Origin of the sequence: Streptomyces sp. CB01881, from assembly GCF_002953255.1 — a bacterium.
GTDB lineage: Bacteria > Actinomycetota > Actinomycetes > Streptomycetales > Streptomycetaceae > Kitasatospora.
Window position 1 is genome coordinate 2,099,197 of sequence record NZ_CP026498.1, and the last position, 57,671, is coordinate 2,156,867.

46 protein-coding genes and 1 tRNA gene (1 of these 47 running past the window's edge) are annotated in these 57,671 nt (G+C 75.0%); 19 read left to right on the plus strand and 28 right to left on the minus strand.

The genetic code is table 11. The features are described 5' to 3' along the window. Positions 1-1,142: DEAD/DEAH box helicase (locus C2142_RS09165; protein WP_194235764.1), on the plus strand; the 1,142-nt coding region annotated here is incomplete at its 5' end. 16 nt (positions 1,143-1,158) lie between these two features. Here the strand turns inward: C2142_RS09165 and C2142_RS09170 are convergent. The 3 genes from C2142_RS09170 to C2142_RS09180 all read right to left on the minus strand — a co-directional run bounded on the left by C2142_RS09170 (position 1,159) and on the right by C2142_RS09180 (position 4,467). After that, positions 1,159-2,298: a PQQ-dependent sugar dehydrogenase gene (locus tag C2142_RS09170; RefSeq protein WP_148641934.1), complete on the minus strand. Its 1,140-nt coding sequence runs from the start codon at positions 2,296-2,298 to the stop codon at positions 1,159-1,161. 148 nt (positions 2,299-2,446) lie between these two features. Next, positions 2,447-3,283 (minus strand): ABC transporter ATP-binding protein, encoded by an 837-nt coding sequence (locus C2142_RS09175; protein ID WP_148641935.1) that lies wholly within the window; start codon positions 3,281-3,283, stop codon positions 2,447-2,449. Between the two features lie 143 nt (positions 3,284-3,426). Then, a complete protein-coding gene (locus C2142_RS09180) occupies positions 3,427-4,467 on the minus strand; it encodes an ABC transporter substrate-binding protein (RefSeq protein WP_148641936.1) in 1,041 nt (346 codons plus the stop codon). 221 nt (positions 4,468-4,688) lie between these two features. On the opposite strand from C2142_RS09180, the gene fhuB reads away from it, so the two are divergent. The 5 genes from fhuB to C2142_RS09205 all read left to right on the plus strand — a co-directional run bounded on the left by fhuB (position 4,689) and on the right by C2142_RS09205 (position 12,835). Continuing rightward, a complete protein-coding gene (gene fhuB / locus C2142_RS09185; RefSeq protein ID WP_148641937.1) occupies positions 4,689-6,854 on the plus strand; it encodes a Fe(3+)-hydroxamate ABC transporter permease FhuB in 2,166 nt (721 codons plus the stop codon). Positions 6,855-6,874: 20 nt separating this feature from the next. After that, positions 6,875-8,113 carry an enterochelin esterase gene (fes, locus tag C2142_RS09190; protein ID WP_148641938.1) on the plus strand — a complete coding sequence of 413 codons (1,239 nt, stop codon included), beginning with the start codon at positions 6,875-6,877 and terminating at the stop codon, positions 8,111-8,113. A 186-nt stretch (positions 8,114-8,299) separates the two neighbouring features. Further along, positions 8,300-8,632 carry a hypothetical protein gene (locus C2142_RS09195; RefSeq protein WP_148641939.1) on the plus strand — a complete coding sequence of 111 codons (333 nt, stop codon included), beginning with the start codon at positions 8,300-8,302 and terminating at the stop codon, positions 8,630-8,632. 196 nt (positions 8,633-8,828) lie between these two features. Next, on the plus strand, positions 8,829-9,785 hold the full coding sequence (locus tag C2142_RS09200) for a GNAT family N-acetyltransferase (RefSeq protein WP_162002429.1): 957 nt from the start codon (positions 8,829-8,831) through the stop codon (positions 9,783-9,785). A gap of 248 nt (positions 9,786-10,033) precedes the next feature. Then, entirely contained in the window at positions 10,034-12,835 is a 2,802-nt protein-coding gene (locus C2142_RS09205) for a LuxR family transcriptional regulator (protein ID WP_206670946.1), read from the plus strand. On the opposite strand, the gene C2142_RS41960 is transcribed toward C2142_RS09205, so the two are convergent. The 5 genes from C2142_RS41960 to C2142_RS09235 all read right to left on the minus strand — a co-directional run bounded on the left by C2142_RS41960 (position 12,830) and on the right by C2142_RS09235 (position 24,827). Continuing rightward, complete coding sequence (locus C2142_RS41960; RefSeq protein ID WP_346766371.1) at positions 12,830-14,383, minus strand: dihydrofolate reductase family protein; 1,554 nt, start codon at positions 14,381-14,383, stop codon at positions 12,830-12,832. The two genes, C2142_RS09205 and C2142_RS41960, sit on opposite strands and share 6 nt — an antisense overlap. A 140-nt stretch (positions 14,384-14,523) precedes the next feature. Next, a complete protein-coding gene (locus tag C2142_RS09220) occupies positions 14,524-15,738 on the minus strand; it encodes a hypothetical protein (protein ID WP_148641941.1) in 1,215 nt (404 codons plus the stop codon). A gap of 92 nt (positions 15,739-15,830) precedes the next feature. Then, entirely contained in the window at positions 15,831-17,210 is a 1,380-nt protein-coding gene (locus tag C2142_RS09225; protein WP_241003154.1) for a DHA2 family efflux MFS transporter permease subunit, read from the minus strand. Positions 17,211-17,263: 53 nt separating this feature from the next. Further along, positions 17,264-17,461 carry an MbtH family protein gene (locus C2142_RS09230; RefSeq protein ID WP_148641942.1) on the minus strand — a complete coding sequence of 66 codons (198 nt, stop codon included), beginning with the start codon at positions 17,459-17,461 and terminating at the stop codon, positions 17,264-17,266. Next, positions 17,454-24,827, minus strand: a complete 7,374-nt coding sequence (locus C2142_RS09235) for a non-ribosomal peptide synthetase (RefSeq protein WP_148641943.1) — start codon at positions 24,825-24,827, stop codon at positions 17,454-17,456. Before C2142_RS09235 ends, C2142_RS09230 begins: the two co-directional genes overlap by 8 nt. A gap of 121 nt (positions 24,828-24,948) precedes the next feature. Between C2142_RS09235 and C2142_RS09240 the strand changes: the two genes are divergently transcribed. Next, positions 24,949-26,127 carry a M20 family metallopeptidase gene (locus C2142_RS09240; RefSeq protein WP_148641944.1) on the plus strand — a complete coding sequence of 393 codons (1,179 nt, stop codon included), beginning with the start codon at positions 24,949-24,951 and terminating at the stop codon, positions 26,125-26,127. A gap of 48 nt (positions 26,128-26,175) precedes the next feature. On the opposite strand, the gene C2142_RS09245 is transcribed toward C2142_RS09240, so the two are convergent. The 6 genes from C2142_RS09245 to C2142_RS09270 form a co-directional block, all read right to left on the minus strand. Further along, positions 26,176-27,078 (minus strand): AMP-binding protein, encoded by a 903-nt coding sequence (locus tag C2142_RS09245; RefSeq protein WP_148641945.1) that lies wholly within the window; start codon positions 27,076-27,078, stop codon positions 26,176-26,178. Next, a complete protein-coding gene (locus C2142_RS09250; RefSeq protein ID WP_148641946.1) occupies positions 27,078-27,302 on the minus strand; it encodes a phosphopantetheine-binding protein in 225 nt (74 codons plus the stop codon). Before C2142_RS09250 ends, C2142_RS09245 begins: the two co-directional genes overlap by 1 nt. Before the next feature lie 5 nt (positions 27,303-27,307). Further along, positions 27,308-27,940 (minus strand): isochorismatase family protein, encoded by a 633-nt coding sequence (locus C2142_RS09255; RefSeq protein WP_148641947.1) that lies wholly within the window; start codon positions 27,938-27,940, stop codon positions 27,308-27,310. 12 nt (positions 27,941-27,952) lie between these two features. Then, positions 27,953-29,704 carry a (2,3-dihydroxybenzoyl)adenylate synthase gene (locus tag C2142_RS09260; protein ID WP_277347246.1) on the minus strand — a complete coding sequence of 584 codons (1,752 nt, stop codon included), beginning with the start codon at positions 29,702-29,704 and terminating at the stop codon, positions 27,953-27,955. Then, positions 29,701-30,903 carry an isochorismate synthase DhbC gene (dhbC, locus tag C2142_RS09265; protein ID WP_148641948.1) on the minus strand — a complete coding sequence of 401 codons (1,203 nt, stop codon included), beginning with the start codon at positions 30,901-30,903 and terminating at the stop codon, positions 29,701-29,703. The genes C2142_RS09260 and dhbC overlap by 4 nt, the downstream gene beginning before the upstream one ends. A gap of 205 nt (positions 30,904-31,108) precedes the next feature. Next, positions 31,109-31,924: a 2,3-dihydro-2,3-dihydroxybenzoate dehydrogenase gene (locus C2142_RS09270; protein WP_148641949.1), complete on the minus strand. Its 816-nt coding sequence runs from the start codon at positions 31,922-31,924 to the stop codon at positions 31,109-31,111. Between the two features lie 317 nt (positions 31,925-32,241). On the opposite strand from C2142_RS09270, the gene C2142_RS09275 reads away from it, so the two are divergent. The 3 genes from C2142_RS09275 to C2142_RS09285 all read left to right on the plus strand — a co-directional run bounded on the left by C2142_RS09275 (position 32,242) and on the right by C2142_RS09285 (position 34,958). Then, the gene (locus tag C2142_RS09275) at positions 32,242-33,513 is read left to right on the plus strand and encodes an MFS transporter (RefSeq protein ID WP_241002466.1); all 1,272 of its coding nucleotides are present in this window, start codon (positions 32,242-32,244) and stop codon (positions 33,511-33,513) included. A gap of 4 nt (positions 33,514-33,517) precedes the next feature. Then, positions 33,518-34,192 (plus strand): TetR/AcrR family transcriptional regulator, encoded by a 675-nt coding sequence (locus tag C2142_RS09280; RefSeq protein WP_148641950.1) that lies wholly within the window; start codon positions 33,518-33,520, stop codon positions 34,190-34,192. A 67-nt stretch (positions 34,193-34,259) separates the two neighbouring features. Next, the gene (locus tag C2142_RS09285; protein ID WP_148641951.1) at positions 34,260-34,958 is read left to right on the plus strand and encodes a siderophore-interacting protein; all 699 of its coding nucleotides are present in this window, start codon (positions 34,260-34,262) and stop codon (positions 34,956-34,958) included. Positions 34,959-34,984: 26 nt separating this feature from the next. Here the strand turns inward: C2142_RS09285 and C2142_RS09290 are convergent, their stop codons facing one another. From C2142_RS09290 to C2142_RS09330, 9 genes are all read right to left on the minus strand, one after another. Then, complete coding sequence (locus C2142_RS09290) at positions 34,985-35,122, minus strand: hypothetical protein (protein ID WP_153882763.1); 138 nt, start codon at positions 35,120-35,122, stop codon at positions 34,985-34,987. Between the two features lie 196 nt (positions 35,123-35,318). Then, positions 35,319-36,359, minus strand: a complete 1,041-nt coding sequence (locus tag C2142_RS09295) for a zinc-dependent dehydrogenase (RefSeq protein ID WP_148641952.1) — start codon at positions 36,357-36,359, stop codon at positions 35,319-35,321. A 66-nt stretch (positions 36,360-36,425) separates the two neighbouring features. Next, on the minus strand, positions 36,426-38,291 hold the full coding sequence (locus C2142_RS09300; RefSeq protein WP_148641953.1) for a 1-deoxy-D-xylulose-5-phosphate synthase: 1,866 nt from the start codon (positions 38,289-38,291) through the stop codon (positions 36,426-36,428). A gap of 30 nt (positions 38,292-38,321) precedes the next feature. Continuing rightward, complete coding sequence (locus tag C2142_RS09305; protein ID WP_148641954.1) at positions 38,322-39,371, minus strand: hypothetical protein; 1,050 nt, start codon at positions 39,369-39,371, stop codon at positions 38,322-38,324. Between the two features lie 227 nt (positions 39,372-39,598). After that, positions 39,599-40,285 carry an LmbU family transcriptional regulator gene (locus C2142_RS09310; protein WP_148641955.1) on the minus strand — a complete coding sequence of 229 codons (687 nt, stop codon included), beginning with the start codon at positions 40,283-40,285 and terminating at the stop codon, positions 39,599-39,601. Between the two features lie 423 nt (positions 40,286-40,708). After that, a complete protein-coding gene (locus C2142_RS09315; protein ID WP_148641956.1) occupies positions 40,709-41,791 on the minus strand; it encodes an aldo/keto reductase family protein in 1,083 nt (360 codons plus the stop codon). Between the two features lie 78 nt (positions 41,792-41,869). Beyond that, positions 41,870-43,159 carry an ATP-grasp domain-containing protein gene (locus C2142_RS09320; RefSeq protein ID WP_148641957.1) on the minus strand — a complete coding sequence of 430 codons (1,290 nt, stop codon included), beginning with the start codon at positions 43,157-43,159 and terminating at the stop codon, positions 41,870-41,872. Then, positions 43,156-44,454 carry a hypothetical protein gene (locus C2142_RS09325; protein ID WP_148641958.1) on the minus strand — a complete coding sequence of 433 codons (1,299 nt, stop codon included), beginning with the start codon at positions 44,452-44,454 and terminating at the stop codon, positions 43,156-43,158. Before C2142_RS09325 ends, C2142_RS09320 begins: the two co-directional genes overlap by 4 nt. 4 nt (positions 44,455-44,458) lie before the next feature. Beyond that, complete coding sequence (locus C2142_RS09330; protein ID WP_148641959.1) at positions 44,459-44,707, minus strand: acyl carrier protein; 249 nt, start codon at positions 44,705-44,707, stop codon at positions 44,459-44,461. A 369-nt stretch (positions 44,708-45,076) separates the two neighbouring features. On the opposite strand from C2142_RS09330, the gene C2142_RS09335 reads away from it, so the two are divergent. Continuing rightward, on the plus strand, positions 45,077-45,481 hold the full coding sequence (locus C2142_RS09335; protein WP_148641960.1) for a hypothetical protein: 405 nt from the start codon (positions 45,077-45,079) through the stop codon (positions 45,479-45,481). Here the strand turns inward: C2142_RS09335 and C2142_RS09340 are convergent. Continuing rightward, the gene (locus C2142_RS09340) at positions 45,417-46,562 is read right to left on the minus strand and encodes a CapA family protein (RefSeq protein ID WP_148641961.1); all 1,146 of its coding nucleotides are present in this window, start codon (positions 46,560-46,562) and stop codon (positions 45,417-45,419) included. The two genes, C2142_RS09335 and C2142_RS09340, sit on opposite strands and share 65 nt — an antisense overlap. Before the next feature lie 312 nt (positions 46,563-46,874). Here C2142_RS09340 and C2142_RS41965 point away from each other — a divergent pair, with 312 nt between their 5' ends. From C2142_RS41965 to C2142_RS09360, 4 genes are all read left to right on the plus strand, one after another. Then, positions 46,875-47,642 (plus strand): universal stress protein, encoded by a 768-nt coding sequence (locus C2142_RS41965; RefSeq protein ID WP_346766372.1) that lies wholly within the window; start codon positions 46,875-46,877, stop codon positions 47,640-47,642. 53 nt (positions 47,643-47,695) lie between these two features. Beyond that, positions 47,696-48,931 carry a M48 family metallopeptidase gene (locus C2142_RS09350; protein WP_148641962.1) on the plus strand — a complete coding sequence of 412 codons (1,236 nt, stop codon included), beginning with the start codon at positions 47,696-47,698 and terminating at the stop codon, positions 48,929-48,931. Between the two features lie 106 nt (positions 48,932-49,037). Continuing rightward, positions 49,038-49,460 (plus strand): MarR family transcriptional regulator, encoded by a 423-nt coding sequence (locus C2142_RS09355; RefSeq protein WP_148641963.1) that lies wholly within the window; start codon positions 49,038-49,040, stop codon positions 49,458-49,460. A gap of 110 nt (positions 49,461-49,570) precedes the next feature. After that, on the plus strand, positions 49,571-50,740 hold the full coding sequence (locus C2142_RS09360; protein WP_241002467.1) for a PP2C family protein-serine/threonine phosphatase: 1,170 nt from the start codon (positions 49,571-49,573) through the stop codon (positions 50,738-50,740). A 56-nt stretch (positions 50,741-50,796) separates the two neighbouring features. On the opposite strand, the gene C2142_RS09365 is transcribed toward C2142_RS09360, so the two are convergent. Together C2142_RS09365 and C2142_RS09370 are read right to left on the minus strand one after the other, a co-directional pair. Then, positions 50,797-52,212 (minus strand): ABC transporter substrate-binding protein, encoded by a 1,416-nt coding sequence (locus tag C2142_RS09365; RefSeq protein ID WP_148641965.1) that lies wholly within the window; start codon positions 52,210-52,212, stop codon positions 50,797-50,799. Further along, entirely contained in the window at positions 52,203-52,820 is a 618-nt protein-coding gene (locus C2142_RS09370; protein ID WP_148641966.1) for a hypothetical protein, read from the minus strand. The genes C2142_RS09365 and C2142_RS09370 overlap by 10 nt, the downstream gene beginning before the upstream one ends. A gap of 316 nt (positions 52,821-53,136) precedes the next feature. On the opposite strand from C2142_RS09370, the gene C2142_RS09375 reads away from it, so the two are divergent. Genes C2142_RS09375 through C2142_RS09385 form a run of 4 tightly spaced genes read left to right on the plus strand, consistent with a single transcriptional unit; the run spans position 53,137 to position 57,130 of the window. Then, a complete protein-coding gene (locus tag C2142_RS09375; protein ID WP_148642307.1) occupies positions 53,137-53,703 on the plus strand; it encodes a hypothetical protein in 567 nt (188 codons plus the stop codon). Between the two features lie 15 nt (positions 53,704-53,718). Continuing rightward, entirely contained in the window at positions 53,719-55,692 is a 1,974-nt protein-coding gene (locus C2142_RS09380) for an ABC transporter permease (RefSeq protein ID WP_148641967.1), read from the plus strand. Continuing rightward, entirely contained in the window at positions 55,689-56,453 is a 765-nt protein-coding gene (locus C2142_RS39565; RefSeq protein ID WP_148641968.1) for an ABC transporter ATP-binding protein, read from the plus strand. The genes C2142_RS09380 and C2142_RS39565 overlap by 4 nt, the downstream gene beginning before the upstream one ends. Further along, a complete protein-coding gene (locus C2142_RS09385; protein WP_148641969.1) occupies positions 56,450-57,130 on the plus strand; it encodes an ATP-binding cassette domain-containing protein in 681 nt (226 codons plus the stop codon). Before C2142_RS39565 ends, C2142_RS09385 begins: the two co-directional genes overlap by 4 nt. Before the next feature lie 77 nt (positions 57,131-57,207). On the opposite strand, the gene C2142_RS09390 is transcribed toward C2142_RS09385, so the two are convergent. Together C2142_RS09390 and C2142_RS09395 are read right to left on the minus strand one after the other, a co-directional pair. After that, positions 57,208-57,279 (minus strand) — tRNA-Glu (locus tag C2142_RS09390). Positions 57,280-57,480: 201 nt separating this feature from the next. After that, positions 57,481-57,671, minus strand: the final stretch of a protein-coding gene (locus tag C2142_RS09395) for a MerR family transcriptional regulator (protein ID WP_148642308.1). The gene runs 229 nt beyond the window's last position; only the last 191 of its 420 coding nucleotides appear in the window; its start codon lies off the right edge, out of view — the gene reads right to left on this strand; it ends in the stop codon at positions 57,481-57,483.

The window sequence follows — 57,671 nt, forward strand, 5'->3', positions numbered from 1 at the left end:
CCCCTGGGCCGGCCTGGGCCACCGCCCGCAGCGACCTGTTCCTGCGCGCCCTGGACCTGCACCGCGCACTCGTCGCCGGGGCCGCGAAGAAGGTCCGCGGCAACCTCCAGGTACTGATGGAACTGATGGCCGGCACCAGCGGTCCCGTCCCCGACGAGCAGGTCCAACAGGCCTGGCAGACCCTGTTCCTGGTGGTCCCGGTGATCTCCTCCACCTTCTCGTCGATCGGCAGCATGTTCGCCCGGCTCGACCGCGAGTCGATCGGCTGGGTGCTGGTCGACGAGGCCGGGCAGGCCGCACCACAGGCCGCCGTGGGCGCACTGTGGCGGGCACGCCGGGCGGTCCTGGTCGGGGACCCGCTGCAACTCACGCCCGTGATCACGATGCCGACGGCCCTCCAACGGCGACTGCTGGAGGCGTACGGCGTCCACGAGGAGTGGCTGCCGTCCGGCACCTCGGCGCAGGCGGTCGCCGACCGGGTGAACTGCTGGGGCACCTACCTGCCCGCCCCCACCGGTGACGCCGACGACGAACAGGTGTGGGTGGGCTCGCCCCTGCGCGTCCACCGCCGGTGCGAGGAGCCCATGTTCACCGTCAGCAACCGCGTCGCCTACGACGGCCTGATGGTCTACGGCACCGCCTCGAAGCCGTTCCCCGACGAGGAGCACCCGGGGCTCCTGCCCAGCCGCTGGTTCGACACCGAGGACCCGGAACGCAGGGCCGGCGCCGCCTGGAGCCCGCGCGACGGGCGGGCCTTCGAATTCGTCCTCAACCAGCTCGAACTGCACGGCGTGGGCATCGAACGGCTCCGCGTCATCGCACCGTTCCGGGAGCTGGTCAAGGAGTGCAAGCGGGTCTGCGGCGGTCGCGAGGGCTGGACCAGGGACCTCCTGGAGGAGCGGTGCGCCACCGTCCACAAGGCCCAGGGCAAGGAGGCGGACGCGGTGATCCTCGTCCTCGGCGGCGGCTCGCCGGGCGCCCGCCACTGGGCGGCCGGGACCCCGAACCTGCTGAACGTCGCCGCCAGCCGCGCCAAGCGCCGCCTCTACGTGGTCGGCGAGCGCCGGCTCTGGGCTCCGGAGCTCCACTTCGACGTCCTGGCCGAAGAGTTGGAGGTCTTCGACCACCGCCGGGACCGGTGACCCGCGGCCCGCGCCACTACGGCACCGAGACGCGCAGGATGCGGTCGTCGCCGGGGCGGGGATCCCCGGCGCCGTCGGTGTTGCTGGTGACCAGCAGCAGGGTGCCGTCACGGTCCGCGACGACGGTGCGCAGGCGGCCGTAGGCGCCGGTGAGGAACTCCTGCGGCGCGGCGGCGGGACGGTCGCCGTCGAGCGGGACGCGCCACAGCCGGGTGCCGCGCAGGGCGGCCATCCAGACGGCGCCGTCGGCGTAGGCGATGCCGCTCGGCGACGCCTCCGAGGGGCGCCACTGGACGACCGGGTCGGTGAACTCGGGGCGGTTGCCGATGCCCTCCACCACGGGCCAGCCGTAGTTGGCGCCGGGCCGGATCAGGTTCAGCTCGTCCCAGTTGTCCTGGCCGAACTCGGAGGCCCAGAGCCGGCCCTGGGGGTCCCAGGCGAGCCCCTGGACGTTGCGGTGGCCGTAGGAGTAGACGGGCGAGCCCGGAAAGGGATTGCCGGGAGCCGGGGTGCCGTCGGGGGACAGCCGGAGGATCTTGCCGCCCAGCGAGCCCTTGTCCTGGGAGAGAGCGGGGTTGCTGCTGTCGCCGGTGCCCGCGTAGAGCAGGCCGTCCGGGCCGAACGCGATCCGGCCGCCGTTGTGCCGATGGCCCCGCGGGATGCCCGTCAACAGAACGGCAGGGTCGCCCAGTTGCCGGGTGGCGGGTTGGGCGGGGTCGTACGTGAGGCGGACGATGCGGTTGTCGGCCTCGGTGCTGAGGTAGGCGTAGACCAGGTGGTCGGTGGGGTAGCCGGGCGACAGGGCGAGGCCGAGCAGGCCGCCCTCGCCGCCCGCCACCACGCCGGGCACGGTGCCGGCCTCCGTCCGGGTGCCGTCCTTCGCGGAGACGCGGAGGATCCGCCCGCTGTCCCGCTCGGAGACGAGGAGGTCCCCGTCGGGCAGCACCACCAGGCCCCACGGCGATTGCAGGCCGTCGGTGACGGTCGCCCGGACCACCGGGGCCGAGGCGGGGACCGACCCGGCGGGGAGCGGTGAGGAGCCGAAGGTGGCGAGGTTCGAGGGCACCCCCGTGGGGCCGGTGACGGAGGAACAGCCCACGGCCGCGACCGGCCCGAGCAGCAGGGCGAGCGACACGGCGGCGGAACGACGGAACACCGGTGGGCCTCCCGGAGCGCGGCGGGTGCGGATGCGGCGCCCCCAGCAGACCACACGCACCCGCCGGCCGGACCGCAACCCGCCGGACGGCGGCCAGGCGGACGACGGCACGGCGGACGACGGCACGGCGGACGACCCGTGACCGTTTTCAGCCCGCGGCCGCCCGCATCCCCTGCGCCGTCCCCACGCCAGCCCCCGCCCCCGCCCGCGTTCCCGCCCGCGGCACGATCACGGGCGCGCCGTCCCCGGGTGCCGCCAGCACGTCGCTGTCGATGTCGTACAGCGCCCGCACCAGCGGCGCGTCCACCACCTCGCGCGGCGCCCCGCAGGCCACCACCTTGCCGTCGCGCAGCGCGACGACGACGTCCGCGTACCGGGCCGCCGCCGCGAGGTCGTGCAGCACCATGACGACGGTGCGCCCGCCCGCCGCCACCGTGCGGACCAGCTCCAGCACCTCGACCGCGTGCCCGAGGTCGAGCGCACTGGTGGGCTCGTCCAGCAGGACGACGGGTGTGTCCTGCGCCAACACCATGGCCAGCCAGCAGCGTTGGCGCTGGCCGCCGGAGAGGCGGTCCAGCCTGCGGTCGGCGAAGGCTTCGACCCCGGTGGCCCGCAGCGCCTCGGCGGTGAGCCGCTCGTCGTCCGCCGACCACTGGCGGAAGAGGCCCTGGTGCGGGTGGCGTCCGTAGCGGACGAGCCCGGCCACGGTGACCGCCTCGGGCGCCTGAGGACTCTGCGGGAGCAGCGCCACCCGGTGCGCGGCCTGCCGGGGGCGCAGCCGCCAGACGTCCTCCCCGCCGACCAGCACCCGTCCGGCGTCGGGCCGGTGGAGCCGGGCGACGGAGCGCAGCAGGGTGGACTTGCCGCAGCCGTTCGGGCCGACGATCGCCACCACCTGCCCGGCGGGCAGGGTGAGGTCGACGCCGCTCAGCACCGGACGCCCGGGGCCGTAGCCGGCCGTGAGGCCCTCGACCGTCAACTCCATGGAGCGCTCCTTCGGTTGGATCGGACATCGGTTGCCGGGACGGCGGGTTCCGGACGGCGGGTTCCGGACGAGCGGACAGGACGCCCCGGAGACGGACACCCCCGGCAGGGCGCCGGACGCCGGACGCCGGGCGTCGCCCCGCCTCAGGACTTGGCGCCGAGCGCCTTGCCGATGTCGCCGATGACCACGTCGGCGGCGAGCGGACCGCCGCGGGTGGACCAGACCGAGCCGTCCACGGTGACGGTGTGGTTGTTCTTCACCGCGCCCAGCTCCTGGTAGGCGGGCTTCGACTGGACGTCCTTCAGCGCAGCCTTGCCGTCGTCGGTGAGGGTGGAGAGGAACAGCCAGTCGCCGTCGATCTCGTTGATCTTCTCCAGGCTGAGCGCCGGGGTGTGCGCGTTGCCGTCCTTGTCCTGGGCCTTCGGGCGGGTCAGGCCCATGTCGAGGGCGACACCGCTGGCGAACTGCTTCTTCTCCATCCAGCTCGGCCCGGTCGGGTTCCAGCGGACGATGGAGACGGCGGCGCCCTTGTTCGCGCCCAGCTCGCCACCGGCCTTGGCGGCCTTGGCGTCGTAGTCGGCGATGACCTTGTTGGCCTGGTCCAGCTTGTTGACGGCGTTTCCGATGCCGCGGAAGGAGAGCTTCCACTCGTCGGTCGGGGCCATGGTGACCAGCGTCGCCGGGGTGATCTCGCGCAGCTGCTTGAGCATCTGCTCGTCCTGCATGTCCCCGGCCAGGATCAGGTCGGGCTTGGCGGCGATCACCTTGTCCATGACGGGCTGGAGCAGGTTGCCGACGACCGGGACGCCCTGGACCTTGTCCTTGAGGTAGGCGGGCGGCTCGTTGAGGCCCTGGCCGTTGGTGATGCCGACCGGCTTGACGCCGAGGGCGAGCACCGCGTCCAGGTCCTCCTGGGTGAGGGTGACGATCCGCTTGGGCTCGGCGGGAATCTCAACGGCCTTGCCGGTGGCGTCCTTGACGGTCCGCTTGCCGCCGTTGCCGCCGCCGGCCGCGTCCGCGGCAGGGGTGCCGGAGGCGGACGCCCCGCCCTTGTCGGAGGAGCCCTTGTCGGAGGAGCCGGACGAGCCGCAGCCGGTGAGCAGGAGCGCGGCCGCGCCGGTGGCGGCCAGCGCCTGGACCGCCCGGTGGCGGGCGAGGTGGTGCGGGCTCTGGGCGGTCGACATGTGTGCCTCCGGGCAACGGTGTTGCAGACGGCGGTAAGGGCAGGGCCGTCAAAGCGGTCGGTCGGGATGGGCGTGAAGACGGGTGTGGCGGTGAAGACGGGTGTGGCGGTGAAGACGGGTCCGACTGAGGGTCGTTGTGGACGGCGGGCCCGGGCCCCGGCGGTGCGGCGCAGGCCCGGGCGGCCATCGAGCCGCAACGACCATTAGGTTAGCCTTACCTTATGACATTGTCGCAAGTGGGTGCCTCCGAGCAGGCCCGCACCGGCCCCGCCGCCGAGGCCCCGCCGCCGCCCGCACCGGTCCGCCGCACCACCTGGCTCACCGTCGGCGGCATCGTCGCGGCCCTGCTCGCGCTCACCGCGCTCTCGCTCTCCGTCGGCGCCGGCGAGGTCGGGCCGGCGCGGGTGCTCGACTACCTGCTCGACCGCGGCGGCGCCCGCAGCGACGGCCGGCTCGCCCTGGTCGTGGGCGACCTGCGCCTGCCCCGCACCCTCACCGCGCTCCTGGTCGGTGCCGCGCTCGGGGTGGCCGGGGCCCAACTCCAGTGCGTCACCCGCAACCCGCTCGCCGAGACGGGCCTGCTCGGGGTCAACGCGGGGGCCTCGCTCGGCGTGGTCGTCGGCATCGCCGTGCTCGGCGTGCAGACCTCCTACGGCTACCTCGCCTTCGCCTTCGGCGGCGCCGTGCTCGCCAGCGCCCTCGTCCTACTGATCGCCGGCAGCCGGGGCGGCGGTTCGCCGATGCGGCTGGTGCTCGGCGGTTCGGCCGTCGGCGCCACCTTCGGCGGCCTCACCGGCGTCCTGATCGTCAACTCCCCCGAGGCGTACGACCGGTACCGGGTCTGGGTGCTCGGCTCGCTGGCCGGGGTCGAGGGCTGGACGACGCTGCGCCAGCTCGCCCCCGTGCTCGGCGCGGGCTTCCTGGTCGCCGCGTTCACCACCCGCCCGCTCGCCGCACTGGCGCTCGGCGACGACCTGGCCCGCGGCCTCGGCCACCGCCCCGGCGCGACGCGGGCGGCGGTCGCCACGGCCGTCACCCTGCTCACCGCCTCGGCGGTGGCGCTGGCCGGCCCGATCTCCTTCCTCGGCCTGCTGGCCGGTTTCCTCGCCCGCGCGGTCGCCGGCCCCCGGGTCGGGCGGCTCACCCTGCTCGCCGGCCTGGTCGGCGCAGCGGTGCTGACCGGCGCGGACGTCCTCGCCCGCGTGGTGGCCCGGCCGTTCGAGGCGCCGGTCTCGGTGATCGTCGCCCTGGTCGGCGCACCCACGCTGATCGCCATCGTCCGCTCCCGGAAGATGGCCGCGCTCGGCATGACCGACACCGAGCCGACCGGGTCCTCCTCCGCGCAGGGGGAGGCCAAGGCCCCCGGGCCCGACCTGGTCCTGCGGCGCGGCGCGCTCTCCCTGCTGCTCCCCCGCCGGTCCGCGCTGGCCGTGCTCGGCCTGGCCGCCGCCCTGCTCGCCGCCGTGGTGGTCTCCGCGCACGCCGGGCAGAGCGAACTCGGCCTGGGCCGCACCTTCCAGGCCGTCTTCGGCTACGGCGACCGGCTCGACGTGCTGCTGGTGCAGAAGTTCCGCCTCGGCCGGATCGTCGCGGGCCTGGCCGCCGGCGCCGCGCTCGGCCTGGCCGGCTGCCTCACCCAGACGCTCGCCCGCAACCGGCTCGCCACCCCCGAACTGCTCGGCGTCAACGACGGCGCCACGGCCGCCGTCCTGTTCTCCGTCACCGCCTCGGGCACGTTCGGCGCCTGGTGGGCCGGGCCGCTCGGTGCGCTGGCGGCGGTCCTGGTGGTCACGTTCGTCTCCGGCGGCCTCGGCGCACGCGGGTACCGGGTCCTGGTCGTCGGCCTGGCCATGTCGGCGCTCGCCTCGGCACTCATCCAGGTCGCGATGGCCCGCCGCTCCCTCAACTCGGCGGGCTCGCTGCTCGTCTGGACCTCCGGCTCGCTCAACGGACGCGACTACGCGGTGGCCACGCCGGTACTGGTCGGGCTCGCGCTGCTGGTGCCGTTGGCGCTGGTCGTCGCCCGCCGGCTGGCGGTGCTGCGGTTCGACGACAACGTGGCGTCCTCGCTGGGCGTCGACCCGGCCAGGGTCCGCCTCACCTGCCTGCTGCTGGCCGTCGCGCTGGCCGGGCTCGCCGTCGGGGTCTGCGGACCGGTCGGTTTCGTGGCGCTCGCCGCCCCGGTGATCGCCGGCCGCCTCGCCGGGCCCGCGCGGGTGCCGGTGCTCGGCTCGGCGCTGGTCGGCGCGGTGCTGGTCGTGCTCGCCGACACGCTCGGCCGGGTGCTGATCGGCGGCGTCGAGATCCCGGTCGGCATCGTCACCACCGTCCTCGGCGGCCCCTTCCTGCTCTGGGTCCTGCTCGGCCGCAAGGGCAACCCCGCCTAGATCTTCGAGGAGTCATCGACATGCAGAGTGAACTCGGCTCGCCCCAGGACGGGTTCTGGGAGCGAGTGGCAGCGGAGGGTGCGCCGCTGGTCGAGCCCGACCCGGACGACCCGGCCTACCGGCTGGTCACCTTCGTCCACCGGGACGACCCGGACGAGCCGTGCGACGGCGTGCTCGCACTGGTGCACACCGTGACCGACAAGGACCGGCACGCGGGCGACCTCACCCCGCACTTGATGGAGCGTCAACCCGGAGGCTGGTCGCTCACCTACCGGCTGCGCGCCGACCACCGGGCCTCGTACCAGCTGTACCCCGTCCACGGGAGCGCCCCCGGCACGGCGCGCTCCGACTGGCTCCAGGTCCTGGACGGGGCCCGGCCCGACCCGCTCGCCCACGGCCCGCGGCTGCCCGCCCGTGACGGCCGGCACCCGTCCTCCGTCCTCGCGCTTCCGGGCGCACCGGCGCAGCCGTACGCCGAGCGGCGCGACGGCGTACCGCGCGGACGGACGGTGGCGGCGGAGGTCGACGGCCGACGGGTGGACGTCCGCCTTCCCGCCGGGCACCGCGCGGACGGCGGACCGTACCCGGTGCTCGTCCTGCTGGACGGGGAGATGTGGGGCGAGGTGCTGTCCGTCGGCGACACCCTGGACAACCTCGTGGCGGACGGGGCTGTCCCGCCGGCCGTCACCCTGCTCGTCCACACCATGGGCCCGGGCCGCCCGGACGACCTGAGCTGCAATCCCGGCTTCGTGGACTTCCTCGCCGACCGGCTGCTGCCCTGGGCCGCCGCGGAGTACGGAACGGCACTCACGCCCGACCGCACGGTGATCGCCGGCCAGAGCGCCGGCGGGCTGACGGCCGCGTTCGCCGCGTTCCGGCAACCGGAGCGGTTCGGCGGCGCACTGTCGCAGTCGGGCTCGTTCTGGTGGCCGGACGGCACGGAGTTCGACGCCGGGAGCGAATGGCTGACCCGCCAGTTCGCGGCCGGGGAGCGGCGGGCGGCACGGTTCTACCTGGAGGTCGGGCTCCAGGAGTGGATGCTGCTCCCGCAGAACCGCCACCTGCGGGACGTACTGGTCGCGCGCGGCTACGACGTCGAGTACCGCGAGTTCAACGGCGGCCACGACTACGCCTGTTGGCGCGGCGGCCTGGCGGACGGCCTGGCCCACCTGCTGGGCTCGCCCCGGGGCGGGGTCCGGGCCGACCCGCAGACCGGCCGGGCCGGCGCCGCGGGAGCCCCTGGAGCCGCGCGGGCGTGAGGACCGGGCCGGCGCGACGCCCGGGGCCCGGCCCCACCGCCACCCCGGCCCCACCACATCGGCCCCGGCCCCGGCCCCGGCACACCAATGGACACGGGCGTGTTGGACGCACGATTCGTGGGCGATCGTCCGTTAGCCTGCGTCGACGAGGTGACGGGTGACGTCACAGCGACGAAAGGACTGATCGTGGCGGAGAACTACACGGATCGGCCGGCGCCGGAGTCCGTGCGCATCATCGACTTCGACGAGGCGAAGGCCGTCCCGGGGATCGTCCCGGGCACCTTCATCCTCGTCGTCAACGGGGTCATGCCCTACCTGAACATGACGGTCCGCCTGTCGCCGCTGGTCTACATCCAGCGGCCGGACTACTGGGGCATCGAGGTCGTCGGCTCGCTGCACGGCGTCGGACTGCCCGCCACCGCGCCGTACACCGTCTCCCTGCCGCTCGACGGCATCCTCGGGGCCAGGGGGATCGAGGTGATCGGGGCGAACAGGACCGAGCGGATCGACCTCCCCTGAGACCCGTGACGGCAGGTCCGGGCCCACCGGCGTCGGCGCACCCCCGAAGACCTCGGGGGGCGCCCGCCCGGGACACCCGGGAGCCGCCCGCGCGAAGCCACCCCAGACCCCCTCGGGGCCGACCGCACGAAGCCGCCCGCCCGGGATCCCCCATTCCGGTGCGGGAGCACGATGAAGCTCAGTACAATGTCACATTGTGACTTACCGTCCGTTCCAACCCTCCACCGACTACCCGCCGCTGGCCGAACTGCTGTCCGCCACCGGGGCGAGGCCGGTCACACCCGAGGAACTCCGCGCCCAGGACGCCCGGCTACCTCCCTCCGGCAGCCTCTTCAGCACGTCCGACGGGCTGCTCACCGGCTACGGGCGGATCCGGCTGGTGACCCCCGGGGCCGACGGGGAGCTCCTCGCCTTCGCCACCGCCTGGCGGGCGCCGTGGACGCCGCCCGGCGATGTGGCCTCGCTGGTCGTCGGCTCGGCCGGCCTGGCGACCGCACGCCTCCTGCCCCTGGCGGACGCGCTGGAGCAGTGGGCCCGCGGTGCGGGTGCGCGCCGGCTGCTCGGGGAACTGCCCGACGACAGGGCGGACCTCCTCCGCCTGCTGGTCGCCCGCGGCCACCGGATCGACGCACACGTCCGCAGCGCCTCGGCCCGGCTGGGCGCGCTGCCGCCCGCCGCGCCGCCGCCGGGAATCCGCTTCGGCACGCTCGCGGCCACCTCGGCCCCCCGGCCGGCCCTCCAGCTGTACCAGCTCTACCGCGAGACGCTCGACGACAACCCGGGGTTCGTCGACGCACTGCCCGACTTCGACCGCTGGTACGCCGAGGTGGTGGCCGGCGACGGGTGCCGCCCGGACTGGGTGTTCACCGCCGAGTTCGCGGGGCGCATCGTCGGCGTCAACGCCGTCCGCGCCACCGACGACCAGCTCACCTGCCACGTCGACTACACCGGCGTCCTGCGCCCCTGGCGGTCCCGCGGACTGGCGCGGGCGCTGAAACTGCACGCCGCCCACCGCCTCGCCGCCCACGGTGTGCGGACGGCGCGCACCGAGGTCGAGGCCGGCAACCTCCCGATGATCGCCGTCAACACGGCCCTCGGCTACCGCTGGGAGACCGGCCACCACCGCCTGGTGAAGGACCTGCCGGGGGCTTGACCAGGGTGCCCCCGGTCCCTGACGAGCCGGCACCCGGCCGACCCGCACCCGCCAACCATCGGCACCGCCGCCGTCACCACCACCAGTACCACCGGTACCCGTGCCGCGGTCACCACGGATGCCCTCCCACCTGCGATGATGACCGCGATTCACCCGGTGGGAGGATCATCACGGCGGCGTCCGGCCGCCGTCGCACGGTCCCGCCTGCGCGGGCGGGGCGAACCGGAACACGGAATCAGGGGCACATCGTGCGGGGGCGGAACGCGGAGCGGGACCGGATCGAGCGGCTGCTCGCGGACGCCCGGCAGGGGACGAGCGGCGTCCTGCTGCTGCACGGCGAGGCCGGGATCGGCAAGACGGCGCTGCTCGACTACGCCGCCGAGCGGGCGGACGGCGTGCGCGTGCTGCGCGTCGAGGGCATCGAGTCGGAGATGGAACTGGCCTACGGCGGCCTCCACCAGCTGTTCCTGCCCGTCATGGAGCTCGTCGACGCCCTGCCGCAGCCACAGGCCGCGGCCGTGCGGGCGGTCTTCGGACAGAGCGGCGACGGCGTGCGCGACCGCTTCACCGTCGGTCTCGCGGTGCTGACCATGCTGTCGGAGGCCGCGGCCGACGGCCCGCTGCTCTGCCTGGTCGACGACGCGCAGTGGCTCGACCAGCCGTCGGTCGACATGCTGACGTTCGCCGCGCGCCGGCTGCGGGCGGAGGGCGTCGTGATGCTCTTCGCGGTGCGCGACGGCGCACCCGGCGCAGCCGTGAAGGGGCTGCCCCGGCTGCTGGTCGAGGCGCTCGACCGCGAGGCCGCCGCCGAGCTGGTGCCGGACCTGCCGCCGTACGTCGCGGACCGGGTCATCGAGGAGGCCCGCGGCAACCCGCTGGCCCTGATCGAGCTGTCGGCCGCGCTCACCCCGGCCCAGCGCGCCGGGCGGCTGGGCCCGCTGGCCCTGCCGGAGACCTCCGCGGGGCTGCCGAGCCGGATCCAGGACGGCTTCCTGGAGCAGATCCGACGGCTTCCCGACGCCACCCAGGCGGTGCTGCTGGTGGCCGCCGCCGACGACACCGGGGACCTCACCGTGGTACTGCGGGCCGCGGAGTCGCTCGGCGCGGCGGTCGAGGAGCTGGAACCCGCGGAGCGCGCGGGGTTCGTGCTCCTGTCCGGCGCCGTGGTGCGGTTCCGTCACCCGCTGGTGCGCTACGCCGCGTACCAGGGCGCCCCGCTCGCCCGGCGCATCGCCGCCCACCGGGCGCTGGCGGACGCCCTCGGCGCCGCCGGCCAGCTGCACCGGCGGGCCTGGCACCTGGCGGCCGCGTCGACGGGCCCGGACGAGACGGTCGCCCAGGAGCTGGAACGGGTGGCGGAGTGGGCCGGGAGCCGGCAGGCGATGGCGTCGGCGTCCGCCGCCTACGAGCGGGCCGCCCGGCTCACCGCCGATCCGCTCCTGCGGGCACGCCGCCTGGTCCGGGCCGCGCAGCGGGCGGCCGACGGCGGACAGGACGAGCGGTGCGAAGCACTGGCCGACCAGGTGCCGCAGCCGCTGGCGGATCCGGTGGTGGCGGCGAGCCTCGCGCGCGCCCGGGCCGTGGTCGAGCTGGGCTACCGCAGGCCGGAGACGGCCGCCCGGACCCTGCTGGACGGCGCGGACCTGCTCGCCGGCGCGGACCCGGCCGGCAGTGCGGACCTGACCGACGGTGCGGACCTGAGCGGCGGCGGCTGCCCGGACATGGTGGCCTCGCTGCTGGCCGACGCCGTCCACGCGGCGTACTCCGCCGGGAACGCCACCCTGATCGGCGAGATCGCCTCCCGCGCCCCGGACCTGCCGGTCCTGGCCGTTCCGGCCCGGCTGTTCGGCGGTGACGTACCGGGTGCGCTCGCCGCGCTCGCCGGGCTGCGCGCGCTCGTGGAAAGCGGGAGCGAGCGCGGAGAGGGGCACGAGCGCGGAGGCGGGAACGAGGACGGGAACGGGAGCGACCCGGCGACCGGCGTCATGGGCCGGCTGATGACCGGGATCTACTGCCAGCTGACCGGCGACCACGCGGCTGCGCGGGAGACTGCCGTGGGGGCGGTCGCCCACTGCCGCGACCAGGGCGTCAGCGGCTGGCTGCCCACCACGCTCCACCTGCTCGCCCGGACGGAACTGGCGCTCGGCCGCCATGACGAGGCGTCCGCGCACGCCGCCGAGGGCCTCCGGCTGGCCGAGTACCACGACCTCGCCCACCGGGCGGCCCATCTGCGTGCCGCCCTGGCGATGCCGGCCGCCGTCCGGGGGCAGGAGGAAGAGGTCCGGGCCCTGGCCGGCGAAGCCCTGGAGTACACGCGACCGCGCGGGGTGGGCCGGGGTACCGCAGACGCCCAGTGGGCGCTGGGCCTGCTCGAACTCGGCCTCGGCCGGGCGGAGGCGGCGCTCGGACCGCTGGAGTCGGCGCGACGCGAGGCCGCCCACCCACTGCTCTGCCTGCCCCTGCTACCGGACCTCGTCGAGGCGGCGGTGCGGGCCGGCCGCCCGGAGCGGGCGGCGGAACCGGCCCGGCTGCTCGGGGAATGGGCCACCGTCCTCGGGCGGCCCGCCCTCTCCGCCCTGGCCCGCCGCTGCCGGGCACTGACCGGCTCCGACCGCGCGGCCGAGGAGCACTTCGTCGCGGCACTGGCCCTGCACGAGGGCGGCAGCGACTACGACCGGGCCCGCACCGCGCTGCTCTACGGCGAGTGGTTGCGCCGCCTGCGGCGCCAGATCGACGCCCGGGACCACCTGCGCGCCGCGCTGGAGGCGTTCGAACGGCTCGGCGCCGGGCCCTGGGCCGATCGCGCCCGGGCGGAGCTGGGCGCCGCGGGCGGGGAGACCGGGCTGACCCTCCGCCATGACGGGCCGATCAGCCTGCTCAGCCCGCAGGAACGCGAGGTCGTCCGGCTGGCGGCGTCCGGTGCGAGCAACCGGGAGATCGCCGCGCAGCTCTTCCTGAGCCCCCGTACGGTGGGGCACCACCTCTACCGCGCGTTCCCCAAGCTGGGCGTCGGCTCCCGTACCGAACTCGCCGCCCTGCTGGCCTCATGAGGCCGGTGCCTGCACCGGCTCCGCGCCCTCCGGCACCGAGTAGATCATCCGGGTCTGGGCGGTCCGGTAGCCGGCCCGGGCGAAGGCGGCGGCCATCGGGGCGTTGTCGGTGTCCGTGGTGGCCGTGATCAGCTCGGCGCCCGCCTCCACCTGCACCCGGGTGATCTCGGCGAGGATGTCGTCCACGTACCCCCGTCCGCGCAGCTCGGGGACGACGCCGAGGTAGCCGACGTTGCGGTTGTACGGCGTCGCCGACGGGAGGGCCAGCCCGGCGACCTGTCCGTCCGGGGTACGGGCCAGGCGCCACCAGGAGCGCTCGCCCGGGCAGCCGAGGTAGAAGTCCACCTCGTCGCGGGCGGCCGCCTCGGCTCCCATGGTCGCCACGTTCCGGCGCGTCTCGCCGTCCAGGCTGCCCACCGCGATCCGCAGGAAGACGTCGAAGAACTCCTCGTCCGTGCCCTCGGTGAAGGTGAGGCGCCCGCTGGAGGCCGGCAGCCCGGCGTCGGGGGTCCACTCCAGGCGCAGCCGTTCCACCTGGTCGGTGAGCCCGGCCGCCAGCGCGGCGTCCTGCCGCCAGGCCAGGGCGGCGGCCACGGCCGGGTCGTCCCGCCAGCCGTTCGGCAGCGTGACGTTGTACAGCGGGAGCCGGGTCGCGCCCTGCTCGGCGAAGGCCCGCAGGCCGGCCGAGACCAGCTCGGCGGCGACCGCGGCGCGGTCGCCGACCGAGGGGTCGACGTGCAGGCAGTCCAGCGCGACCGGGTGCTCGCTGGACGCCCGGCCCCACCAGAGGGCGCGGGCCACGATCCGGCCGCCGCCGTCCTCGGCGATCCAGGTCCACTCGGGCCGGTACATGCCCTCCTTCAGTTCTTCGAGGTAGCGGTCGGCGGCGATCCAGCCGACGGGTTCGTCGACCGTCACGGCGGTGACGCGGTCGAGGTCGGACGCGGTGGTGGAACGGAACTGCATGCGGGTGCTCGTTTCTGGTGCTGCGTACGTGGTGATGGTCGCGCCGGTGTTGAAGACGCGGGAGTCGGTGAGCGTGAACCTCGACGGGAGGAACGGCGCCTCGAAGAGCGGGATGCCGGAGCCGATGACGACCGGGTAGCGCTTGATGACCAGTTCGTCGATCTCCGCCAGCAGCCGGCCGGCGAGGGCCGCCCCGCCGCAGAGCCAGATGCCCGCCCCGTCCTGCCGCTTGAGGTCACGGACGAAGGCCACCGGATCCGCGGAGACGACCTCCACCTCGGGGTCGAGCCGGGCGAGGCTGCGGGAGAGGACGTACTGACGGAGGTGCGGGTAGGGGCTGGTGACACCGGCCGCGAGAGCGGGCTCGTAAGCGGCCCGGCCCATCAGGACCGTGTCGAACCGCTGGTTGGCGACCCCGTCGAGGCCCAGCGGCCCGCGGCCGTGGGCCGGGACGGTCTCGGGGTACTCGGCCAGGAGCGCGGCGGCGAGGTCACCCTCGCAGGGGAAGAAGTCGAACTGCCCGTCCGGGCCGGCGATGAAGCCGTCGAGCGTGGCGCCGACGTAGTAGGTGAGCTGACGCACACGACCTGCTCTCGGTCCGTGAGGTGGGGCGACGTCATTGACGGTAGGCGGGCCGCACCGCGACCGGCATCAGTCGTCGCGACGTAATGTGACCGGTCATCGGCCCGCCCGACCCGGGCCGGCGCGACGGACCGCCCGTCCTAGTCCTGCCAGTGGAACAGCAGGGTCTCGACGGTGAGGGGCTCGCGCCTGCCGAAGTAGTAGACGAAGAGGCCGGCGACCCGGATCGAGCCGGTGGCCGCGTCGATCCAGCGGAAGCCGGCCGATTCGAGGGCCCGGCGGGCCGTGCAGTCGTCGCCGTCGCCGGTGGCGAACCGTCCGAGGGTGCTGATGAACAGCTCTCCGTCGGCGCAGTCGATCACGTGGTAGGTGCCGTCCCCCTGGTGGCTGTGCCGGCCGGCCGGGACCGGGGGTTCCGGTGCGAGGTCCGCCGCGGTCAGCGCGGCCGTTGCCCGCCGGAGCCGCTCGTCCTGCCCTCCTGGTCCGAGGCGGACCGGGGGCTCGGTGCAGAGGGCCTCGATCCGCCACCGTGGATCGCTCTGCCGCTCACAGTCGTGCCCGTACTCGTGCACGATCGCCCGGCGGAGTTCGTCGTCCAGACCGGCGACCTCGACCCGGGGGCGCCCCAGCGACTCGTAGACCGCCCGGGTCTCGGCGGCGTCGCCGGTGAGGCGGTGCAGGGCGTAGGCCGCCCAGAGCTTCGCCTCGGTCGTCGGCGCCTCGCCGAGGTGGCCGCGCAACCGGTCGGCGTCGGTCAGCAGCGACTGGGCGAGGTGCGCGACCGCCCGGTCCGGGTCCGCGAGCGCATCGGTCACGTCCTCGCCGGCGCGGCGGCGCATGCGGACCCGGAAGACGCGGTCCTCGGGCCGGCCGTCACCGAGGCCCGCCATGACCACCGCGGCCCCGTACCGGGCGGTCAACGCGTCCAGCCCGGCTTCGCCGACCTCCCGCCAGCGCGGCCAGGGGCTGGCCGCGAGGGTGGCCAACTCCTCGCTGGCCGTGAGGTCTCCGAGTCTTCCGCGCGCCTTGAGGATCGCCTCGGGCATGCCGAACGAGCGGTCGCGCCGCCGGTCCTCGTGCCACAGCCAGGGCAGGAGGTCCGCCCGGTCCGCGAGGAGGTCCAGGAGCGCGGTGCGGACCCCGGCCACGTCACCGGTGTCCTCGACGCGGGCGAGCAGCTCCGCCTCCCACCGCTGCGGTACCCGCCCGGCCAGCGCGACCGCGCACGCTCTGCGGTGCCACCAGGGGTGCCCGCGGTCCACGACGTACCGCGCGAGTTCGTCCGCGTCGACCTCGCGCAGCCCGGCGATGTCGGCCTGTCCGTTCCCCGTGAGAAGCGTCTCGATGCTTCGCATACGGGGACTGTACTGCGCCGAGGGCCGCCGGGTGAGTACCCCGACGGCCCTGGATACCGGTGAGTCCGGTCCGAACTGTCCTGCGGCACTGATCAGTTCATGGCCGGCGGTGCCGGAGCCGCCTTCGGCAGTCGGGCTGCGACCAGGGCGGCGGCGGCGACCGCGCCCGCCGTGACGAGCAGCGCGGCGCGGTAGGGGCCGGGCTCGGCGGTGTGGGTGCCGTCCTCGGCGAGGGCACCGATCAGGGCGGCGGTGGCGGCGATGCCCAGGGCACCGCCGAGGGTGCGCACGATGGTGAACAGACCCATCGCCCGCCCCATCGCCGGCGGCGGCACATCGGCGAAGCCGGCGATCTGCAGGGTGAGCACGGCGGTGCCGAGGATCAGGCCGACGCCGAACATCAACGCCCTCACCGCCCACACGTTCTCGCCGACGCCCGGGACGGCCAACGCGGCCAGCACCAGCGCGGCGAGGAGCAGCGCGGGAACGGCGAGGCCGCGTGGGCCGATCCGGGGCAGCAGCCGGTCGACCACCTGGGAGGCGGCCATCAGGCCGAGCGCCTCCGGGAAGACGCTCAGCCCGGCGTCCAGCGCCGAGGCGCCGAGGGCGGCCTGGTGGAGCAGCGGGAAGACGAAGAGCGCGCCCATCAGCCCGGCGGAGGTCAGCAGGGCGAGCCAGGTGGCGGCTGCGAAGGTCCGGTCGGCCAGTAGCCGAAGGTCCACCAGCGGTTCTTCGGCACGCAGTTGGTGCCGGACGGCGAGGCCGAGCAGCAGCACCCCGAGCACTCCGCCGCCCGCCACCGCCGGGGAGGACCAGCCGTGCGCCGGGCCGAAGCCGAGTGCGTAGGTGAGCAGGCCGAGGCCGGGGGTGGCGAGCAGGAAGCCCGCGGTGTCGAACCGGCCGGCGGTCTCCGCGCCCTCGTCGCGCAGCCCGGCCAGGGCGGCCAGCACCGCCGCCACCCCGATCGGCACGTTGACCAGGAACAGCCAGTGCCAGGAGAGGTGTTCGGTGAGGAACCCGCCGAGCGGCGGCCCGAGGGCGGGCATCAGCGCGGTCGGCACGATCAGCACCTTGCCCAGCCCGGCGCGCTCGTGCGGTGCGAAGGCGCGGAAGAGCAGCGTCATGCCGACAGGGGTGAGCAGTCCCCCGGCCACGCCCTGCACGGCCCGGGCGGCGGCGAGCGTGCCGAGGCCGGGTGCGGCGGCGCACAGGGCCGAGGCGAGCGTGAACGCGGCCAGCGAACCGAGGAAGACCCGCTTCACCCTGAACCGGTCGCCCAGCCAGCCCGCCACCGGGAGGCCGACGGCGAGGCCGACCAGGAAGGCGGTCTCCACCGCGTTGGCCGCGGAGACCGGCCGGCCGAAGTCCTCGGCGATGGTGAAGAGCGCCGGGTTGACGATGGTCGAGTCCAGGCCGTTCATGCACATCGCGGCCGTGTAGACGAGGACCACCGCGACGCGCCCCGCGAACAGGGGGCGCGCCGCGGGTGCCTCGGCGCCGACGGGCGCGTTCGTGTCCGCGGAGGTCACCGGACCGGGCACAGGTCGGTCCAGTTGGCGGTGATCCAGTCCAGCGCGACGGCGCGGGCGCACGGCCCGTGGGCGACGGTCCAGCCGTCCGGGACGGCGGCGAAGGACGGCCAGAGGGAGTGCTGGCCCTGGTCGTTGACGAGGGCGAGGAACTCGCCGTCACCGTCGAAGGGGTTGGCGGGGGCGTCACTCATGGGTGGCGTTCTCCTGGTGTGCGGGGCCGTCGGGGTGGCCGGGGCCGTCGGGGTGGCCGGGGTTCGAAGGGACTGCGGGGCCCGCGGCACGCGAGAGGTCCGCGAGACGGTCGGCGATCACGCCCGCGATGTGCTCGACGGGGGCGGGCAGGGTCATGTCCTTGTGCGAGCAGGCGACGTCGGTGTTGTGGATCCGCCCGGCGACGTAGGGGGCCCAGAGTTCGGGGACCAGGGTCTCGTCGATGGTGTCGACGGTCGCCCGGAAGAAGAGCACGTCCCCGTCGAAACGGCGGTGGTCGTATCCGCGGACCAGGTGGTTGGTGTTGAGGTAGATCCGGTTGAGCGCCTCGACCGTGTCGTCGTCCAGGCCGGCCAGCGGGCTGCCCTCGCGGCGCAGCAGTGCGGTGACGTGGGCGAGTTCGAGCGGCCGGCCGTCGAGGTCCGCGGGGCCGTAGCCGCCCATGGTGAGCAGGGCTTCGAGGGCCTCCGCCTGGTCGGGCACCGGCAGGTCGCGGAACCCCTCGGCGGGGTAGGCGTCGAGGACGGCCAACAGCTCGACGGCGCAGCCGAGTTCCTGGAGGCGGACGGCCATCGCGTGGGCGATGATGCCGCCGGTGGACCAGCCGAGCAGGCGGTAGGGGCCCTGCGGCTGGACCTCGCGGAGCCGGCCGACGTAGTGGGCGGCCAGCTCCTCCAGGGTCCGCGGCAGCGGCTCGGCGGCCGTGGCGGCGCCGACGCCCTGGGCCTGGAGGCCGTAGATCGGCACGTCGGCCGGGAGGTGACGGATCAGGCCGGTGTAGCACCAGCTGAGGCCGCCGGCGGGGTGGACGGCGAACAGCGGGGCCTGCCGGCCGGGGGCGGCCGGGCGCAGCGGCAGCAGGACGTCGAGCGCGTCGGCGCCCGGGGCGCCGGCGGAGAGCGCCGCGTCCAGTGCGGCCACGGTCGGCGCCTGGAAGAGCGTGCCGATGCCGACCTCCAGGCCGAGGACGGCGCGGATCCGGCCGGCGAGGCGGACGACGAGCAGCGAGTGCCCGCCGAGGGCGAAGAAGTCGTCCTCGACGCCGACCTCCGGCAGGCCGAGCACCTCGGCGAAGAGTTCGCAGAGCTGCTGCTCACGGGGGTTCGCCGGGGGCCGGCCGCCACCGGCGGCCGGGGCGTCGGGGGCGGGCAGGGCGCGGCGGTCGAGCTTGCCGTTGGCGGTGAGCGGGAGCTTCTCCAGCAGGACGACGGCGGACGGGACCATGTGGACGGGCAGGCCGGCGGCGGTGTGGGCGCGCAGCTGCTCGGCGGTGACGTCGGCCGCGGACGGCGCCGGCACCGCGTAGCCGACCAGGCGCTTGTCGCCGGGCACGTCCTCGCGGACGATCACGGCGGCGTCGGCGACGTCCGGGTGTGCGGCCAGTACGGCCTCGACCTCGCCGAGTTCGATCCGGAAGCCACGGATCTTGACCTGCTGGTCGGCGCGGCCGAAGTACTCCAGGACGCCGTCGGCGCGGCGGCGGGCGAGGTCGCCGGAGCGGTACATCCGGGTGCCGCTCTCGCCGAACAGTGCGGCGTGGGGGTCGGCGACGAAGCGCTCGGCGCTGAGGGCGGGGCGCCCGAGGTAGCCGCGGGCGAGGCCGGCGCCGGCCACGTACATCTCGCCCGTGACGCCGGGCGGTACGGGCTCCAGGTGCTGGTCGAGGACGTAGACCCGCAGGTCGGGGATGTTGACGCCGATGGTGCTGCTGGTGCCCGCGGCGGCGCTCGCCCGGTCGAGGGCGATGTGGGAGACGTGCACGGTGGTCTCGGTGATCCCGTACATGTTGACCAGGGTGGGCGCGTCGTCGGCGTGCCGCTCGTACCAGTCGTCGAGGCGGCCCAGTTCGAGTGCCTCGCCGCCGAACACCACGTACCGCAGGGCGAGTTCGCTGCCGGGGCGTTCCCGGTCGGCGGCGCTGAGCTGGTAGAAGGCGGACGGGGTCTGGTTGAGGACGGTGACCCGCTCGCGGGCGAGCAGGTCGAGGAAGGCCGCCGGGTCGCGGCTGACCAGGTGCGGGACGACGACCAGGCGGCCGCCGTACAGCAGGGCGCCCCAGAGCTCCCAGACCGAGAAGTCGAAGGCGTAGGAGTGGAAGAGCGTCCAGACGTCGTCCGCGCCGAAGCCGAACCAGTGGTCGGTGGCGCCGAACAGGCGGACCACGTTGTGGTGGGTGACGGGGACGCCCTTGGGCCTGCCGGTGGAGCCGGAGGTGTAGATGACGTACGCGACGTCGTCCGCGCGCAGCGGGCGGGTGCGTTCGTGCTGGGCCAGCGGGGTGGCGGGGTGGCCGGCCGCCTCCGGTCCGTCGACCAGGAGCCGGGGCACCTGGTGGGCGGGCAGCCGGGGCGCGGTGGCGGTGTCGGTGAGCAGTGCGGCGGGCGCTGCGTCGGCCAGCATGTAGGCGAGCCGGTCGGCCGGGTAGTCCGGGTCGAGCGGCAGGTAGGCGGCGCCGGACTTGGCGACGGCGAGCAGCGCGACGACCAGTTCGAGCGAGCGCGGCAGGGCGAGCGCGACGATGGTGCCGGGGCCGATTCCGCGGGCGGCCAGCAGGCGGGCCAGCCGGTCGGCGCGGGCGGCGAGTCCGGCGTAGTCGAGGGTGGCTCCGTCGCAGCTCACGGCCGTCGACGAGGGGTTGGCGAGGGCCGCGGCCTCGAACAGCTCGGGCAGCGTGGCGCCGGGGGCTGCGGTCACGGGGGCGCGACCCGCCACGTCCGGGCCCGCCACGTCCGGGCCCGCTGCCGCCGGGTTCTCCGCACCCGAGCCGGGTGCGGCGGAGGCCGCCGGGGCGCCGTTCCACTCGACGAGGGCGCGGTGCCGCTCCTGCGCGCTGATGAGCGGGAGCCGGCCGATCGGCGTGTCGGGCTCGGTGGCGGCGGCGGTGAGCAGCCGGGCGAGCCGGGCGGCGAGGGCCTCGACCGTGGCCGCGTCGAACAGGTCGGTGCGGTACTCCAGGAAGCCCGCGATGCCCCCTTCCCGCAGTTCGCCCGCGTTGAGGGTGAGGTCGAACTTGGCGGTGCCGGACGGCAGGGCGGCGATCCGGGCGGTGAGCCCGCCGCTGAGCGCGAACTCCTCGTCGGGGACGCTCTGCCAGGCGAGCATGACCTGGAACAGCGGGTGCCGGGCGAGCGAGCGCGGCGGGTTGAGCTCCTCGACCAGCCGGTCGAAGGGCAGGTCGGCGTTGTCGTGGGCGCCGAGGACGGCGGTGCGGACGCGGCCGAGCAGCTCGCGGAAGCCGGGGTCGCCGGAAGTGTCGGTGCGCAGGACCACCGAGTTGACGAAGTAGCCGACCAGGGAGGCGGTTTCGTCGGAGTCCCGGCCGGCGACGGGGGTGCCGACGGGGATGTCGGTGCCGCAGCCGTGCCGGGTGAGCAGCGCGGCGAGGCCGGCCTGGACGGCCATGAAGACGCTGGTGCCGGTGGTGCGGGCGAGCGCGGCCAGGGCGGCGTGGGCGTCGGCGCCGAGGGCGAACGGGACGGTGGCGCCCTGGTGGCCGGCGACGGCCGGGCGCGGACGGTCGGTGGGCAGGTCGAGCTGGTCGGGCAGGCCGGCCAGGGTCTTGCGCCAGTGGTCGAGCTGCCGGACGGCGAGCGGGCTGGGCGCCCCGGCGGCGCCGAGCAGCTGCCGCTGCCAGGCCACGTGGTCGGCGAACTGGAGTTCCGGCACCGGCAGTTCGGGGGCGTGGCCGGCCAGGCGCGCGGAGTACGCGGCGGCCAGGTCGCGGGCCAGCGGGGTGGTGGAGGCGCCGTCACCGGCGATGTGGTGGAGCAGCAGGAGCAGCGTGTGACTGCCGTCGCTCCCGGTGAACAGCGTTGCCCGCAGGGGCGGTTCGGCGGCGAGGTCGAACGCGTACCGGACGGCCCGGGCCAGCGGTTCCCCGTCGTCCAGCCGGCCCCCGTCGTGCAGTGGCACCGCGGCGGGCGGCGGCACCTGCTGGTACGGCTCGCCGTCGGCGTCCTCGCGGTGGACGGCGCGCAGGATCTCGTGCCGGGCGGCCAGGTCGGTGACGGCGCGCGCGAGGGCGTCGCGGTCGAGCGGTCCGCTGAGGGCGAGGGCCAGCGGGATGTTGTAGGTGGGGCTGGGACCTTCGAGCCGGTGGAGGAACCAGAGGCCGCGCTGGGCCGGCGAGAGCGGCAGCCGCTCCGTGCGCGGGGCGGGCAGCAGGGCCGGGCGCGGTTCGGGGGCGGAGCGCTCGCGCAGCAGGGCGGCGAGCGCGGCCGGGGTGGGGTGGCGGAAGACGTCGGCGAACCCGACGGCACCGCCGAGGGTGTCGCGGAGCCGGGCGGCGAGACGGCCGGCCAGCAGGGAGTGGCCGCCGAGGTCGAAGAAGGAGGCGGACCGGCCGGGGGCCTCGGGCAGGCCGAGGACGGCCGCGAACAGCCCGCAGACGACCTCCTCCTGCGGGGTCGCGGCGGCGTCGCGTCCGGGCGCCGCCCCGGCGGCCGGCTCGGGCAGGGCGCGGTGGTCGAGCTTGTCGTTGCCGGTGCGCGGCAGTTCGTCCAGGACGAGGACGGCGGCGGGCACCATGTGCGCCGGCAGCCGCTCGGCGAGCGCGGCGCGCAGGGCGTCCGGGTCGAGGACGGCGCCGGGCGCGGGGACGGCGTAGCCGAGCAGCCGCCGGCCGTGCGGTCCCGGCCGGGCGATCACCACGGCCTGGGCCACGGAGGGGAGTTGGCCGAGGACGGCGGCGATCTCGCCGGGCTCGATCCGGAAGCCGCGGATCTTCACCTGGTCGTCGGCGCGGCCGAGGAACTCCAGGGTGCCGTCGGCGCGGCGGCGGGCGAGGTCGCCGGTGCGGTACATCCGGCCGCCGGGCGGGCCGAACGGGTCGGCGAGGAAGCGCTCGGCGGTGAGGTCGGGGCGGCCGAGGTAGCCGCGGGCCAGGCAGGCGCCGGCCACGTACAGTTCGCCGGCCACGCCGTCGGGGGCGGGGCGCAGCGAGCCGTCGAGGACGTAGGCGCGGGAGCCGCGGACCACCCGGCCGACGGGGGCGCCGTCCGGGCCGGGGGTCCAGGAGTAGGCGTCGACGGTGGTCTCGGTGGGGCCGTAGAGGTTGAGCGGGCTGAGGCCCTCGACGGCGGTGAGGCGCTGCCAGAGCGCGTCCGGGGTGGCCTCGCCGCCGACCACGACCAGTGCGGGGCGGTGCCTGTCCTCGTCCAGCAGCCCTTCGGCGAGGAGGACTTCGAGGTAGGAGGGGGTGACGTCGAGGTAGTCGATCCGCTCCCGGTCGACGTAGCCGGCGAGGGCGGCCGGGTCGCGGTAGGTGTCGTCGTCGAGCAGGTGCAGTTCGTGGCCGTGGACCATCCAGAGCACCGGGTCCCAGGAGGCGTCGAAGGCGAAGGACGCGCTGTGGGCGACGCGCAGCCGCTCGCGGCCGGTGCGGCGGACGGCGGGGGCGATGTGGTCCTCGCCGTGGCCGGCGTGCAGGTTGGCGAGCGAGGCGTGGGTGACCACGACGCCCTTGGGGCGGCCGGTGGAACCGGAGGTGTGCAGCAGGTAGGCGGTCCGGCCGGGGTCCGGTTCGGGGAGGGCCCGCTCCCCCGGCAGTGCGTCGATCGCGTCGCGGACGGCCGGGTCGTCCAGGACGACCGCGGGCCGCGTCCCGGCCCCGGGCAGGGCGGCGAGGGCCTCGGCGGTGCCGATGGCGCAGACCGGGCGGGTGTCGTCCAGGATGTCGGCGATCCGCTGCCGGGGGTGGGCGAGGTCGAGCGAGAGGCAGGCGCCGCCGGCCTTGAGTACCGCGAGCATGGCGGTCACGGTGTCGGCGCTGCGCGGCAGGGCGAGTGCGACGGGCGTCCCGTCGTGGACGCCGAGCGCGGCCAGGTGCTGCGCGAGGCGGTTGCTCGCGGCGTCCAGCCCGGCGAAGGTCAGGGTGGTTCCGCCGCTGCGCAGGGCGACGGCCCCGGGCGTCCGGGCGGCCTGCGCGGCGAAGAGGGCGGGCAGGGTGCCGGTGACGGCGGGCTCGTCGCGCCCGGCGGTGGCGCGGTGCACCGCGTCGGCGTCGAGCAGGTCGATCCGGGCGATCGGCGTCTGCGGGTCGGTGAGCAGCAGGTCGGCGAGGCCGTCGAGGTAGCGGAGCAGGCCGTCGCGGTGTGCGGCGAGCGAGCGGGCGTCCTGGCGGTCCGGGTGGGCCTCCAGGCCGATGCGCAGGGCTCCGTCGGGGCCGGGCGAGACGGCGAGGGCGAGGTCGTCGACCGGGCCGGCGGCGAGGTTGCGGACGGTGCCGGGCAGGCCGGCCAGGTCGAGGTCGCGTTCGAAGGCCTTGATGTTGACCATCGGGCCGAACAGGGCGCTCCGCCCGCCGGTGAGCGCGAGGTCGCGGCGGAGGTCCTCCAGCGGGTAGCGCTGGTGGCGGCGGACGGCGCGGACCTCCAGGACGACGCGGCGCAGCAGTTCGGCGGCGGTGTCCCACGGGCGGACGGCGAGGCGCAGCGGCAGCACGTTGGCGGTGGCGACCGGGGTGCGCAGGGCGGCCGGGCCGCGGCGGTTGGCGAGCGGCAGGCCGAGGACGACGTCCTCGGTGCCGGCGAGGCGGTGCAGGTAGCCGGCGGTGGCGGCGATGACCAGCTCGGCCCAGGTGGCACGGGCGGCGCCGGCGGCGCGCTCGAACCTCGCGAGCGTCCCGGCGGGCAGCGAGGTGTTCTCGCGGGTGGGTGCGGCGGCCGTGGACGGGGTGCCGGGCAGGGTGGCGGGGGCCTGGGCCCCGGCGAGCCGCTCGCGCCAGAACTCGCGGTCGGCCGCGTGGTCGGCGCCCGCTCGGTAGGCGGCCTCCTCGGCGGCGACCTCGGCCGGGGTGGCGAAGGTGCGGCCGGCGGGCTGCTCGCCGTCGGCGTACGCCGTGTACAGCTCGGCGACCCGCCCGCCGATCAGGGTGAGCGCGTAGGCGTCGACGGCGAGGTGGTGGACGCGCTGGTACCACCAGTGGCGGTCGTCGGCGAGCCGGATCAGGGCCTGGGTGAAGAGCGGGCCCTCGGCGAGGTCGACCGGGCGGGCGAGGTCGGCGTGCATCCAGGCCTCGGCCTCGGCGTCCGGGTCCGCGGCGGCGCGCAGGTCGAGCCGGTGCAGCGGCCAGGGGCGGCCGGGGTGCAGGCGCTGGCGCGGGGCGCCGTCCTCGCCGGTGGTGACGACGGCGGTGAGGGCCTCGGCCTCGTCGAGGGCCTGCCGCAGGGCGCCCTCGAAGAGGTCGGTGTCGAGCGGGCCGGTGATCTCGACGGCGTCGCCGGTGTTGTAGACCGGGCTGCCGGGGTCGAGCGCCTGGGCGTACCAGATCGCCGCCTGGGTGGCGAGCAGCGGCACGTCGGCGGCGGGGACGGCGGCGGGGACGGACGCGGCCTGGTGGCGACGCATGGTTCTGAGAGCTCCTCGGGTCCGGCGAACGGAACGCCTACTTAGGTTAGCCTAAGCTATCTACATATCGTCTGGTCAACAGCCCGCACGGCTGCGGGCCCTGACGCCCCCGGAGGCGCCGATGTCCCCCCTGAACGCGAGTCCCGAGGCGGGCGCGGAGCACCTCAAGGCTCCGGAGCACCTCAAGGCCGCGGTCCGCGACCGCGTCCTCGCCCACCGGGACGAGCTGCTCGCGCTCAGCCGCCGCATCCACGCCCACCCCGAGACCGCGTTCGGGGAACACCGCGCCGCCGCCTGGTGCGCCGAGCTGCTGCGCGGCCACGGGTACGCGGTCACCGCGCCCGCCCACGGCCTGGAGACCGCGTTCACCGCGACGCTCGGGTCCGGACCGGTCACCGTCGCCGTCGTCTGCGAGTACGACGCCCTCCCCGGGCTCGGCCACGCCTGCGGCCACAACCTGATCGCCGCCGCCGGCCTGGGCGCCGCAGTCGGCCTCGCCCCGTACGCCGACCGGCTCGGACTCACCGTCCGGGTGGTCGGCGCGCCCGCCGAGGAGCGCGGCGCCGGGAAGGCGCTGCTGCTCGACGCCGGCGCCTTCGCGGGTGTGGACGCGGCGATGATGGTCCACCCCTGCCCGGTCGAGGTCGCCGACTTCCGCTCCTTCGCGCTCGGCACCCTCTCCGTCCGCTACTCCGGCCGCGCCGCCCACCCCAGCCTGAACCCGCACGACGGGCGCAACGCCGCCGACGCGCTGACCGTCGCGCAGGTCGCGCTCGGGCTGCTGCGCCAGCAACTGCCGCCGCACTGGCGGGTGCACGGGATCACCACCGCCGCCGGCACGGCGCCCAACCTGATCCCGGACACCGCGACCGCCGAGTACGAGATCCGCGCCTCGGCCGCCGAGGACCTCGCGGAGCTGCGCGAACGGGTCGAGGCCTGCTTCCGGGCGGGCGCGCTGGCCACCGGCTGCGAGGTCGAGCTGGGCCGGCCCGAGCCGGACTACCTGGACTTCCGCGGCGACCCCGCACTGCTCGCGCTCTGGCGGGCCAACGCCGCCGCGCTCGGCCGGCCGGAACCGGTCGAGAGCGGGCCGTTCGCCTGCACGGACATGGGCAACGTCTCGCACGTGCTGCCCGCCATCCACCCGGTGCTGGACATCACCGGCGGCGCCTGCGCCCCGCACGAGGCGGCGTTCGCCGAGGCCGCCGTCTCGCCCGAGGCGGACCGCGCCGTCCTGGACGGCGCGGTCGCGATGGCGTGGACGGCGGCGGACTTCGCCGCCGGGCGGCGCGGCGCGTGACGGGTCTGCGCCGGCCGCCGTCCCCCCGACGTCAACCGGGCCCCGGCGTCAGACGACCCCCGGTGTCAGGTGGACCGGCCCCGGGTCCGGCAGCAGGCCGCCGATCACCGCCGGGGCCGCCCGCAGTGCGGTGACGCCCAGCTCCCGGACCACCTCGCCGACCTCGGCGGGCCGGTCCGGGTCGGTCAGCACCAGTGCCGCGCCGGTCCGCAGCGGCCAGAGGAACTCCCAGAGCGGCAGGCCCAGTTGCAGCACCCGGTCGCCCGGCCCCAGCCCGTACGCGGACTGCAGCCCGCGCACCCGGCGGTCCACCTCGGCGTGCGCCACCGGGACGCCCGCCGGGCGGCCGCCCGGGCCGTAGGCCAGCCAGAGCGGGTGCTGCGGGGTCAGTGCGCGGGGCGGATCGGTGACCAACTCCGCGGCCAGCTCGGCCTCCCGGGGCCGGACGGCGCCGGGCACGCCCTCCCCCAGGACGCAGACCGGGCGGGCGTCGGCCAGCAGCCAGGCCCTCCGGCCCGGCGCGTCGTCCGCGTCCAACGGCAGGTACGCCGCACCGGACTTGGCCACCGCCAGCAGCGCCGGCACGACCTCGGCCGGGCGGGTGAGCGCCAGGCCGACGACCGTACCGGGGCGGGCGCCGAGGCCCGCCAGGTGCCGTGACAGCCGGTTGGCGGCGGCGTTCAGCTCGCCGTAGGACACCACCGAACCGTCCGGCAGCACCAGCGCGGGCGCACCGGGTGTCCGGGCGGCCTGCGCCTCGACCGGGCCGATCACCGTGGTCGGCGGCCGCTTCGGCCGCCGGCCCGCCTCCCCGCCCGGTCCCGGCGGGGTGTCGGCCCAGCGTTCCGGGGCGTCGGCCCGGTGTGCCGGGGTGTCCGGCCAGTGGTTGCGGGTGTCCGGCCACGGCGCCGGGGCGTCGGCCGGTCCCGTCAGGACGTCGGCCGGGTCCATCAGGACGCGCCCAGCAGTTCGGCCCAGGCCTCGACGGCCGGCCGCTCGGCGAGCTGCAGGAAGGCGACGTCCGCGCCCTCCGATCGCCACCGCTCGGCCAACGCCATCAGCCGGACCGAGTCCAGGCCCCAGTCGGCCAGGTTCTCGTCCAGCGGGATGTCCGCCGGGTCCTCGCCGAGCAGGTCGGCGACCTCGGCCCGGATACGCTCCACGGTGAAGGCCATGCCCGTCAATTCCCTTCCAGAACAGCGTCGGTGGTGGTGACCAGGCCGCAGCGGCCGGCCACCCAGGCGAGGGCGGCGCGGTGCTCGTCCGGGCCGAAGTCGGCGACCGCGTCGGCCACCACGAAGGCCTGGACGTCACGCATCCAGGCGTCGCAGGCGGTGGCCTGCACCCCGATGTGCGCGTACACGCCGGTGATCACCAGCTGGTCGCGGCCCTGCGCGCGCAGCAGCTCCGCGAGCCCGGTGCGGACGAAGGCGCTGTACTTCCACTTGGTGAGCACGGTGTCGCCCTCACCCGGGGCGACCGCGTCGGCGATCGCCTCCGCACGCGGGTCGTCCGGGATGCCCGGGCCCCAGAAGTCCTGCTGGAGGCCGCGCTGTTCGGGGCTCTGGCCGCCGGGCTGCGCCGAGTAGACGACCGGGATGCCGAGCCGCCCGGCCTCCTTGCGCAGCCGGCCGACGTTCTCGAAGAGTTCGGTGACCGGGGCCGCGCCGGTGTCGAAGGCGTCCATGAAGTGGTTCTGCAGGTCGTGCACCAGCAGGACGGCGCGCGACGGGTCGACCGTCCAGGAGACCCGGTTGGCGGGGAGTTCACCGGCGGAGGGCATGGGATAGGAGGGGATGCGGGGCAGGCCCACGGCGGTGCTTCCTTAGCTCTGGGAGGGGATGGGCGGGACGGACGGAGCGGACCCGGCCGCCGGGGCGGCCGCGGCGGCGAGACCAGCCGCTATGGCGGCGCGCAGGTCCTTCTTGCTCACCTTGCCGATCCCGGTGGCGGGAAAGGCGTCGACGAACTCGACCCGGTCCGGCACCTTGTAGTCGGCCAGGCCGCGCCCGCGCACGAAGCGCTTCAACTCGACCGACTTCGGCGGGGCCTGGCGGGCCTCGTCGCGCAGCACCACGTAGGCGCAGGTGCGCTCGCCGAGGTACGGGTCGGGCATCGACACGACCGCCGCGTCGTGCACGGCCGGGTGGGCGAGCAGGTGGTTCTCGATCTCCTCCGCGGCGACCTTCTCGCCGCCCCGGTTGATCTGGTCCTTGGCCCGCCCCTCGACCACCAGGTGGCCGGTGGAGGTCCGCCGGACGAGGTCGCCGGTGCGGTAGAAGCCGTCCGCGGTGAACGAGTCGGCGTTGTGCCCGGGGGCGTTCCAGTACCCGCGGATGGTGTACGGGCCCCGGGTGAGCAGATGGCCGGTGGTACCGTCGGGCAGATCGCCGTCCTGGTCGTCGACCACCCGGACCTCGTCGTCCGGGGAGATCGGCCGGCCCTGGGTGGTGACGATCACCTCCTCCGGGTCGTCCAGCCGGGTGTAGTTGACCAGTCCCTCGGCCATCCCGAACACCTGCTGGAGCGTGCAGCCCAGCACCGGGCGCACCCTCCGGGCGGCCTCCTCGCTGAACTTCGCGCCGCCGACCAGCAGCACCTCCAGGCTCGCCAGCCCCGGGTCCTCGCCCGCCGCCCGCCGCCGCTCGGCGGCCTCCAGCCAGAGCAGCGCCAGCGGCGGCACCAGGCCGGTGATGGTCACGCCCTCGCGCTCGATCAGCGGGAACGCCGTCTCGGGGCCGGGCTGCGGGCAGAGCACCACCCGGCCGCCCGCGTACAGCGTGCCGAGCGAACCCGGCGAGCTGAGCGGGAAGTTGTGCGCGGCGGGCAGGACACAGAGGTAGACGCTCCGCTCGTCCTGGCCGCAGATCCCGACCGAACCGCGCAGCGAGTAGATGTAGTCGTCGTGGGTGCGCGGGATCAGCTTCGGCACGCCGGTGCTGCCACCGGACAGCTGGAGGAACGCGACGTCCCCCGGCTCGGGTCCGGCCTCCGGAAGGGGGCCGTCGGCCGGCACGTCGGCGAGCCGGACGTGCTCGCCCGCGTCCTCGCCGGCCACCAGGACCAGCCGCAGCGACGGGTTCTCCGCCCGTACGCGGCTCGCCAGTTCACGGTAGTCGAAGCCTCCCTCGACCGCCGGCACGACGTAGCCGGCCGCGCCGGTGAAGGAGCAGAAGTGGCCGACCTCGGTGTAGCGGTGGGCGGGCAGGGCGAAGACCGGCAGCGCGCCGATCCGGAAGAGGCCGAAGACCACCTCGAAGAACTCGGCCACGTTGGGGAGCTGGACCACCACGCGGTCGCCCCGGCCGATGCCGCGGGCGAGCAGGCCGGCGGCCATCCGGTCGGCCCGGCGGTCGAGTTCGGCGTACGTCCAGCGCCGGGTGCCCCCCGGGCCCGCCCCGTCGCCGGGGTCGACGATCGCGATGCGCTCGCCGTGGGCGGCGGCGCGCTCGCGCAGCATCCGGCCGAAGGTCTCGCCGCGCCAGTACCCGGCGGCGCGGTAGCGCTCGGCGAACTCGGCCGGGTAGGGCGTGAATCCGGCCAGCACCTCGTCCATGATGTCCTGCGGGCGGCTCATCGCGGCACCCCCGCAGCGTCCAGGAAGGTGCGGAACTTGGCGCTGGTCTCGGCCAGTTCGGCCTCCGGGCGGGACTCGGCGACCACGCCCGCGCCCGCGTACACCCGCAGCGTCCGCTCGTCCGCCTCGGCGCAGCGCAGGGTCACCACCCATTCGCCGTCGCCGTCCGCGTCGCCCCAACCGACCATGCCGGCGTAGAGGCCGCGGTCGAACGGCTCGATCTCCCCGATCGCCTGCCGCGCCACGGGCGTCGGCGTGCCGCAGACGGCCGGGGTCGGGTGCAGGGCGGTGGCGAGCTCCAGCGCGGAGACGGCCGGGTCGGCCAGCTCGGCGGTGATGGTGGTGGCCAGGTGCCACATCGCCGCGGTCCGGACGAGGGTGGGCCGCTCCGGCACGTCGAGCGTCCGGCAGTACGGCGCCAGGGCCGCACGGATGGCGTCCACGACGACGGCGTGCTCGTGCAGGTCCTTCGGGGACTCCAGCAGTGCGGCGGCCCGGCGGACGTCCTCGCCGAGGTCGGCGCTGCGCGGGACGGAGCCCGCCAGCGGGTTGGCCAGCACGGCGGTGCCGCGGCGGGAGAGCAGCAGCTCGGGACTGGCGCCGATCAGGGTGCGGCCGCCGCCGGCCGGGACGGCGAAGGTGTAACCGCCCGGGTCCCGGCGGGCCAGGCGCTGGAGGATCGCCGGCAGGTCGAGCGGGTGTCCGGCGCTCAGCTCCAGGGTGCGGGCGAGGACGACCTTGCTCAACTCGCCCGCCCTGAGCCGCCGGACGGCCTCCGCCACGCCGGCGCCGTACGCCTCGGGCTCGGGCACCGGGCGGACCAGCCACTCGACCCGGTCGGCGGCCGGGGCGGGCAGGGCGACCAGCGGGTCGTCGCGCAGCGCGCCGCACCGGCGGACCCGGGCGGGGACGGCCAGTTCGGCGCGGGCGTCGTGGTCGAACGCCACCGCGCCCACCACCAGCGGGTGTTCCACCCCGTCGCGGCGGGCCCGGTCGAGTGTCTCGGCGACCCGGACCGGCAGCGGGCGCGCGTCCTGCGGCACCCGGGCGTGCACGCCGTCGGCGAGCAGCGTGCGGGTCGGCGAGGCGAAGAACGCCTCGTCGGGCGCGGCCCGGTACTGGCCCAGCAGCCCGCTGGCCGCGCCGATGACGGTGTGGTCCGTCCCGGCGGGGGCGTGGTGCACCGTGGTCACCTGGATTCTCCCAGTCTGCGAGTGGCCGCCGGGCGCTGCTCGTGGCGCCGGCCGGCGGGTGGTGTGGTTCGGGGGTGTTCATGGCTCCGACGGGCCCGGGGGCGCGTCGGGCCGGGCCCGTGAGGTCGGGGCGCGTGGGCCGGACGTGCGAGGTCGGACGCGCGAGGTCGGCGGACGTGCGGTTCGGACGTGTCGGGTCGGGCCGACGCGCTCACGCGCGCAGGGTGGCGCCGCCGTCCACGTACAGGTCGTGCATGGTGATGTGCCGCGCCCGGTCGGAGACCAGGAAGGCCACCGCCTCGGCTATGTCGGCGGGTTGGGCGATCCGCCCGAGCGGGATGCCCACCCGCCAGCCGGCCGGATCGCCGTCGACGACCCGCCGTTCGGCGGCCTCGGCGTCGCCGCCCCAGAGCGCGCGCTGCATCTCGGTGTCGGTGGACCCGGGCGAGACGATGTTGCAGCGCACCCCGGAGCGGGCGAGCTCCAGACCGAGACAGCGGGTGAACATGGTGGCGGCCGCCTTGGACGCCGCGTAGGCGGCCATGCCGGCCCGGGGCACGCCGGCCGCGTTGGACCCGACGGTGACGACGGCCCCCGTGCCGCGCTCCGCCATCCGCCGGCCCACCGCCCGGCAGGTGTGGAAGACCCCGGTGGCGTTGACCGCGAAGGTCGCCGCCCAGTCCTCGTCGGTCAGTTCGACCGCGGGCGAGGTGCGCAGGATCCCGGCCACGTTCACCAGGACGCCCAGCGGACCGAGTTGACGCTCCACCAGGTCGACGGTGGACTCGACGGCGGCCGCGTCGGTGACGTCCAGCACGTACGGACGGACGCTACCGCCGGCAGCCGGCCCGCCGCCCGTCGGCTCCGCGGCGAACTCCTCGGCGAGCGCGGCGAGCGGACCCGGGTTGCGGTCGACCGCCGCGACGACGGCGCCCGTTGCGACGAGCGCGCGCGTCACGGCCGCGCCGATGCCCTGCCCGGCGCCGGTGACCATCGCGGTGGTACCGACCAGTTCGGACTGAAGCACAGGAAATCCCCTCCGACCAGCAACATTAGGCAAGCCTAACCTAACACAATTGTTCGGGTGCGCCGAGAGGGCATGGGGCCTGCGGGACCGTCAACTGACGCAAACGTGAACACCTTCGAAGCCGAGGGCGTCCGACGATCAACCTGGACGCAACGTTGCGTCTAGTGTTACCGTCCAACCGAGACGCACCGTTGCGTCCACCTTCACCGTGACGTTCAGTGCGCCCCGAGCGGCGGTTCCCGAGCTGCGGCCCGGAGCCCCTGAGTCGCAGCGCCGCGACGTCCCCGAGAAGCCCCGATGAATCCCCAAGGAGCCCCGTGCCCACCACCCGTCCATCCCCGTCCGGCCCACTCGCCCGGGCCGCGGTCGCACTCGCCTTCTGGGTCACCATGGCCGGCACCACCGTCCCGACCCCGCTCTACCCGCTCTACCAACAGGCCTTCGGCTTCTCGCCGTTCATGGTCACGGTGATCTTCGCCGTCTACGCCGGCGGCGTCGTCGCCGGCCTGCTGACCCTCGGCCGGCTCTCCGACGCAGTCGGCCGGCGCCCCGTCATCGCCGCCGCCCTGCTGCTCGCCGCGGCCGCCGCCGACCTCTTCGAGGTCGCGGACTCGCTGGCCTGGCTGCTCACCGCCCGGGTGGTCTCCGGCCTCGCCGCGGCCCTGATCACGGGCGCCGCCACCGCCGCCCTGCTCGACCTCGCCCCGCCCGAGCGCCGACTGCGCGCCCAGACCCTCGCACTCGCCGCCAACATGGGCGGCCTGGCTGGCGGCACGCTGCTCTCCGGCGCCCTCGCCGAGTGGGCCGGCTCGCCGCTGCGCCTGCCCTGGACGGTGATGCTCGCCCTCACCGCCCTGGCCCTGGCCGGGCTCCTCGCCGTTCCCGCCATGGCTCCGGCAGCCGCCCCCGAAGCCGCGCCGACGGGCTCCGGCGACCGCCCCCGGGGCTCCGCCGCCCGCTTCCGCCCGCGGTTCCAGCCGCTGCGCATCCCGGCCGGGATCCGCCCCGCCTTCCTGCGCGCCGCCCTCGCCGGCGGGTCCGGGTTCGCCGTGCTCGGCGTGCTGACCGCGGTCAGCGGCCTGTTCCTGGCCAACGTCCTGGGGCTCCGTCACCACGCGCTCACCGGCCTGGTGGTCTGCCTGGCCTTCGCCGCCACCGCCGTCGGCCAGCTGCTCGCCCGGGTCCTGCCCAAGCCGCGCGCCCTTCCCGCCGCCTGCGCCGGCCTTGTCCTGGCCGCCGCCCTGATCGCCACCGCGCTGCTCACCGAGTCGCTGCCGCCGTTGCTGCTCGGTGCGTGCGTCAACGGCCTCGCCACCGGCACCGCCGTCGGCACCGGCCTCGGCGCCATCAACGGCGGGGTCGCCCCGCAGCAGCGCGGCGAGGCGGTCTCCACCTTCTTCGCCGTGCTGTACGGGATGCTCTCGGTGCCGGTGGTCGGCGTCGGCGTCCTTATCCAGGTCACCGGCCTGCGCACGGCGGGCGTCACGTTCAGCGCGCTGGTCGCGGTCCTGGCCGTGGCCGTCGCGGCAGGGCTGGTCCGGCGGCCGCGGGCCCCGCTCCCGTCGGCGGCCCGCACGGAGGGGGCATGAGAGGATGAGCCCGACCAACGCCACCGGCCGGCTCCCGCAGCGGCCCGCCCGTGAGGACCTCCGCACCATCGCCGTCCAGCCCCGCACCGCCACCGGCAGCAGCAGCGCGAGCAGCAGCAGCCGCCGGAGCGAGGCCGCGCGCCTGGCCGTGCTCAACGCCGCCGACGACCTCCTGGTGGAGCACGGCTTCGAAGGCCTCACCATCGAGGGCATCGCCGCGGCGGCCGGCGTCGCCAAGCAGACGATCTACCGCTGGTGGAAGTCCAAAGTCGACATCCTGTTCGACAACCTGGTCCTCGACGCAGGGTCCGCCCTGGCCTGGCCCGAAGCCGCAGCCGACGGCCCCGCCGGCCCGTCCGGTCCCGAGCAGGTGCGCGCCTACATCCACGGCTTCGCCGTCTTCCTCGGCGAGGCACCGGCCGGCCGCGTCCTCCAGGCCCTCCTTGGGCACGCCCAACTCGACGCCCGTACGGCGGAGTTGCTGCACACCGGGTTCCTGGACGGGCTCCGCTCCCGCGACGTCGCGCAGACCCGCGCCGCGCTCGGCTGCTCCGAGGACGAGGCGGCCGTGCTCCTCGACGCGCTCCTCGCACCGCTCTACCACCGCGCCCTGGTGCTGCGCCGCCCGCTCGACACCGCCTTCGTCGACGCGCTGCTCGACCAGCACCTCCCGCGCTGACCCCCCTTCCCGCTCAACTCCCCGCCGTCAGGCCCGTGTCCATCTCCGGGCCCGCCTAGGAGTCACCATGTTCAAACGCCCCCGGCCCGTCCACGACGTCGAGGTCACCGCGGTCACCCCGCTGACCTCCACCCTCACCAGGATCACCTTCACCGGCCCCGGCCTGTCCGGACTGGAGATCGAACACCCCACCCAGTGGGTCAAGTTGGCCATTCCCTCGGGACCGTCCCGGGCCTACACCATCCGCCACCACCGCCCCGGCGAATACGAGGTCGACATCGACCTCGTCCTGCACGGCAACGGCCCGCTCGCCCGCTGGGCCGCCGACGCCCGCCCCGGCGACCGGGCCCGCCTCGCCGGCCCGCGCGGGCGCCGCCCCTCCTTCGACGGCGCCGCGCACGTCCTGCTCGCCGCCGACGAGAGCGCCCTGCCCGCCGCGCTCACCGTGCTCGAAGGGCTCCCGGCCGACGTGGAGGTGTCCGCCTACTTCGAGATCGCCGGCCCCGCGGACACGCTGCCGCTCCCGGCGCGCACCGGGCTCACCGCGGCCTGGCTCCCCCGCACTCCGGCCCACCCCAAGGGGCACCGCCTCACGGAGACGCTCCTCGCCACCGACGTTCCGCCCGGCACCACCGCCTGGCTCGCCGGGGAGTCCGGCGCCGTCGCGACCGTCCGGCGCCACCTGCTCACCGACTGGGCCCTTCCCCGCGACCGCGTCCACGCCAAGGGCTACTGGAAGCACGGCGAGGCCGACCACAAGGGCTGATCCGTGGCCCGGTCACCGCGGCCCGGTCACCGTCGTACGGCCGGCCGGGCCATCCGCCTCATCCCCCGCACGCAGGCGATGAGCAGATCAACAGCCGACACCAGCACCGACAGCAGCGACCGCACGGTGACGGCGAAGAATATCTGGATCCGGTTCCACACCATGGCGACCCCACTCCCCTCCAGCCCGGACCGGGCTCAAACGGCTCGAACAGCACGAAGGGCGCAACCGCCCCGGGGGAAACGGTCGACGCCGACAACGCTCGTGACACTCCATCACACCTTTGGTGACCGTGGCAGCATGCACGAAACCGGCCGGGGGCACCCACGCCCCCGGCCGGCTTTCGCACGCGGCCCTGCGTCAGGGCGCGATCGTCACCTTGAGCCCCGCCCCGCGCTCCAGGATCGCCAGGGCGTCGGCGAACCCGTCCAGGGGGAAGGTGTGCGTGATCAGGTCGTCCACCCGGACGGTGCCGTCGGCGATCAGCTCCAGCGCACGGGCGTTCTGCTCGGGGCTGGAGGAGTTGGCGCCCATGATCATCAGCTCGCGGTAGTGCACCAGGTTGGCGTCGACCGCGGTCATCGGAGCGCCCTGGGGCAGTCCGCCGAAGAGGCTGATCCTGCCCCGTCGAGCGGCGTACCGGAGCGCCTCCTCCTGGGCCGGGACGGAGGCCGAGGCCGTGATCACGACATCGGCGCCGAGCCCGTCGGTGAGCCGGAACACCTCCTCGGTGACGTCCGTGTCCGCGGCGCAGATCACCCCGTCCGGCTGGACCAGTTCGGCCGCCCGGGCCAGCCGCTCGCGGTTGAGCTCGACCAGGAACACCCGGGAGGCGCCCCGGGCGCGGGCGAGCCGGGCGTGCAGGCAGCCGATCGGCCCCGAGCCCACGATGACCACGTCGTCCCCGGCGCCGACCCCGATCAGCTCCTGGCCGTTCAGCACGCAGGCGAGCGGCTCCGCGACGGACGCCTCGGCGAAGCTCACGCCGTCCGGGATGCGGTGCACCCCGCCCACGCCGACGACCTTCTCCGGGACGATCATGTACTCGGCGAACCCGCCGTCGTAGTGGTAGCCCATCGCCTCGAAGTTCGGGCAGACCGTCATCCGCCCGCGCCGGCACTCGTGGCAGTGCCCGCACGGGATCGCGCCGATCACCTGGACGCGGTCGCCCACGGCCCAGCCCTCGACACCGGAGCCCAGCTCCACCACCTCACCGGCGATCTCGTGACCGAGCACCCGGGGCGGGTCGATCCGGTGGTTGCCGTACCGGTAGATCTTCAGATCGGTGCCGCACAGCGAGGTGTTGCGGACCCTGAGCTTCACCTCGCCCGGACCGGGCGTGGGCTCGGGCGAGTCCTCGATCAGGATCTTCTCGGGAGCGTAGAAACGCGCAACCTTCACTTCGCTGACTTTCTCGTAGGGGGTCGGTCCGAGGTGCCCGGAGGCGGGGGGTGCGTGGGACGCGGGTCAGCCCGTGGCCGGTGCGGCGCCGGCCATCGCGCCGAGGCCGAGCAGGCCCTCGGCCCGCTCCACCACCGCGGCCGTGCTGACGCCGAACTCGACGAGGACCTCGTCGCGGGGGCCGATCGGGAGGAAGGCGGACGGCAGCGCGATCTCGGCCGTGGCGGGCGTCCCGCCGCCGGTGTGCCGGGCGTCCGCGAGGTGGGTGAGGAGGTCCGCGTACAGGCCGGTGCCCGCCATCAGGTCCTCGACCGTGATGACCGCCCGGTGTCCCGTCGCGTCGGCGAACACCTCGGTGACGGCCGGCCGCAACCGGACGACCTCCCACACCGTGGACGAGACACCGTGCTCGCGCTCCAGCACGCTCGCCGCGGACATCGCCGTCTGCACCATCGCACCGTGCGCCAGCAGGCAGAGGTCACTGCCGCGGCGGCGCAGCAGGGCGCTGGTGCGGGCACCGTCGGGCTCGTCCTCCAGCGGCTTCCACTTCGCGTACCGGACGACCGTCGGGCCGCTGTCCCGGGCCACGGCGGAGCGGAGCAGGTCGCTCAGCTGGGCGCCGCTGGTGGGTGCGTAGATCTCCAGGCCGGGGACGGTGCGGAGCAGGCCGACGTCGTAGATGCCGTGCGAGGAGGCGCCGTCGCCGCCGGTGACCCCGCCCCGGTCGACCACGAAGGTGACCGGGAGCCCGTGCAGCGCGACGTCGTTGACGACCTGGTCGATGGCGCGGGTGAGGAAGGTGGCGAACACCGGGAAGACGGGCCGGCAGCCCTGGCTGGCGAGCCCGGCCGCGAGGCCGACCGCCAACTGCTCGCAGATCCCCACGTCGTGGTACCGCTCGGGGAAGCGGCGCTGGAACTCCAGCAGGCCCAGGCTGTCCGGCATCGCCGCCGTGATCACGTGGACGCGGGGGTCCTGCTCGGCGAGTTCGCACAGGGTGCCGCCGAGCACGTCGCCCCAGGACCGGCTGCCGAGCGGCAGCCGCGCGTCGTCCCCGGCAGCCGGTACGGCTGCGGCGCCGGCCGTCCCGCCGACCTGGTGCAGCCGCATGACGTCGTCGTCCTCGGCCTCGGACCAGCCGAGCCCCTTCTGGGTGCGCACGTGCACCACGACCGGCCCGGCGGTCCCGGCCGCGTCGGCGAGCGCCGCCTCCAGCTTGCCGAAGTCGTGGCCGTCGACCGCGCCGATGTAGCTGAACCCGAGGGCGGTGAAGAAGAGTTCGACGTTGCGCTGGTCCTCCGGACCGCCCGTCTCGGCGTCGCACGGCTCGCCGAGGGTCAGCCGGCTCATGGTCCTCGCGTAGGACCTGCCGTTGTCGTTGTAGACGATGACCACGGGCTGCCGGCGCACGCCGATGGCGTTGATGGCCTCGTACGCCACGCCGCCGGTCAGCGCGCCGTCGCCGATCACGACCACCGACCTGGTCCCGCGGGCCAGGGTGATGCCCAGCCCCCAGGCCGGCCCGGTGGAGGAGTGGCTGTTCTCCATCGTGTCGTGCGGGGACTCCTCACGTGACGGGAAGCCGGACATCCCGGTGCGCTGCCGGAAGTCGGCGAACCCGGCCGCACGCCCCGTCAGGATCTTGTGGGTGTAGGCCTGGTGGCCGATGTCGAAGATGATCGGATCGTCCGGGGACCGGAACACCCGGTGCAGGGCGATGGTCAGTTCGACCACCCCGAGGTTCCCCCCGAGGTGCCCGCCGGTCCGGTTGACCTCCGTGATCAGGAAGCTCCGGATGCGGGCGGCGAGGCGCTCGCACCCCTCCGTGTCCAGAGCGCGGACCGCCTCCGGGGTGAGGCCGGTGAGATCGATTTCGTTATCGGATCCGGCAACGAGTCCACTGTCGTTGCCCTTGCCGCCAGGCGCAGCCACGAGGAAATCCTTTCACGAGAAAAGACACCGCTATTTCAGCAGCGTCAGCTGAATTCGGACATTCGTCTGCTGGTAGTCCGCGACGGTGTCGCGCAGCCGGCGCAGATACTTGAGGTAGAGGTCGAAGTTCTGCTTGCGGGGCATTTGCACCAGCAGGCTGCTGAACTTCAGGATGTCGGCGAGCGCGGCGTCCATCCGGCCGATCTGCTCCCGGACCTCACCGCAGAGCTCCTCGCCGAGGGCGGCGGTGATCGTCGGCTCGCCGAGCAGGTAGTGCAGGTAGTGCTGGACCGGCTGGAACCGGTTCTGGACGTGCTTGTTCAGGCGGGACTGGTCGTTGAAGAGCACGGCGCCCTCGGCGAGGATCCCGTCGGCCCGGCGCTCCCAGTCGGCGATGAGCCGGTCGATCCCGTCCACGCCGACGACCACCGGGGTGACGTACCGGCTGAGCCGGCCGTCGTACAGCCGCAGTCCGAACTCGGCGAACACCGCGCGGAACGCGTCCAGCGGGGCGAGGCCGACCAGTCGGTCGATGACGGCCGAGGGCCGGATCTCGGTGACCGGGACCAGGCCGTCCTCGGTGTACGCGAGGCTCTCGGTCAGCTTGGCGAACGGCACGGGCTTGCGGTCGGCCCGGAAGTTCGGGTCCGGGCTGGTCTTCGTGTAGTAGACGGTGTCCTCGTCGTCGATGTCCACCACGAGCCACTCGGTGAGGTACGGCGTGCCGTCGGTGTGGACCAGGGACACCAGCAGGGCCACGTGCGAGCCGGCCGCGACGGCGGACCGGATCTCCTTGCCCAGCTGCTCCACGGGGACGTCGCGCTCGCTCCAGGAGTCCCGGCAGACCAGCTCCATGAAGCCGTTGTAGCGGCTGATGATCGGCACGTCGCCGGTGACCTCGAACTGCCAGTCGTAGCAGCGGTCCATGAAGAGCAGGGGGAACGCGGGCGAGTCGCGCAGGATGTTGTAGCGGTGGAAGACGTGCCGCTCGTGGCACACGTAGTACTGGGACCGGTCGAGCTGCACCTCCCGGCGGGCCTGCTCCGAGGCTGTCATCGCGAGATCGTTCGTCTCGGTCACCGTCACTCCTTCACTGTGGGCCGGCGGATTCACCGGGGTGGTCAGAAGGGAAAAAGAACACCGGACGGCACGCCGGACGGAATCCGGCGGCAACGGCGGGAGGACCGGCCGCGGGCAGCGGAGGTCCCGCCCGCAATTCCGGTCCGGCATTCCGGCAGGGCATTCCCGGACGGTTTTTTCGACCGGTGTTCCGGGAAGGGTGTGCAAGAGGGCGGGAACGCCGCCGGTCAGGCCGTCCGGGCCGCTTCGTCGAGCGCGCGCAGGGCCCAGTCGGAGACGCTGAGGCTGGCCTGCTCGGCCGCGGCCCGCCAGAGCTTGACGCGGTCGGCGGTGATCTCCAGTTGCAGGTCGATCCCGTCGCCCCGGCCCCGGCCGGCGTCCCCCTGAGCGCCGTCCGGCCCGCCGTCGGCGCCGTCCGCGGTCACGTCCGCCGCCTCCGCGCGCTCGTTGAGACTGGCCCGCACTTCGGCACGCAGGCGATTGCGCGACCACCCGTGGTCCTCCGCCTTGCGCAGCCAGTAATCCTGCTCCGGATCGGCCAGCGAGGCAACCTCCGCATGGTGGCCGAAGCTGAGCGCGTCCCGCCGGCGGGACAGCGGGAACCGCCGGGCGACCCAGGCGTAGTTCCGCAGGGTCTGGTAATTCAGCGAACAGTTCTCGATCGCCTCGCGATAACGGCCGTTGTAGGCCGTCTCGCCGTGCAGGAGCCAATCTCCTAGACACCACGCGGACGACGCGTGTACCGTCGACAAAAGGCGCCCCATGAGGACCCATTTTTCGTACGGAAGCCGGTTCGGCAGGTCGAGACCGGTCCGCGGAATAGAGATGGCACCGGCCTCGGCGGCCGCACCGAATTCCATCATTTGTTTCTGTGACTTTGTCACGTCAGCAGCTGCGGCAACAGCGACTGTCATGCTTTCTCCTCGCAGCAGAACCCGCGATGTGCAGGGCGATGGGCGTCCGCGCGAAGTCGGCCGGCGAATTCAGGGTCGCGCACGGCCCGCGGACGACGGAGAAATGTCAGGCTGTTGCAGGCACCATGATCACTGTTTCCCCCGTAATCATCTGTTGTTCACCTGAAGTTTGAATTGCGTTCCCCGTAATGACATCTTGATCATGACAGGACAACCCCAGGGGGTCAAGACTTCAAGGCTTCGGGGGCCGGCCCGGTGAAAAACGGCGGCTATGTCCGAATCACGCCGGCCACAGCGCAGGCGAACCTTTTCGGTGGTGAATCAAGCCGTGACGCGGAGGGCCTCCGGCCGGTCCGGGCCTGGCGCGGCGCGTCGGTGATCCGCCCCTTCGGCCGGTCGGTCACGGCCGTCTCCCCCGCCCGCTCACGCCGCACCCGCGGTCGCCGCCGCGCTGTAGGTGCCGGCGGACTGGTCGTACGGCTGCGCCAGGCCGGCCCGCGCGGCGACCGTGCTGTAGGTGCTGGAAGCGGGCGTGTACGCCGGGTCGGTGATGATCTCGCCGGCCAGGACGTCGTCGATCCGGCGCATCGTCTCCTCGTCCAGGCGGACCCCGGACGCCGCGGCGTTCTCCCTGACCTGGTCGGGGCGCGACGCTCCGACGATGGCGGCGGAGACCGCCGGGTTCTGCAGCGTCCAGGCGACGGCGAGCTGGGCGAGCGTCAGGCCGGCCTCCTGCGCGACCGGCTTGAGGCGCTGGATCTTCCCCAGGATCTCGTCGGCCAGGAAGTACCTGATGAAGTTGGAGCCGTGCTCGTCGGTGGCCCGCGACCCGGCCGGCGGCGCCGCCCCCGGCAGGTACTTGCCGGTCAGTGCCCCCTGCGCGATGGGCGAGAAGACCATCTGGCCGATGCCGTGCTGCCGGCTCACCGGGACGACCTCGGTCTCGATCACCCGCCAGATCATGTTGTACTGCGGCTGGTTGGAGACGATCCGGTCCAGGCCGAGATCCTCGGCGATCTTCATGGCCTCGGCGATCTCCTCGGCCCGCCACTCCGAGACCCCGATGTACAGGACCTTGCCCTGCCGCACGAGGTCGTCGAACGCGCGCAGCGTCTCGGCCAGGGGGACGTCGTGGTCGTAGCGGTGCGCCTGGTAGAGGTCGATGTAGTCGGTCCCCAGGCGGCGCAGCGAGGCGTTCGCCGATTCGATGATGTGCTTGCGGGAGAGCCCGCGGTCGTTGGCGCCCGGCCCGGTGGGCCAGTACACCTTGGTGCAGATCTCGACGGACTCGCGCCGCACCCCGGCCAGCGCCTTCCCCAGGACCTGCTCGGCCTTGGTGAGGGCGTAGACGTCGGCCGTGTCGAAGGTGGTGATCCCCTCGTCCAGGGCCGCGGAGATGCACTTGCGCGCGCCGTCCTCCTCGATCTGCGACCCGTGGGTGAGCCAGTTTCCGTAGGCGATCTCGCTGACCTTCAGGCCGCTCCGGCCGAGTTGACGGTATTCCATGCCGATTCCTAGCTGACCGATGGGCGGTCCACCGCTGCGCCCCGCCCCGCAGGAACGGGGCGGAGCGGGGCGGACGGCTCAGTAGACGATCTCTATCGATTCCTCGAAGCTCTTCAGGAGCTCCGTCAGGCTCGGGCCGCCCGGTACCTCGCGGTGGCGTCCCATGATGTTGCAGAAGTAGTCGGAGATCAGGTCACCGTCCGGGTGGAGGTGGTGGCCCGGCTCCTTGAAGCAGACGCAGAGGAGGACCTCGTCGCGCTCGCGCAGTTCGTCGAGTCCCTCGATCGCGCGGATGATCCCCGAACCCCGGTGGGGCACGTTGAACCAGAAGTAGGTGGTGTCCCCGGGGGCGTCCGCCTCCGGGCCCGCGGCCTGCGGCTGCCGCAGTGCCGGTCCGGTCCGGCGGTCGAACTCCTCCCGGCCGTCGCAGACCAGGCTGAGGTACATCGCCCGCATGAGGTCCGCTCCGCGGGCCCGCTGCGCGAGGTCGTAGAAGATCCCGCCGGCGCCGGGCCGGGCCGCCGTCTCCAGCACGTAGGGCGTCCCGTCGTGGAACCGGACCTCGGTGTGCGTGGGGCCGTGGGTGATGCCGAGGGCGCGGACGGCGTCGTGCGTCAGGTCGATGACGGCCCGGCGCAGCTCCTCCGGCATCGACGGCTCCAGCGCGTACAGCCGGTCGGGGAAGTACTGCCCGGGCGAGACCTGTTCGGAGTTGTTGGCCAGCAGGAAGTCCGCGGCCGGCCGGCCGTCGAACCAGACGGTGTCGACGGAGTACTCGCGCCCTTCGAGGCACTGCTCGACGAGGAACCCGGCGGCCGGGACGCCGTCCTGCGCCATGGTGGTGGCGTTGAGCAGGGCGATCTTGCGGACCTGCTCCAGCAGTTCGGCCTCGGACTGGACCCGCCGGACTCCGCAGCTGGCGAACCCGTGGGTGGGCTTGACGATCGCGGGGTACGCGACCTGCGCGAGGTCCAGCCCGGCGCGCGAGGTGAAGTGGGTGCCGCGGGGCGTGCTGACCCCGGCCGCCTGCCAGATCTCCTTCATCCGCGCCTTGTCGCGGGCCGCGCCGGCCGAGGCGACCGGGTTCCGGCCCACGCCGAGGGCCCCGGCCACCGCCGCCGTCGCAATGACGTACGGCTCCTGGTTGGTGAAGGCGGCGACGGCCGGCCGGCCCTCGCAGGCCGCCGCGATGTCCGCCGCCACCCGCTGCGGGTCGTCGCGCACGTCGAGCCGGAGCGAAGGGACGCCGGCCGGCGGCTCGGCACGGGCGGAGACGAACAGCAGCCGGTCGCCCTCGTCCGCGGCCACCCGCTCCATCGCCCGGGTGAAGTAGTCGGTCGTCTCCACGCAGACGAAGGTGCGGTTCACGACCGCGCCCCCGTGATCCGCCCGGCGTTCGCGGCGACGCGGTCGGCGAGCGCGGACAGTCCGGTGTCCCCGCGCTCGGTGAGCAGGAAGGCCAGCCGGTCGATGCCGAAGCCGACGCAGAGGGTGGAGGCGGCCAGCCCGCGCTCGTCGCGGATCCGGAAGGCGTCGGAGAAGTGGCTGCCGTGCTTGTTGAGCGAGGCGCTGGCGACCTTGCGGCCGAGGGTGTGCGAGCGCACGGCCAGCTCGATCTTGCTGTCGGAGACGAGCTGGGCGAACAGCTGCGCGCCGGCGCCGTCGCTGAAGAACATGTCCGAGGCCGTCTCCAGTGAGAAGTCCAGGCCCAGCAGGAGGGCGGTGACGGCCATCAGGTCCAGCAGTTCGCCGTGCATCCGGGCCACCGGCTCGGCACCGCCGACCACGACGCCCTCGCGCATCCGGAACTCGTACAGCCGTTCCTGGTTGTTCAGGTTGCCGGACTCGTCGCGGAAGATCGAGCCGCCCACCGTCATCACGAGGGCCTCGTCCTCGGCGAAGACCTGGTCCTCCAGGAGCTGGTAGCAGTGCAGGCAGGCCGCGGGGTTGAGGAGGTCGCGCGGTGCCTTCAGGTAGTCGAGCACCTGCCGGTCCGCGCCCCGCTCGCCCTTCTCGGCCGCCCCGCGCCAGTACGGCAGGAACTCCTCGAACAGGTCGGGGTCGTTGCTCACCGGCGCCACGAAGCTCAGGTGCTGGCAGCCGGTCTCGAAGTATCCCGACCGGTCCACGACCGAGCTCGGGATCATCGAGGGGATCAGCAGCTCCTCCGCGTCGTACGCCTGGGCGATGCAGCGGTTGGCGAACCGGTCGAGCGCCGCCAGCAGCGCCGCGCTCTCGTGCCCGTACACGTTGACGCCCGGACGCAGCTGTGCCGCACGGCCGGTGACCGCCCGGCGGCCCGGCCGCCGCGCCACGCGGCGCAGTTCCTCGGAGAGGGCGGCCGCGGCACTGCCCAGGACCTCGGTGGGGAACCGGGCCGGGCGGTCGGCGAGCCAGGCCTCGACCGAGGCCGGGTCGCCGGAGTCGAGCAGGGTCCTCGTCCGCACGCCGCGGGGGATCGCCTTGAAGCGCTCCAGGATCTGCCCGACGGAGCGCTCCAGCTTCTCCAGGGGCACGGCGTCCTGCGAGACGACCGTCAGCTCGTCGGTGCCGAACTCGACCGCGGTGACCTGGGGAAAGTAGAAACGCAGCTGTGTGGTGAGCGTGTCACGCACCGCCGGCTGTCCGACGGCCGCCTTGATGGTGGTCCTCAGCGTCTCCATCGGGTCACTCAACTCCCAGGAATGCCTTGATCCTTGCCAGCGTCGACACGTCCGACAGCTGGAAGGCCTCGTAGTCGATCTCCTTGCCGAAGTCCGTCTCCATCCGGACCACCAGCCCCATCACGGCCATGGATTCGAGCCCGAGCTGCGTCAACGGGGCGTCCTGGTACTCGTCGTACCGGTCGCAGACCAGGGCGACGGTCTCCTCCGGCAACAGACCGCTGAACAGGGTGCGGATCCATTGGTGGTCCATCGGCGGGGCCTTTCTCGTCCTGGGCTGCCGACGGGCGGGCAGTCGCCGGCCGTCGGGGAATGATCCTTCGGCGACGAATACTCTCAGCCACCGCCCGTACCGCGGCAAGAGATCGTCCGGCCGGTGCCCCCACCCCTCTCCGGCCCCGTGACCTGCTCGACCTCGGCGGACCGGCCCACCGTGGGCCGCGCCCGTCCCGCCGGCGGGACACCCGCCGGGGCCCCCTGTCCCGCAGGGGACCGGGAGGCGGGCTCCGGCCCGAGGACTCTGCTACTGTGGCGCCCGAGGTCCGTCCTCCGGTCGCCCGCGGCCTTCCGCACACCGGGAAATCCACCTGACGACGGACCGTCAGCTCCCTATCGTGGGGGCGTGTGCATCCGCCCTCAGACCACCGCCAGGCACTTCGTCTGCCTGCCCTGCCGCGTCTCGGTGAAGCGGCGGGCGGCACCGGGGCACGACCTCTGCCCGCGCTGCCGCGGGCGGCTGACCGACGCGGGGCAGGACCTGGCGGTCCCGAAGCGGCGGGACGACGCCGGCTGGCGGGCGCTGACCGCCGTGCTCGCCGCCGGGGTGACGTTCCACTCGCGGTGCTGCTATGGCCCCGGGTGGCGGCCGCGGACGCCGCGCGAGGTGCGGGAGCGGCTCGCGCTGGCGGGCCGGGGCGGCATCCCCGTGGCGGAGGCGATCACCACCCGGGACCTGGACGAACTCAGCGAGCGGGCCCGGGGGCGGGCGCCAGGCCGGTACAACCGCGGAGGCCGTCCCTCCGCTTGAGTGCCGCCTCAGCGGCGGCCCCGCTCTGCGGGACGGGCACGCCCTGGCCGTCGACGGTGGCCGGGGTGAACACCTCGCCGGTGACCTTGCCGGCCGAGGTGAGGGTCAGCGTCGTGACGCCGGTCTCGTTGGAGAACGCGTAGTTGGACGTGCCGTACCAGAGGAAGTTGCCGAAGCCGTACCCGACGTAGGTGTTGCCGAGCATGCCCGAGCCGAGCATGGTGTGCGCGTGCGTGCCGACCACCGCGGTGGCACCGGCCGCCGCGAGCTTCTTGGCGATGGCGGTCTGGGGGCCGGTCGGGCAGGCCTTGCCCTCGTCGCCCCAGTGCAGGTAGACGATGACGACGGGCGCCTGCTGCTTCGCCGCCTCCACCGCCTTGACCAGTGCGGGGGCGTCCAGCGCCGAGGCGATGCCCGGCTTGTTGGCACCGGCCCGCCACTTCTGGTTGGTGATGTCCTCGACCTGGCTGGCGGCGACCACCGCGACCTTCACGCCGCGGACGGTGGTGACGTACGGGGCGTACGCCTCCTTGGCGTTGTGCCCGACGCCGACGACCGGGATCGGCGAGGCGTCCTTGGCGGCGAGGGTGTCGGCGAGGCCGTCCGGGCCGAAGTCGACGGCGTGGTTGTTGGCCATCGAGACGACGTCGACGCCGGAGTCCTTGAGCGCGGTGAGCGCCTTGGGCGAGGTGCGGAAGGTGTAGGTCTTCGACTCGGGGGCGCCGCGGTCGGTGATCGCGGTCTCCAGGTTGAGGACGGCGAGGTCCGCGTCGGAGAGGGTCTTGGAGATCGGGCCGAGCGGCTGCTCGGGCGGCTTCACGGCGAGCCGGGTCTCCGTGCGGCCCTCGAAGTGGACGTCGCCGGCGAAGGCCACCGTGATGCTGCCGTCGGGCCGGGGCGCGGCGGCGCTGCCGGACGGAGTCGGCGCCGCGGTGCCGCTCGCGGCCGCGGAACCGTCGGCCGTCGGCCCGGCCGCGTCGCCGGCCGGCGCGGCCTTGGCCGGCGCCGGGTCGTCCGGTCCGCAGGCGGCCACGGGTGTCAGCCCGAGCAGCAGTGCGACGGCGGCCGCGACACGGCGCATGTGAGATCCCCCCGGGGTCGGTCCAAGAGCGGTCAGCCTACGCCACTCCCCCGCGCCTCCTTCGCCCTGCCTCCACACCATGTTCGTCGAACGCCGGCCCCCCCCGGACCGGATGCGCGGACCGCCCCGCGCGGGCCGGCCCGCCGCAGGACCACCCGGCCCAATCGCCCTCCCCGATGCGGCCGTCCCGTCCCTGGCGCGCCCGGCACTCCGGCGCGCAGCGTGGAGGGTACGGCGGCCGCGCGCGCATGCGGGGCCCGCGGGACCGTGAGGCGGTGGGTGATGGAGGGCGCAGGGATCACACCGGGCACCGTGGCGGGCCCCGCCCCGGACGGCTCCGCCCGCAGGCGGATCGTGGTCGGGATCGACGGCTCGGCGCCCTCGAAGGCGGCGCTGCGCTGGGCGGTCGGGCAGGCGGTGCTGACCGGCGCCCGGGTGCACGCCGTGGCCGCCTGGGAGTACCCGTCGCTGTACGGCTGGTTCGCGCCGATGGCGGACGACGGCTTCGAGCAGGCGGCGCTCCGCACGCTCACCGCCGAGGTGAACGAGGTGGTGGGCCGCGACCGGCCGGTGGAGATCCGGGAGAGCCTGGTGCTCGGGCACGCGGCCGAGGTGCTGCTGGGGGCGGCCGAGGGGGCGGACCTGCTGGTGCTCGGCAGCCGGGGGCGCGGCTCCTTCGCCCGGACGCTGCTCGGCTCGGTGAGCGCCCGCTGCGCCGTGCACGGCGTCTGTCCGATGGTGATCGTCCGCGCGGACGGCACGGCGTCCGCGCCACCGCACACGGCCCGCGCCGCGACCGCCGTGGAGGGCGGCGGGGAGGCGACGGTCCGCACCAAGGACTGGCAGCTGAGCCTGCACGTGGTCGAGGACCGGGACACCACCCGGGTGCACGCCGTGCTCGACGCCGACGGCAGCGTGCTGCACAGCGACGCGCTGGCCCGGCGCAACCCGGTCGACGACCCGGCGCCGGCGGTCGGCGACGAGTTCGCGGTCGGCCGGGCCCTGGTGGACCTGGGCCACCAGTTGCTCCGCGCCGGCACCCGCTCCGCCACGGGCCCGGCGGAGCGGGCCGGCGGCTGACAGAATTCGAAGGACGGACGACGGACGCCAGAAGACGGATGACAGACACGCAGATGACCGACTCTGCCGGCCCGGCCCCGGGCACCCCAGCACCCTCCCGCGAACCGCACGGCACCCCCGGCCCCGCTCCCGGCCCCGGCCCCGACTTCACCCCCGCCGAGCGCGCCCGCGGCCGCGCGCTGCGGCGTGCGCAGGTGCCGTGGGCGCTCGGCGGGCGGCTGGCCGGCCTGGCGCTGGCGCTCGCGCTCGGGCTGACGCCCGCCGGGGCGGGGCTGGTGACCGCGGTGGGCGGCTGGTTCGGCGGCTCGCGGACGGCGGAGGTGCTGGCCGGGACGGCCGCGCTGGTCGTGCTCGGGCAGGCGGTGCAGCTGCCGTTCGGCGCGGGCGTCCGCTCGGCGCGCGCCCGGTACGGGCTGGTGACGCAGGGCTGGGCCGGCTGGGCGGTGGACGCGCTGCGCGGGCTGGCGCTCACCCTGGTGCTGGCCCTCCCCGTCGCCCTCGGGCTGTTCGCGCTCACCGCGTGGTCGCCGGACCACTGGTGGCTGCCGGCGGCGGGCGCCGCGGCGCTGCTCACGGCGGCGCTCTCGTTCCTCTACCCGCTGCTGGTGGAGCCGGTGTTCAACCGCTTCACGCCGATGCCGCCCGGGCCGCTGCGCAGCGCGCTGCTGGCGCTCGCCGACCAGGACGGCGTCCGGGTGCGGGACGTCCTGGTGGCGGACGCGTCGCGACGGACGACGGCGCTGAACGCGTACGTGTCCGGGCTGGGCGCGACCCGCCGGATCGTCGCCTACGACACGCTGCTGTCGACCGCGGAGCCCCGCGAGGTGGAGCTGGTGGTGGCGCACGAGCTGGGGCACGTCAAGCACCGGGACGTGCTGACCGGCACGCTGCTGGGCGCGCTGGGGGCGGCCGTGGTGGTCGCCCTGCTCGGCCTGCTGACGGGCTGGGGCCCGCTGCTGTCGGCGGCCGGGGTGGCGGACGTCGCCGATCCTCGCGCCCTGCCGCTGCTGGCGGCCTGCGCGACGCTGCTGGGCGCGCTGTCGGGCCCGGTGCAGTGCGCGACGAGCCGCCGGATCGAGGCCCGGGCGGACCGGCACGCGCTCGAACTCACCTCGGACGCCGAGCAGTTCGTCGCGATGCAGCGCAGACTGGCTTTGGTCAACGTGTCCGACGTCGACCCACCGCGGGTGCTTGAGCTACTGTTCGCCACTCACCCGAGCGCAACCCGCCGGATCGCGGCCGCCCGCGCCTGGCAGGCCTCGGCGCCCGACGGGGCCAGGACCGGCTGAGCGGCACGGCTGAGCGGCACGGCCGGGCGACGCAGCCGGACAGGGCACGCAAGCGGCCAAAATCGTTGTATAGTGCAACAAATTCTCCCGAGGAGGTAGGTACGCCGTGCCCGGCCGCGATACGTCGATCGACACCATCCAGCGCGAGCTGACCGCCTTCGCCCGGCGCGCCCGGCACAAGGCCAGCCAGCTGCACCCGGACCTCTCCCTGGTCACCTACAGCATCCTCGACCTGATCAACGAGCGCGGCGGCTGCCGGGCCGCCGACGTCGCGATGCACTTCATGCTGGACAAGTCCACCGTGAGCCGCCAGGTCACCGCGCTGGAGAAGCTCGGCCTGCTCCGCCGCGAGGCCGACCCGGACGACCAGCGAGGCCAGATCCTGCGCGCCACCGAGGCCGGCCTCACCCTGCTGCGCGAGGCCAACGAGCAGCGCCGGGCCTCCTTCACCGCCCGCTTCACCGACTGGTCCGACGAGGACGTCGCGCGGTTCGCCGACTACCTCGCCCGCTACGGCGCCCAGGACTGAGCACCGGCGGGCCCGGACCGCCCGCGCCGGGCACCGGCGGGCCCGGACCGCGCCCCGGACGGCGGCCCGCCGACATGCGGCGCACAGCCCGGACGGTGTACAGAGGAGAGGTGCCACTTCGGCAGCGTCCCGGTGACGGCCGCCGGTCGTGGCGGCCCGGCCGCCGCGCTCTGACGGTGCTGGCGCTCGCGCTGATCCTGGCGATCACCGTCGTGGACGTCCTCGCCCCGCCCGACATCCACCTGGGCCCGCTGCTGATCGTCGCCCCCGCACTCACCGCCTCCTTCGCGGGCGCCCGGGCCACCACCGTCATCGCCCTGCTCGCACTCGCCGCACTGACCTTCATCGGGTTCCAGCGCGACGGCCTCTACACCGCCAACCACGAGACCCAGCTCGGCGCGCAGGTCGCCGTCTCGGCGCTGATCGTCGGCCTGCGGGTGCTGCGCGACCGGCACGAACGGGAGCTGGCCCAGGTCCGCTCGGTCTCCGAGGCGGCCCAGCGCGTCCTGCTGCGCCCACTGCCCGACCGGATCGGGCCGCTCCACCTCGCCTCCGTCTACCTGGCCGCCGAGGCCGAGGCGCAGGTCGGCGGGGACCTCTACGCGGCGGCCCGCACCACGACCAGCACCCGCCTGCTGGTCGGCGACGTCCGGGGCAAGGGCCTCTCCTCGCTCGGCGACGCCGCCCTGCTGCTCGGTGCGTTCCGGGCGGCCGCCCACCTCCACGCCGAGCTGCCGGAACTCGCCACCTACCTGGACGGCAGCGTCTGCTGGGACCTCGCCCAGCTCGGCGAGCAGAACCGGCTGCGCCGGGCGGTGGCGGGCGCCGTCCCGGGCCAGGAGGGGGACGGGACGGCCGCGGACGACAGCAGCGAGTCGTTCATCACCGCCGTCATCCTGGACATCCCGGACGACGGCTCCGTCCTGCGGCTGATCGACTGCGGCCACCCGCCCCCGCTGCTGCTGCACGCCGACGGCATCGCCGCGCTCGGCGCCCGCCACCCCGCTCCCCCGCTCGGTCTCGGCGAGCTGGCCCCGACCGCGTACGAGGTGGAGGTGTTCCCGTTCGTCCCGGGCGACCGGCTGGTGATCTACACCGACGGCGTGATCGAGGCCCGCGACGCCGAGGGACGCTTCTACCCGCTCACCGAACGCGTCACCGCCTGGCGGGACGACCGTCCGGCCGCCCTGCTGGGCCGCCTGCGCCGCGACCTGCTCGCCCACGTCGGCGGCCGGCTGGACGACGACGCCGCGGTCGTCGTGGTGGAGCGGCTCGCCTGAGCGCACCCCGCCGAGCGCGGCCCCGGGGCGTACGCGGCCGGACGGCGCCACCGGGGTCACGGCCGGTACGGCAGCTGCGGCACGTCGAAGCAGTTGGTGGTCATCGACGCCACCTGGGTGACCCAGCCGCCCCTTCCCCCCTCCGCCGCGTCCTGCCAGCGGGCCGCGTTCAGACAGGCGCGGGTCAGGCCCGACGGCGGGGGCTGCGGCACGAAGGAGGCGGGCAGGATCAGGCCGTGCGCGTCGTAGGGCTCGGCACGGTTCATGAAGCCCCCGACGCAGGCCCGCGTGAGCTCCGCGCCGCAGGAGTCCATCGCGTCGGTGAGCCACTGCGCGCCCGCCCAGCCCTCCAGCTCCCAGGCCGAGAGCAGCGGCGCGCGGTCGGGGTAGTACCGGGCCATCGCGGCGCGGAAGTCCGCCACCGCCGGGTGGTCCACGTCCTCGTAGTTGAGGCTGGACGAGGTCGCCCAGAGCACGTTGCGGCAGCCGGGTGACGACTGGTAGTCGGTGCGGACGGTCTCGGACCAGTTCTGGACGTTGGTCACCTTCGCCGCGACCTCCACCCCCGCCTCGTCCAGCGCCCGGCACAGGGCCGCGTTGCCGCGGGTGTCCATGGCGTCGAACAGCAGCTGCGAGCCGTCGGCGCGGACGGCGGCGGCGACCGCCTGGAAGTTCGGCAGCGCGAAGTCGACCGTCTGCGTCAGGACCCGGTAGCCCTCCGCCTCCAGGCCCTCCCTCAGCTGGGCGGCGTAGCGGGCCGAGTCGGCCTGGTTGTAGGCGACCACCGCGGCGCTGCGCGCGCCCAGCCGCTCCTTGAAGAACCGGTACACCTCGGTGCTCTGGTAGAGCGTCCCGTTCCAGCCGACGGCGTTCCCGTCGCGCGGCGCGCTGCTGCCGTAGATGCCGTAGAGGTGCGGCCAGCGGTCGTACGCCGTGCCGATCGGCTGGCCGCCGACGTCCGGCACGGCCTTCCCGCTCACGTACGGGGCGCCCGCGTAGTCCAGCACGCTGCCGGAGACGAAGGCGAAGACGTGCGACTGGTCGATCAGCCGGTGCACGCAGTCCTGGTTGCCGATGCCGCTGCCGCCGTCGTCGCAGGTGACCGGCTTGACGGTGCGCCCGTGCAGGCCGCCGCGGTCGTTCAGGGCCTGGAAGAACGCCAGCGCGCCGTAGCGGGGGCCGCTGAACACCTCGCTGCCGACCGGGCTGGTCAGCGAGGTGACGATGCCGACCCGGATCTCGGTGGCGGTGACGCCGGTGTCGGAGGCCGGATTGCCGCCCGTCGTACTGCTCCCGCCCGGGGTGGGGCGGGGGCCGAACGCGCTGTCCGGCAGCCGGGTCCCGCAGGCGGTGACGGGCAGCAGCACGAGCAGCGGCACGAGCAACAGCGCCAGGGCGCGGACGCGGCGCGCGGGCCGCCGGCGGACGGGTCCGTCGGCGGCCCGGCGGGAGGGCGGCGCCGTCAGCTGCATCCGGGGATCGGGGTTCCGCTGCCCGCGCCGGCCTGGGTGAGCAGGCCGCACAGGGTCGAGCGGGAGACCTTCCAGGTGCCGTTCTCCAGCACGGCCTGGCCGGTGGCGCTCGGCTCGACCACGGTGCCCTGGAGCGAGAGCTCGTAGGTGACGGTGGCATCGGTCGGCGAGGTGAACGCCACGTCGGTCACCTTGGCCTTCACCTGGCCGACCCGCGGGTCCTGGGAGAAGCCCTGGAGGGCGGGGAGCAGCACGTCACCGTTCTGGAGCAGGCCGGCCTTCTCGGGGATAGGGGTGCTGGGGTCGAAGAACTTCTCCCAGTTCGCGGTGACCTGATTCTTCGCGGTCGCCGGGTCGGCGGGCGCGGTCGCGCCGGCACTGGCACTCGCACTCGCGCTCGCACTGGCACTGGCACTGGCACTGGCACTGGCCGAGGCGGACACGGACGATGCCGACCCCGAGGCCGTGGAGGTGGACTTGCTGCTGCTGCACGCGGCCACCGTGCCCACCAGCAGCAGCGCGAGCAGCGCGCTCGCCGACCGCAGGACCGGGCCGCCGCCCCGACGCGTGCCGCGGGTGTCGCGGGTGCCGCTCTGCCTCACGTGCATGGTGTTCCTCTCGACTGCGGCGATCACGTCGTCGGCGCCGAAGCCCCGACCGTGCCGGCCGCGCCGCCCGGATGCGCCGCGCGGCCCGCTCCGCCGATGTCCGGATGCTGTTCCAGGCCGATCCTGGAAATGTCGCAAGTGACACCATCAAGGCGGATCCATGGACGAATCGCAATCCGGGGGCGAAAGCTCCCGTACCGCCGCGCAGGGGGCGGGCGGCCCTCCCGCCGCCGGCCCGCGGCGCTCCGCCGCGCGGGCGGTGCGGACGGTCCGCGGCGCACACGGGTGGCGCGAATGGCGCGAGTGGACCGGCTGGATCATCGCGGCCACGGGGGCCGCCCTCTGCGTGCTGGGTTGGTACGGGGTGTCCGGCGAGCAGTTCGCCGAGCAGCAGATCCCCTACCTGGCCTCGTCCACCATCCCGGGCGCGGCGCTGATCGTGGCGGGCGTCGTCCTGGTCGCCCTGCGCTCCTCCGGCCGCTCGCCGGGGTCGTCCGACCGCTCCGCCGACCTGACGCACCGGCGGGTCGAGCGGCTCTACGCCCTGCTGGTCGAGCCCGACGACGGGCCCGGCGACAGCTCCCCCGGCGACAGCTCCCCCGGCGGCGACGGGCCCGGCGACAGCTCCCCCGGCGACGGCGCGAGCGCCGCGGAAACCGCCGCCGTCACGCTGGCCGTCCCCGAGGGCACCCTCTACCACCGGCCGCACTGCCCGCTGGTGACCGGCAAACCCCGGGCCGTACCGGTGGACGCCGCCGCCGTCCGGGCACGCGGGCTCGCCCCCTGCCGGCTCTGCGAACCCGGCCCGCCCGGCGGGGCCGACCCGCCCGAGGGGCCCGCCGGCCCCGCCCGCCCGGGCGACGCCGCCCCGCCGGCCGGCTGAGCGGCGGCGGTCCCCGTGCCGGACGTCCTCACCCCCGACTCCCTCGGCCTCACCGTCGACCTCGCGCTCGCCGGACTGACCGTCGGCTGCGCCGCCGCCCTGAGCGGCATCGGCCTGGTCGTCTGCCACCGCGCCACCGGCGTGCTCAACCTCGCCCAGGGCGCGCAGGCCATGCTCGTCGCCTACCTGCTGCGCGACCTCGTCGTGGTGCGGCACTGGCCGGTCTGGCCGGCCGTCGCGTGCTGCCTGCTGCTGGTCGCGCCCGCCCTCGGGGTGGTGCTGGACGCCCTGGTGTACCGGCCGTTGCAGCGGCGCGGCGCCGGGACGGCCGAGACCATGGTCGCCGGGGTCGGCGTCTTCGTGCTGCTCATCGGGGTGGTGGTGCTGCTCTGGGGCGCCGCCCCGCTGAGCGGCGCGCCGTCCCCGTTCGGCGGCACCCCGATCGTGCTGCCCGGCGGGCACACCCTGCGGCCGGACACCGTGGCGCAGATCGCCGCCATCCTGGTGCTCTCCGTGACGGTGGCCGCGACCACCCGCTTCACCCGGTTCGGCCTCCAGCTGCGCGCGGTCGTCGACGACCGCCGGCTCGCCCGGCTGGCCGGGGTGGACGCCGACCGGGTCTCGGCGGCCGGCTGGGCGTTCGGCTCGTTCACCGCCGGCCTGGTCGGTGTCGCGCTGGCACCCTACCTGCTGCTCGACCCGTACGGGCTGCCGCTGCTGGTGATGGAGACGATGGCGGTCGCGGTGGCCGCCCGGCTGCGGTCCGTCCCGGTGGCGGTGGCGACCGGGCTCGGCCTCGGGATCGCGCAGGCCGAGATGACCCGGCTGCGCCCGCCCGGCCAGCTGCTGCCGCTGGTGCAGGCGGTGCAGGCCAACCTGTTCGTGGTGGCGCTGCTGGCCGCCGCCCTGCTGGCCGGCCCCCGGATCACGGGCGGGCAGCCCGACCGCGCCCCGCTCACCGTGCCCGGGCCGGCCGGCGGGGGGCGGGCGGCCCGGGCGGTCTGCCTGGTACTGCTCCTGCTGCCGCTCGGCTTCCGCGGCAACGACCTGCGCAGCGCGCTGCTGGTGCCCGCGCTGGCACTGGTCCTGCTCTCCATCGTGGTGGTGACCGGGTACGGCGGGCAGATCTCGCTCGGCCAGGCCGGGTACGCGGGGCTCGGCGCGCTGGGGACGGCGCTGCTGATGTCCGGACGGATCCCGGGCGTGCCGCCGCTGCCCGCCGCCCCCGCGCTGCTGCTCGCGGTCCTGGTGACCGCGCCGCTCGGGCTGCTCACCGGCTGGCCGGCGATCCGGCGGCGCGGGTTGGCGCTCGCCCTCGTCACCTTCGCGGTCGGGACGGCCATGAGCCGCTTCGTCTTCCAGCAGCCGTACGCGACCACCGGGCTGACTCTCGACCGGCCCGGCTTCCTGGCCGGCGACCGGGCCTTCTACCTCGCCGAACTGCTGTTGCTCGGGCTGGGCCTGGTGGTGGTGCACGCGCTGCACCGGGGGCGGCTGGGCCGGGCCCTGACCGCGATGCGCGACCACGAGCAGGGCGCGGTGGCGGCGGGGGTGGACGTGCCCGGGCTGAAGCTGTTCGCCTTCGTGGCCGGGGCGGCACTGGCCGCGCTCGGCGGCGGGCTGATGGGCCTGGCCGGGCGGGCCTTCGACGCGGCCTCGTTCGACCCGGTGCTCGGGCTGCTCTGGTTCGCGGCCGTGGTCGTGGCCGGCGCGGACAGCGCGCTCGGGGCGGTGCTCGCCGCCGCCCTGCTGACCGGCCTGGACTCGGGCACGGTGGCAGGGGTGTCGGCGGTCGCGGTCGGCGTCCTCGCGGCGGCGATCGGCCGCCTGCCGGGTGGCCTCGCGGGCGTGGCGGCCCGCCTGCCGCGCCGCCGACCGGCGGAGGCCGCCGCCGCGCTGCCGCCCGCCCGGCTCACCCCGGCGGGCCGGCGGGTCCGCACCCTGATCGCCGCCCGGCGCGGCGACGCCCCGGGGGAGGCCCGGCCGTGAACCGTACGGACGCCGGCCGGGCCCGGCTGACCGCGCGGGGCGTGGTCCGCCGGTATGGCGGGATCGAGGCGGTGGCCGGGGTGGACCTGGCCGCGCCGCCGGGGCGGATCACCGCACTGATCGGACCGAACGGCGCCGGCAAGAGCACGCTCTTCGACTGCCTGGCCGGGACGGTCCGCCCGGACGCCGGCCGGGTGCTGCTCGGCGGCCGTGACGTCACCCGGCTGCCCGCGCACGCCCGGGTCCGGCTCGGGCTGGCCCGGACGTTCCAGCAGATCGCCGTCTTCCCGACCCTCCCGGTCGCGGACAACGTCCGGATCGGTGCCGAGCAGCGGCGCGGCCGCCGGCCGGACACCCGCGCGGTGGACGAGGCGACGGCGCGGGCCCTCGCCCTGTTCGGGCTCGGGCGCGTCGCGGCGCGGCCGGCCGGTGACCAGCCGACCGGGGTGCTGCGCCTGGTGGAGCTGGCCCGCGCCCTGGCCGGCGACCCGCGCGTGCTGCTGCTGGACGAGCCGTCGGCCGGTCTGGACGCGGCGCAGACCGCCCGGCTGGTCTCCGTCCTGCGCGGCCTGGCCGGCCGGGGCATGGCGCTGCTGCTGGTCGAGCACGACCCGGACCTGGTCGGGGAGCTGGCCGACACCGTGTACGCGATGGCCGGCGGCCGGGTGGTGACGTGCGGTCCGGCCCGCACCGTACTCGCCGACGCCCGGGTGGCACGGCTCTGGGGCGGGGCGGCGGCACCGACGGGGGCCGGCCCGTGAGCGTCGAAGCCGCCCTGCGCTCGGCCCGCGTCCGGTACGGGCCGCTGGAGGCGCTGCACGGGGTGGACCTCGCCTTCCCGGCCGGCGCGGTCACCGTGCTGCTCGGCCGCAACGGCTCCGGTCGCACCAGCGCGCTGCACGCGCTCGCCGGGGTGGTCCGCCTCGCCGCCGGGCGGGTGCTCTGGCAGGGGCGGGACGTCACCGCGCTCGACGCCCACCGGCGGGTCCGGCTCGGGCTGGCGCTGGTCCCGGCGGAGCGGGCGGTGTTCGCCTCGCTGACGGTGGCCGAGCACCTCGGGCTCGGCGGCTCCGCGCCCTCCGGGGCGGACGAGGCGCTCGCGCTCCTGCCCGAGCTGTCCGCCCTGCTGCCCCGCCCGGCCGGGACGCTCTCCGGCGGCCAGCGGCAACTGGTCGCCGTCGCCCGGGCGCTGACCGCACGTCCGCGCCTGCTCCTGCTCGACGAGCCGGACCGGGGCCTCGCGCCCGCCGTCACGGCCCGGCTCCACGCCCACCTGCTCGGCACGGCCGCCGCCGGGGGCCGGACGGTCGTGCTGACCGCGCAGTCGCTCCCCCGCAGCCTGGCCGGGGCGGCCGTCGTCCACGTGCTGCACCGGGGCGAGGTCAGCTTCTCCGGGGAGCCTTCCGAGCTGAGGGGGCGTCCGGCCGGGGTGTGGTGACCGGTTTCCGCCCGGCACCGAGGCGGCCGGGAACGACGACAGAGGCGGAAGTCGAAACCGACTTCCGCCCCTGGTCCTGGAGCGCCGGGCCCGAATCGAACGAACCCCTCCCACTGAAAGTGGGCGTGCTACCGCTGCACCACCGACGCCTGACCGGCCGGTCCTCGGTCGCTTCCGCGTCCTCGTCCCGCCGACGAGGAAAACGTACCAACAGATGATCAGGAGGCGAAATCGGGCCCGGGAACGTCGAGCGCACCGGCGCGCACGGCACCTGGGAGCGAACTCCCGCTGCACGAGCAGCGCCGGAATCCCCGGCGCGGCCGTCGTCCAGGTGCCACGCCGGGGCGAGGTCAGCTTCTCCGGGGAGCCTTCCGAGCCGAGCGGGCGTCCGGCCGGGGTGTGGTGATCAGTTCGCCCGGCGCCGCGGCGGCCATGATGTCGCCCAACAGGCCGCGGGCGGATTCGAGTTCGCGGATGGTCCCGGCGATCCGGGCGTCCTCGGCGGCGAGGCCGGCGAGGAGTTCGGGGCAGGTCGGGCCGG

Excerpts from the sequence above, each read along its gene's own strand:
- C2142_RS09175 (WP_148641935.1), bottom strand. The coding sequence starts at position 3,283 with ATGGAGTTGACGGTCGAGGGCCTCACGGCCGGCTACGGCCCCGGGCGT.
- C2142_RS09180 (WP_148641936.1), bottom strand. The coding sequence starts at position 4,467 with ATGTCGACCGCCCAGAGCCCGCACCACCTCGCCCGCCACCGGGCGGTC.
- fhuB (WP_148641937.1), top strand. The coding sequence starts at position 4,689 with ATGACATTGTCGCAAGTGGGTGCCTCCGAGCAGGCCCGCACCGGCCCC.
- fes (WP_148641938.1), top strand. The coding sequence starts at position 6,875 with ATGCAGAGTGAACTCGGCTCGCCCCAGGACGGGTTCTGGGAGCGAGTG.
- C2142_RS09220 (WP_148641941.1), bottom strand. The coding sequence starts at position 15,738 with ATGCGAAGCATCGAGACGCTTCTCACGGGGAACGGACAGGCCGACATC.
- C2142_RS09230 (WP_148641942.1), bottom strand. The coding sequence starts at position 17,461 with ATGAGTGACGCCCCCGCCAACCCCTTCGACGGTGACGGCGAGTTCCTC.
- C2142_RS09235 (WP_148641943.1), bottom strand. The coding sequence starts at position 24,827 with ATGCGTCGCCACCAGGCCGCGTCCGTCCCCGCCGCCGTCCCCGCCGCC.
- C2142_RS09240 (WP_148641944.1), top strand. The coding sequence starts at position 24,949 with ATGTCCCCCCTGAACGCGAGTCCCGAGGCGGGCGCGGAGCACCTCAAG.
- C2142_RS09245 (WP_148641945.1), bottom strand. The coding sequence starts at position 27,078 with ATGGACCCGGCCGACGTCCTGACGGGACCGGCCGACGCCCCGGCGCCG.
- C2142_RS09250 (WP_148641946.1), bottom strand. The coding sequence starts at position 27,302 with ATGGCCTTCACCGTGGAGCGTATCCGGGCCGAGGTCGCCGACCTGCTC.
- C2142_RS09260 (WP_277347246.1), bottom strand. The coding sequence starts at position 29,704 with ATGAGCCGCCCGCAGGACATCATGGACGAGGTGCTGGCCGGATTCACG.
- C2142_RS09280 (WP_148641950.1), top strand. The coding sequence starts at position 33,518 with ATGAGCCCGACCAACGCCACCGGCCGGCTCCCGCAGCGGCCCGCCCGT.
- C2142_RS09285 (WP_148641951.1), top strand. The coding sequence starts at position 34,260 with ATGTTCAAACGCCCCCGGCCCGTCCACGACGTCGAGGTCACCGCGGTC.
- C2142_RS09290 (WP_153882763.1), bottom strand. The coding sequence starts at position 35,122 with ATGGTGTGGAACCGGATCCAGATATTCTTCGCCGTCACCGTGCGGTCG.
- C2142_RS09310 (WP_148641955.1), bottom strand. The coding sequence starts at position 40,285 with ATGACAGTCGCTGTTGCCGCAGCTGCTGACGTGACAAAGTCACAGAAA.
- C2142_RS09315 (WP_148641956.1), bottom strand. The coding sequence starts at position 41,791 with ATGGAATACCGTCAACTCGGCCGGAGCGGCCTGAAGGTCAGCGAGATC.
- C2142_RS09325 (WP_148641958.1), bottom strand. The coding sequence starts at position 44,454 with ATGGAGACGCTGAGGACCACCATCAAGGCGGCCGTCGGACAGCCGGCG.
- C2142_RS09330 (WP_148641959.1), bottom strand. The coding sequence starts at position 44,707 with ATGGACCACCAATGGATCCGCACCCTGTTCAGCGGTCTGTTGCCGGAG.
- C2142_RS09340 (WP_148641961.1), bottom strand. The coding sequence starts at position 46,562 with ATGCGCCGTGTCGCGGCCGCCGTCGCACTGCTGCTCGGGCTGACACCC.
- C2142_RS09350 (WP_148641962.1), top strand. The coding sequence starts at position 47,696 with ATGACCGACTCTGCCGGCCCGGCCCCGGGCACCCCAGCACCCTCCCGC.
- C2142_RS09365 (WP_148641965.1), bottom strand. The coding sequence starts at position 52,212 with ATGCAGCTGACGGCGCCGCCCTCCCGCCGGGCCGCCGACGGACCCGTC.
- C2142_RS09370 (WP_148641966.1), bottom strand. The coding sequence starts at position 52,820 with ATGCACGTGAGGCAGAGCGGCACCCGCGACACCCGCGGCACGCGTCGG.